This window comes from Nonomuraea sp. PA05 (genome assembly GCF_008086045.1).
Lineage (GTDB): Bacteria > Actinomycetota > Actinomycetes > Streptosporangiales > Streptosporangiaceae > Nonomuraea > Nonomuraea monospora.
In genome coordinates this window covers 1-53,718 of record NZ_VSEY01000055.1, presented here as the reverse complement: position 1 = coordinate 53,718, position 53,718 = coordinate 1, and the positions used below count along the sequence as shown (strand labels likewise).

Sequence of the window (53,718 nt, the reverse complement as noted above, 5' to 3'; positions counted from 1 at the left end):
CCGATGAACGCCCCTTCGAGCTGGTGCAGTGCCCGCTCGCCGACCAGGCCGCGCGGCCCGGCGCCCATCGGGGCCATGAGCGCGATGGTGCTGTGGTCCTTGCCCTGCGTGACCTGGCGGTTCTCGGCCGCGATGGCCTCCAGGATCTGCTGGTACTCCTTGCCCAGCACCATCGTGCCGTCGGCCGGGTCCATCAGGCCGACGCACTCGTCGTCGATCTCGACGACGTCAGCGCTCCGCGTCTCGCAACCACCCCACGGCCACCAGCCCTGCGTGTAGTTGACCAGCACGATGGTGGAGATCAGGACGGCCACCACGACGACGATCACTACCAGGCGCCGGTGGAAGAGCGTCCCGATCTGTCGTAAGAGCGTCCATGCGCGCGCGGCGAGGGAAGGCGCCGGTGCCGGTTCGTCATGCATCTGGCGTTCCATCCCTGGGGCGGCGGCCTGTCGAACTCATCGTCATTAAAACGTGTTCATCGCCAGCCGGACAACATCCATGGTCGGGGCACATGGGGCAGAAGGTGACTTACTACAGCACAATCGAGGCATGGGAAACCCTCGGCAGCCCGGCCCCCGGGATTACCCCGGTGTGGTCGCCGTCCTGGTCGTGCTCCTGGCGGTCCTCCTGCCGGGCGGCCTGGCCCTCAGCGTCCACAGGTACCTGAACCCGGCCCCCGCGGTGACCCCGCCGCCGGTCGCGAAGCCCACTCCCAGCGAGAACAAGCCCACGCCCGGCAAGGACGCGCAGCTCACCGACGGTGAGTTCGGCGACTGGAACTTCCGCATGGGCAGCGTCGCGTTCAAGGCCAAGAGGGTGAGCGGCTGGACCTACGACTCCTGCGCGCCGGTCGACAGGCAGGGCGTGCTCGCCGGGAAGGGCTGCGGCCAGGCCGTTCAGCTCGCCTACTCGGCCTACAGCGGGCACCTCAAGGCGGTGCAGGTCATCATGGCCTTTCCCAGCGAGAAGGCCGCCAAGGACACGGCAGACTCCTCCCGGGCCGTGCAGTGGCGCAGGGACAAACTGCTCAGCGAGTACGCCTACGGCAAGACCAGGTCGAGCGCGACGGGAAAGTTCGTCGTCTTCACGGCCGTCACCGCGGACAAGACGGCCCAGGCCAAGGCCGCGCAGTTCCACCAGTCGCTGCACGCGGACCACGTGAATTACTTCCTTTTCCGGTCATAAGTCCGGATAACATCGCGATCGTGCGAGATTGGGAGCTTCGTCCTGCTTCGTGGGCAGACGTCGAGACGGTGGCGGAGCTGCGCGCCGTGGTGATGAGGCCCGACCTGGAACGGCTCGGCCGCTACGACGAGCACCGCGTCCGGCAGCGCTTCAGGGAGTCCTTCGAGCCCGCCCACGCCTGGATGATCGAGGTGGCCGGTGACTTCGCCGGCTGCGTCGCGCTGCGCCCGGCCGAGAGCGAGTACTGGCTGGAGCACTTCTTCCTGGACCCGCGGCTGCACGGCAGGGGCATCGGATCCGCCGTGCTGAGCAGGCTGCTGGAGCGCTGCGACCGCGAGAGGGCCGTGGTCAGGCTGAACGTGCTGCAGGGCAGCGTGGCCCGGCGCCTTTACGAGCGGCACGGGTTCACCGTCGAGGCCGAGGACCCGGTGGACGTCTTCATGGTGCGCGCCGTCACCCCGTAGTCCACGGGCGGAGCTTCTCCGGGTTGAGCACCGCCCAGATGTGCTTGATCCGCCCGTCGGCGATGTCGAACGCGAGCACCGACACGGTGACGCCGTCCAGTTCGGCGACCAGCCCCGGCTGGCCGTTGACGGTGCGCTCCACGAGCCGCATGCCGGACCGGGCGTCCATGCGGTCGGCGAAGAACCGCGCGATCGGCTCGGCGCCCGTGACGGGGCGCAGCACGGCCGTGACCAGGCCGCCGCCGTCGCCGGTCGCGGTGGCCTCGGGGTCGAGGATGGCGATCAGGGCGTTGATGTCCTTGCCCTCCCATGCCCGCTTGAAGGCCCTGACCACGCCGGCCTGCTGGGCGGCGGGCGCCGGGGGCACGCGGGAGTCGCGGATGCGGCGGCGGGCCGAGGTGGCGAGCTGGCGGCAGGCCGCCGGGGTGCGGCCGACGATCTCGGCCACCTCGGCGAACGGGTAGCGGAACACGTCGTGCAGGATGAACGCCACCCGCTCGGCCGGCGTCATCGACTCCAGCACCACGAGGAAGGCCATGTTGACCGACTCGTCGAGGGTGACCCGGTCGGCCGGGTCGTCGGTCGCCGGCTGCGGACGCTCGGGCAGCGGCTCGGGGATCCACTCGCCCACGTAGCGCTCGCGCCGGGCGCGGGCCGAGCGCAGCAGGTCGAGGCAGACGCGGCCGGCGACCTTCGTCAGCCAGGCGGCGGGCGAGTCGATGGCGTCCTGCTCCGGCCTGGACATGGCGTACCAGCGGGCGTACGTCTCCTGCACCACGTCCTCGGCGTCGGCCAGCGAGCCGAGCAGCCGGTAGGCGAGGTTGAGCAGGTGCCGCCGCTCGCTCATGATCGCGCTCAGTCCCGGGTCGGGTTGGGTGCCCATCTGTCGCTGACTCCTTCGTTCGTCGCGGCCTCACCCCATCCGACGAGACAGCGGCCCGCACTGTGAGGCCGCCACCTCACATTGTGCGCGGCCGTTTCGTCGTACCGGCGAACCGAACCCGAGAAGGGACCTGACCATGGAACCCGTCAACGTTGCGATCATTTACTACAGTGCCACGGGCACCGTGCACGCGCTGGCGCTGGCCGCCGCCGAGGGCGCGGAGAAGGCCGGTGCGGACGTGCGGCTGCGCAAGGTCGCCGAGCCCGCCCCGCCGGAGGTGATCGGCTCCAGGCCGGAGTGGGCCCAGCACGTGCGGGACACCGCCGACGTGCCCGAGGCCGGTCTCGACGACCTGTCGTGGGCCGACGCGGTGCTGTTCGGCACGCCCACCCGCTTCGGGAACCCGGCGAGCCCGCTGCGGGTGTTCATGGAGAGCACCGGCCCGCTGTGGTTCCAGGGCAAGCTGGCGGACAAGGTGTACTCGGCGTTCACGGCGTCGAACACCGCGCACGGCGGGCAGGAGTCGACCATCCTGGCGCTTTCGAACACGTTCTATCACTGGGGTGGCATCATCGTGCCGCCCGGTTACACCGACCCGATCCAGTTCCAGTCGGGCAACCCGTACGGCACCTCCCACGTGGCCGGTGACGGGCCGCCCAGTGAGGTGATCCTGCAAGCGGCCCGCCACCAGGGGCGCCGCGTGGCCGAGACGGCCGCCTCGTTCAAGGCCGGTCGCGCGGCTTAGGCTCGCGCTGCCGCCGCCCCGTTCCGGGCGGCGGCCTGCGCGACCGCGCCTGCGTTGCCGTCGGACCAGGCGACGTGCTGGACGAGGCGCTCGATGCGCCAGCCGTCCGGCGTGCGCACCAGGTGGTTGGTGTACGAGCCGCGCAGCAGATAGAAGTCGCCGCCCTCGGCGCCTTCGAGGAGGTGCTGCGCGTACATGTACGAGTGGCAGACCGCCCGGTCGGGATCGTCGTCGTCGAACTCGACGACGTGGTTGGGGCTGAGGTGCTGGGTGGCGGTGAAGCCGTCGAGCGTCTCACGGACCCCTCGGACGACCTCCTGCCTGGGGAAACTGCCTGTCCGGCTGCCCAGCTCCGAGTAGTCGACGAAGACGGGGTCGGTGAAGCAGGCCGCGAAAGACTCCCAGTCGCGGCGGTCGACGCTGGTCGCGTACCTGGTGACCTGTTCGACGATCTGGACGCGGTCTTCGAGGCGGCGGACGCGGGCTTCGAGGGTCATCTGCATTTCGCCAACCATACGACGAAGGATTATCCGAAGCAAGACGATATGGGGTGGGATAGTATCGGTCTCATGCCTGAAGAGGATCTGACCTGGCTGGCCCACCGCGCCGCCGAGGCGCTCAAAGGGGCCTTCAACGAGGTGTCCCGCGCGGCCGGCCTCGCCGACCTGCGTGACTGGCTCGTCCTCGCCCTGGTCAGCGACGGCTCGCAGCGCACCCAATTGGAGATCGCCCGCGAGCTCGACATCGACAAGACGACGCTGGTGGCCATCATCGACCGCCTGGAGCGGGACGGCCTGATCGTCCGCAACGTCTCGGAACGCGACCGCCGCGTCCGCATCCCGGCGGCCACCCCGAAGGGCGTCGAGGTGAAGAACCAGGTCGCCGTCGCCCGCGACGCGGCCATCAGCGCACGCCTGTCCGCCATCCCCGCCGACGAGCACGCCCGCTTCCACAGCATGTTGTGGAGCATCGTAGAAGGGCCCTGAGATCCGTATCATCTCGGCATGGCCGTGCCCCACCTCAGCCGCCGGGCGCTCCTCCTGGCCGCGGGCGGGCTGCTCGCCGGCTGCTCACGGCGGCCCGAGATCGATCCCGTCCGGTTAAGGCTGGCCACCGGGCCGGCGGGCGCGGTGTACCGGCGCATCGGCGGCTCGCTGGCCGAGCACATCTCCCAGCAGGTGCCGGGCGCCACGGTGACCACCGTCCCGAGCGGCGCGTCCACCGACAACATCAGGATGTTGCGGGCGGGCGCGGCTCACCTCGGGCTGACCAGCCTGGACGCGCTGATCACGACGGACGGCAGCGCGCCGGACGGCCTGTCGGCGGTCTGCCGCCTGTACGACAGCCACCTGCACCTCGTGGTCATGGCCGGTTCGGCGATCGACGGCTTCCGCGACCTGAAGGGCAGGCGCGTCTCCCTCGGCGCCCACGACTCGGGCACCGAGTTCACCTCGCTGCGGATCCTGGAGCTCGGCCGGGTCAAGGCCACGATCCGCTACCTCAGCCAGGCCGAGTCGGCGGCGGCCCTGCGCGACGGCGCGATCGACGCGATGTTCTCCCTGACCGGCGTCCCGACCCCCGCCATCACCGACCTGGCGCAGCGGCACCCCGTCCGGCTGATCCCGCTGGACGAGCAGGCGGACGCGCTCTTCACGGCCTTCCCCGGCCCCTACGCGCCCGCCACGATCCCCGCGACGGCCTACGCCGGGGTTCCGGCCACCCGCACGGTCGCGGTGCCGAACGTGCTGCTCGCCCGCAACGATCTGCCCGACGACCTGGTGTACGCCATCACCGACACGATCTTCACGCACACCGGCACGATCACCTCGGGCAGCCGCGACGACACCGTGGCCGTGCCCGACGCGGTGCCCGAGGCGTGGCAGATCAACGTGCGGACGGGCATCGCCACCTCGTCGATCCCGCTGCACCCCGGCGCGGCGGCCTGGTTCCGCACCCGCAAACGCTAATCGCCCGGGTCCTGGGGGGCTACGGGCAGCGCGACCATGGCGGCGAACCCGCGCCCTGAGCCGTCCGGGCGGGGCAGCCCCTCCTCCAGCCGCAGCTCGCCCCCGGCCGCCCCGACCAGGTCGGCGCAGATCGCCAGGCCGAGCCCGGTGCCCGGCACGTTCTGGTGCCGTGGTGAGCGCCAGAACCGCCGTAACGCCTGCGCCCGCTCGGCCTCGTCCAGCCCCTGCCCGTCGTCCCGGACGGCGATCACCACGTGGATGGCCGCGACGCGGGCGCTCACCTCCACCGTCCGCGCCTCCGAAAGCCGCAAGGCGTTGCTGACCAGCTCGTCCAGGATGCTCCCCAGCCCGCCCGTAGGCTCCAACACCCGCAACCCGGGCGGCACCTCCACGGCCAGCGTCTGCCCAGCCGTCGCGGTCAGCGCCCGCCACCGATCCACCCGGGTGGCCAGCACCGCGTCCAGGTCCACCGGCGAGGTCGTCCTGATGCTCTCCATCCGCGCGCTGGCCTGCAGCGAGTTCAGCAGCCGCTGCATGGCCTTCACCTCGTCCACGGCCACCTCGTACACCTGCCGCCCGCCCCCGTCCAGGTGCGGCTCCAGCGTCTCCACGGCGAGCCGGAGGCTGGTCAGCGGGTTGCGTAACTGGTGCGAGGCGTCGGAGACGAAGGCCCGCTGCCGCTGCACGGCGTTCTCCACCGCGTCCATCATCGTGTTGAACGACCCGGCGAGCCGCCGCAGCTCGACCGGCCCCGCCTCGGCGTCCGCCCGGATCGTCAGGTCGCCCTGCGAGATGCGGGAGCTGGCCGCGTCCAGCTCGCGCACCGGGCGCAGCACCCACGCCGACACCGGCCAGGCGACGGAGACCAGCGCGATCAGCGGCAGCAGCCCGAGCGCGGCGAGCTGGGCCCATTGCAGCAGGACGCGGGAGCGCGTCTCCGACAGGTCGGAGATGGTCACGACGGCGCCGACGACCTCGCTGTCCCGGCCGACGGGCTCGGCGACCACGAGCGCGGAGCCGTCCCACGGCACCCACTCGCCCGACGGCTCGGAGCGGGTTCCGGCCAGCGCGGCGGTGACGATCCTGGGCAGCGCAGGCTCGGCGCGGGCCGCCTCCTGGTAGGCGGCGGCCGGTCCGAGCAGCACCGTGCCGGACGTGTCGATCACCGCGGCGGGGATGCCGTACAGGTCGTGGTAGCGGGTCAGCTCCTGCTGGAGCGCCTCGGTGCGGCCGGTGGACAGCGCGGTCTCGGCCAGCGAGGCGAACCTGCCGACGTCGCCCAGCCGGTCCACGTACGTCTCCTGCATCTCCCGCTCGGCCAGGGTGACGCTGTGCGGCACCCCGAGCGCCGTGACGAGCAGCACCGCGAGCGGCACCAGGACGACGAGGAGGCGGCGGCGCACGGCGCGTCAGCCGATCAGCTCCGGCTGGCCGGCCTGGAGCCGATAGCCGACCCCGTGGATGGTGCGGATGGGCACGGACGGCCCGAGCTTGTTGCGCAGCGCCGCGATGTGCGTGTCGAGGGTGCGGCTGGAGGACTCCCAGGTCGCGCCCCAGATCTGGTCGAGGATGACGTCGCGGCTGACCACGTTCGGCGCGCGGCGGGCCAGCAGCAGGAGCAGCTCGAACTCCTTGCGCGTCAGCGTCACGGGCGTGCTCTCGACCGTGACCTCGCGGGTGCCGACGGCGATCCGCATCGGGCCGAGGACGAGCGGCTCGTCCGGATGGCTGAGCGAGCGGGCCACGCGGGTGCGCCGCAGCACGGCGTCGATCCTGGCCAGCAGCTCGGGGATGCCGAACGGCTTGACGATGTAGTCGTCGGCGCCGGCGCGCAGGCCGCGTACCCGCTCGTGCTCCTCCGAGCGCGCCGTCACGGCGATGACGGCCGTCTCCGGCCGGTCGCGCAGCTTGCGGATCACGTCGAGGCCGTCGCCGTCGGGCAGGCCGAGATCGACGAGGACCACATCGGACGGGGCGGCGCGCACCGCCTCCGCGGCGGTGGCGACGCGGTGGACCTCGAAGCCCGCCTGGACCAGAACGGTCACCAGACCCCGTGCCACGCGGTCGTCATCCTCGATGATGGTGATCCGCATACCGGCGGATTGTACGGCGGGATCGGCGCTTGTGTTAGCCCTTCACTTCTTGGGATTCTTCTGACATCCAGCGCATTCCTTGGGATTTCTCTGACACCATCCGCGTCCCTCCCGGCCGAGACTGAGGCCGCGCGCACTCACCACGGGCATGCGCTGACGAGGAGGTCGCCCTATGAGAACGACCAGCACGTACCGGGCCGCCGCCCGGATGATCGCCGCGATTGGCGCCGCGTCGCTCGTCGCCGCCTGCTCGGGCAACGGTGGCGGCACCACCGCCACCGGAGGCGCCACGGGCGGCGGCTCCGCCTACCCGGACAAGAACATCACGTTCGTCGTGCCGTTCAGCGCGGGCGGCCCGACCGACACCGTCACCCGCATGATCGCCGAGCCGATGGCCGCCAAGCTCGGCGGCAAGATCGTCGTCCAGAACGTCGAGGGCGCGGGCGGCACCGTCGGCGCGGGAGAGGTCGCGCGGGCCGACCCCGACGGCTACACCGTGCTCATGCACCACATCGGCATGTCCACCGCGCCCGCCCTCTACGCGGACCTCGGCTACAAGCCGCTGGAGGACTTCCTGACGGTCGGGCTCGTCACCGAGGTGCCGATGACCGTCGTCGCCCGCAAGGACTTCCAGCCCAAGACGCTCCAGGAGCTCGTCACCTACGTCAAGGCGAACGCCGCCAAGGTCACCCTGGCCAACGCCGGCATCGGCGCCGCCTCTCACCTGTGCGGCCTGCTGTTCCAGACCGCGGCCGGCGTCAAGCTCCAGGAGGTGCCGTACGAGGGCACCGGGCCCGCGCTGACCGACCTCGTCGGCGGCCAGGTCGACTTCATGTGCGACCAGACGACCAACACCAGCGGCCAGATCACCGCCGGCGAGGTCAAGGCGTACGCGGTCACCACGCCGGAGCGGGTCAAGAGCCTGCCCGACCTGCCCACCACCACCGAGGCCGGGCTGCCGCAGCTCCAGGTCAGCGTCTGGCACGGCCTGTACGTGCCCAAGGGCACCCCGCCGGACGTCGTGGCGAAGCTGACCGAGGCGCTCAAGACGGCGCTGGCCGACCAGAAGGTCATCGACCAGATGGCCAAGCTGGGCACCGCGCCCGTCCCCGCCGAGGACGCCACCCCCGAGGCGCACACCGCCAAGCTCCAGGAACAGATCGGCACCTGGGGCAAGGTGATCGCCGACGCCGGGGTCAAGGCCTCCTGAGGTGAAGCACCGCCGATCCTTCCCCGACGTCCTCGCCGGAGCCGTCTTCGTCCTGATCGGCGGCGCGTTCGCGGCGGGGTCGCTCGGCTACGAGCTGGGCACCCCGCTGCGGATGGGCCCCGGGGCCTTCCCCCTGCTGATGGGCTTGATCGTGGCCGCGCTGGGGCTGGCGATCGTCGTCAAGGGGCTCGTCGCCGGTGAGGTGGTCGCGTTCGGGCCCGTCCCGTGGCGGGCGGTCGCCGTCATCGTGGCCGCGCTGATCTTCTTCGGGTTCACCGTACGCGGCCTCGGGTTCGTCCCGGCCTCGGCGGTGACCGCCCTGCTCACGACGCTGGCCAGCTCCCGCGTCCGCCCGCTCACGGCGCTGGCCGTCGCGGCCGGGCTCACCGTGGCCGGCACGCTCATCTTCGTCGTCGGACTCCAGCTACGGATCCCCCTGGTGGGCCCGTGGCTGGGGTTCTGACGCCGCACCCGGATTGAGAGGGCATGGAACTTCTCGACAACCTCGCGCTGGGCTTCTCGACCGCCCTCCTCGTCCAGAACGTCCTCTACTGCTTCGTGGGCGTGCTGCTCGGCACGGCCGTCGGGGTGCTGCCCGGCATCGGGCCGACGGCCACGGTCGCCATGCTGCTGCCGATCACGTTCAGCTTCGAGCCGGTGACGGCGTTGATCATGCTGGCGGGCATCTACTACGGCGCCCAGTACGGCGGCTCCACCACCGCCATCCTGATCAACCTGCCGGGGGAGTCGTCCGCGGCGGTCACCGCCCTCGACGGCCACGAGATGGCCCGCCAAGGCCGCGCAGGCGCCGCGCTCGCCACCGCCGCGATCGGCTCCTTCATCGCCGGCACGATCGCCACCGTCGCCCTGGCCGTCGCCGCGCCGCCCCTGGCCAGGGTCGCGCTGCAGTTCGGCGCCGCCGAGTACTTCTCGCTCGTGCTGCTCGGCCTGATCGTGTCCATCGCCCTGGCCCGCGGAACCCCGCTCAAGGCTCTCGCCATGATCGCGCTCGGCGTCCTGTTCGGCACCGTCGGCCAGGACATCTACACCGGCACCCCCAGATTCGTCTTCGAGCAGCGCGAGCTGTACGGCGGCATCGACTTCGTGTCGGTCGCCGTCGGCATGTTCGGCGTGGCCGAGATCCTGCGCAACCTGGAGAACGAGCAGACCCGCACCGCGATCATCAGCCGCGTCAAGAACCTCTGGCCCACCTCCGAGGACCGGCGCAGGATCGTCGGCCCCATCCTGCGCGGCACCGGCCTCGGCGCAGCCCTCGGCGTCCTGCCCGGCGGCGGGCACGTGCTCGCCTCGTTCACCTCCTACGCCGTCGAGAAGCGCCTGTCGAAGCGGCGGCACGAGTTCGGGCACGGCGCCATCGAAGGCGTCGCAGGCCCCGAGTCCGCCAACAACGCCGCCGCCCAGACGTCGTTCATCCCGCTCCTCACCCTTGGCCTGCCCGCCCACCCCGTCATGGCGCTGATGGTCGGCGCGTTCATCGTGCACGGCATCACCCCCGGACCGAACGTCCTCACCGACGAGCCGGAGCTGTTCTGGGGGCTGATCGCGTCGATGTGGATCGGGAACGTGCTGCTGGTGCTGCTGAACCTGCCGCTGATCGGGATCTGGGTGCGGATGTTGCACATTCCGTACCAGGTGTTGTTTCCGATGATCATCTTGTTCGCGGCCATCGGGACGTACTCGCTGTCGTTCAACGGCTTCGACGTCTACGCGATCGTCTTCTTCGGTGTTCTCGGGTACGTGCTGATCAAGTGTGGGTGTGAGCCCGCGCCGCTGCTGCTGGGGTTCGTGCTCGGGCCGTTGCTGGAGGAGAACATGCGGCGGGCGCTGATCATCTCCCGTGGGGACGCGACCGTCTTCCTGACCCGGCCCATCTCCGCGGCCCTCCTGCTGCTGGCCGCGGCGGCGCTCGTGGTCACCGTCCTTCCGGCGATCCGCAAGCGGCGGGAGGTGGTGTTCACCGAGGACGAGTGAGCGACCGCTTGCGACCGCCCGCCGCCATGTTCTCCTCCAGATGCTCCAGAGACCCGGTCCCCGGAATCGCCAGCACCACCGGCGACGTCGCCAGCAACGACGCGATCCGCACCCGCGCCGGAGTGCCGCCCGCCTCAAGAGGTTCACGCCCACCACCGAGCGGAAAGTACGGCACGTAAGCGATCCCAGCCCCTTCGCACACCTCCAGCAACCCAAGATCACCGCCGTACCGGTTCTGCACCGCCGCGACGGGCGCGACCGCCCGAGCCTCGGCGAGCTGGGCGGCGTCCACGTTGCTGACCCCCAGATGCCGGATCAGCCCCTCCTCCCGAAGCCCCGCCAGCACCTCGAACCGTTCCCCGATCGACTCGCCCCCCGGCCCGCCCATCCCGCCCACCCGCAGGTAGACGAGGTCGAGCCGGTCCAGCCCGAGCGAACGCAGGTCCGCCTCGACCAGCCCGCGCAGCTGGTCGGCCGTCGCCTGCTCGCTCGGCCTCCCGTCCGCCCCGCGCAGCGGCCCGACCTTGGTGGCGATCACCAGGTCCGCGGGGTAGGGGGCCAGGGCCGTACGGATCAGGTCGTTGGCCCGCACCGGCCCCATGCCGTAGAAGCCGGCCGTGTCGATGTGATTCACCCCCAGCTCCAGCGCCCGCCGCAACACGGCGACGCCGGTCTCCGGGGCTCGCGCCGGGCCGCCGAACGTCCCCATGGCCAGGCGCATCGCACCGAACCCGAGCCGGTTCACCGTCAGCTCCCCGCCCAGGGAGAAAGTGTTCGTCATGCGTGCCATGCTGTCCGCCGCCCCCTCGCCCGGCGAGCGACTGGCAGGTTGGTGCCAGACTGGTGGGGTGCGGAATGAACAGGTGTTCTCCGTCCGGGGCGACGCGGAACTGGCCGCCCGTGCCGGTCATCTCTTCGCGTCCGCCCGCACCACGTTCCTGTGCGCCGCCAGAGACCTCAGGACCTGGTCGCAGCCGGAGCTCAGAGCGGCGATGGTCAGCCGGATGCGCGCCGTCGGCTCCCCGGGCCTCACCGCCCGCAAGCTGCTCAGCCCGGTGGCGCTCGCCGACGAGGAGGCTCGCGCGCATCTGCGGCTGGTGCGGGACAGGGGCGCGGGCGTCCGGATCAGCGCCGCGCCGCTGCCGCACGAGACCATCCTCATCGACGGGCGGGTGATGATCCTCGCCGGACGCGAGAGCCCCGGCGGGCGCGAGTACACCGTGACGACGTCGCAGACCCTGATCGACGGCGTGGCGTCGCTGCTCGAAGCGATCTGGGACAACTCCCCCGATCTCACCGCCTACCTGCACGGCGACGTTCCTCAGCTCGACGCCGACGGGCGCATGATCCTCAAGGCTCTCGGCTCGGGGCTCACCGACGAGACGGCGGCCAGGCGGCTCGGGATCTCGTTGCGCACCTACCGGCGGCGCGTGGCCGAACTCATGGCCAAGCTGGAGGCCGACTCCCGGTTCCAGGCCGGGTTGCGGGCGGGGGAACTGGGTCTGCCACGCTAAAAATCAGCCCGAAGTCACATCATCCAAAGCCGTAGATCACACGAATCAGGCAAGATCAGGATCAGTCGGCTTCAACGATCGGAGGCGTTCGTGACTTCGAAGATCAGGGCAACAGTTGTGGTCGTCGCGATGGCGATTGCCGGAGCGGGTCTCGTGCTGGCGAGCCCGGCTCAGGCCGATCCGGTTTCGTCGGGCGGAGGCACGGTCTCCACCAACGGTTACATCTGGTCCAACTGAGCTCGTGACCCGGCCGGTCCTCGGCGAGGGCCGGCCGGGAGGAACGGGGATCAGACCAGGTCGAACCGGTCGGAGTTCATGACCTTGGCCCAGGCCGCGACGAAGTCCCGCACGAACTTCTCCTTCGCGTCGTCGCTCGCGTACACCTCGGCCAGCGCCCGCAGCTCCGAGTTGGAGCCGAACACCAGGTCAGCCCGCGTGCCGGTCCACTTGACCGCGCCGGTGTGGGCGTCGCGCCCCTCGAACGTGGTCTGGTCCTGCGACGTGGCCGTCCAGGTGGTGCCCAGGTCGAGCAGGTTGACGAAGAAGTCGTTGGTCAGCGTCCCCGGGGTGGTGGTGAGGACGCCGAGCTGGGTCTGCTGGTGGTTCGCGCCGAGCACGCGCAGGCCGCCGACGAGGACGGTCAGCTCGGGCGCGGACAGGTTCAGCAGGTTCGCCTTGTCGAGCAGCAGGAACTCGGCCGGCAGGCGGTTGCCCTTGCCGAGGTGGTTGCGGAAGCCGTCGGCGGTGGGCTCCAGCGCGGCGAACGACTCGACGTCCGTCTGGTCCTGCGCGGCGTCCACGCGGCCCGGCGTGAACGGCACCTCGACCTCGAAGCCGGCGGCCAGGGCCGCCTTCTCCACGGCGACGCCGCCGGCGAGCACGATCAGGTCGGCGAGCGAGACCTGCTTGCCGGCCTGGGCGGCGCCGTTGAAGGCCTTCTGGATGCCTTCGAGGGCGCCGAGCGTGGTGGCGAGGCGGTCGGGGTCGTTGACCTCCCAGCCGATCTGCGGCTGCAGGCGGACGCGGGCGCCGTTGGCGCCGCCGCGCTTGTCGCTGTCGCGGTAGGACGAGGCGGACGCCCACGCGGCGGAGACGAGCTGCGACACCGACAGGCCGGAGGCCAGGATCTGGCTCTTGAGGGTGGCGACGTCGCCGGCGTCGATGAGCTCGTACGTGCGCGCGGGCAGCGGGTCCTGCCAGATCAGCGTCTCGGCGGGCACCTCGGGGCCGAGGTAGCGCACGATGGGGCCCATGTCGCGGTGCGTCAGCTTGTACCAGGCCTTGGCGAAGGCGTCCGCGAACGCCTGGGGGTCGTCGCGGAAGCGGCGAGAGATCTGGTCGTAGATCGGGTCGACGCGCAGCGAGAGGTCGGTGGTGAGCATCGTCGGCGCGTGCCGCTTGGCCGGGTCGTGGGCGTCGGGGACGGTGCCCTCGCCGGCGCCGTTCTTCGGCCGCCACTGGTTGGCGCCCGCGGGGCTCTGGAACAGCTCCCACTCGTACCCGTAGAGGATCTCGAAGAAGCTGTTGTCCCAGGTGATCGGGGTGTTGGTCCAGATGCCCTCAAGCCCGCTGGTGATGGCGTCGCCGCCCTTGCCGGTGCCGAAGGTGCTGCGCCAGCCGAGGCCCTGCTCCTCCAGCGTGGCGGCCTCGGGGTCGGCGCCGACGTGGTCGGCCGCGCCCGCGCCGTGGGTCTTGCCGAAGGTGTGGCCGCCCGCGATGAGGGCGACGGTCTCCTCGTCGTTCATGGCCATCCGGCGGAACGTCTCGCGGATGTCCCTGGCGGCGGCGAGCGGGTCGGGGTTGCCGTTCGGGCCCTCCGGATTGACGTAGATGAGGCCCATCTGGACGGCGCCCAGCGGGTTCTCCAGCTCGCGGTCGCCGGTGTAGCGCTCGTCGCCGAGCCACGTGGTCTCGGGGCCCCAGTAGACGTCCTCCTCGGCCTCCCAGACGTCCTCGCGGCCGCCCGCGAACCCGAACGTCTCGAAGCCCATCGTCTCCAGCGCCACGTTCCCGGCGAGGATCATGAGGTCGGCCCAGGACAGGTTGCGGCCGTACTTCTTCTTGACCGGCCACAGCAAGCGACGGGCCTTGTCCAGGTTGGCGTTGTCGGGCCAGCTGTTGAGCGGCGCGAAGCGCTGCTGCCCGGCGCCTGCGCCGCCGCGGCCGTCGCTGATCCGGTACGTGCCCGCGCTGTGCCAGGCCATCCGGATGATGAGCGGCCCGTAGTGCCCGAAGTCGGCCGGCCACCAGTCCTGGGAGGTGGTCAGGACCTCGGCGATGTCTCGCTTGACGGCCGGGAGGTCGAGGCCGAGGAACGCCTCGCGGTAGTCGAAGTCGTCGCCGTAGGGGCGGGCCACGGCGGGGTTCTTGGCGAGGATCCTCAGGTTGAGCCGCTCCGGCCACCACTGACGGTTGCCGCCACCCTGGGTGGGGTGCGCGGCGCGCGTGTGCGCGACCGGGCAGCCGGCGCCTTCGCCCGCTGCCTTGGGGTCTGTGACGATCGCGTCATGGTTCTCGGTCATGGGGGGAGTCCTTCCAGGACTTGAGTTCGGCCGCTCACGAAGTGGCGGAGCAGGCGGGGCATCGGCCCCAGTAGATGACCTCGGCCTCGTCGATGGTGAAGCCGTGGTCGTCAGCGGCGTGCAGACATGGGGCATGACCGACCGCGCAGTCGACGTCGGCGACCGCGCCGCACGACCGGCACACGATGTGGTGGTGGTTGTCGCCCACCCGTCCTTCGTATCGGGCCGGGCTGCCCGCCGGCTCGATCCGGCGTACGAGGCCCGCGGCGGCGAGGGCGTGGAGGGCTTCGTACACGGCTTGCAGGGAGACATGACCCACGCGATCGCGTACCCCGGTGGCGATCGCCTCGACGTCGAGGTGGTCGCCGTGCCGGACGGTGTCGAGCAGCGCGACGCGGGCGGCGGTCACCCGCAGACCGGCGCCGCGCAGCTCCTCGGCGGGTGTCGGAGTCCTGGGTGCGGTCATGGCGCCACAACCTACAGCCATAAACACGAGCCATACAAGATAATGAAAAGCCCCAGTTTGGTAGTTGTGTCAGGCTTTATCCATGCCGCATCCAGACCGGGTCCGCCTGGCGTCCTACGACGCCGTGTCCACCCGCCTGGCCATGCTGAGCGACCGGGAGCTGGCCGGGCTGGTGGCCGGGGCCGAGCCGAGAGGGGCGGGCATCGGCGGGCGGTCGGCGGAGCTGGAGGTGGCGGGCGTCCGCGTGTTCGTCAAGCGGGTTCCCCTCACCGACCTGGAGGTGCGTCCCGAGCATGTGCGCTCGACGGCCAACGTCTTCGGCCTGCCGATGTTCTACCAGTACGGGGTCGGCTCGGCCGGGTTCGGCGCGTGGCGGGAGCTGGCGGCGCACGTCATGACGACCAATTGGGTGCTGACCGGCGCGTATCCCGGGTTTCCGCTGCTGCACCACTGGCGGGTGATCCCCGACGTGCCTCCGGAGGGGTTCGCCGACGAGTTCGGCGGCATCGCCGGGGCGGTGGCCCACTGGGAGGGGTCGGAGGCCGTCCGCGGGCGGCTGGAGGCGATCGCCGGCTCGTCGCTCAGCCTGGTCCTGTTCCTGGAGCACCTGCCGGGGACGCTGGCCGCCTGGCTGGCGGAGCACCGGGCCGTCGCGCCGTACCCGTGGCTCGAACAGGCGCTCGCCCGCGGCACCGGCTTCCTCAGCTCACAGGGGTTCGTGCACTTCGACGCCCATTTCATGAACCTGCTCACCGACGGCGGCGAGGTCTACTTCGCCGATCTGGGCCTGGCCCTGAGCAGGCGGTTCACGCTGTCCGGCGAGGAGTCCCGCTTCCTGGCCGATCACCTCTCCTACGACCGGCACTACACCACCAGCCACCTTCTGCGCCATCACCTGCCCGGTGGCATGCGGGGGCCGGCGGAGCACGCCGCGTTCCTGCGTGACTGGACGGCGGGCGGCGTGCCGCGCGAGCACCTGCCCGCCGGCGTCGCCGGGGTGCTCGACCGGCACGCCGCGACGGCTCTCGTCTTCGACGACTTCTTCGAGCGGCTGGTGAGCACGAGCAAGAAGACGCCCTACCCGCGCGCCACGCTCGACCGCGCGTGACGGCGGGTCAACCGGCCTGCCACAGCGTCGACAGCACCACGTGCACGGTGGTCGCGCCCAGGACGCTGATCACCGCGTTGCGGGTCTTCAGGTGCAGGCCGACCGCGACCGCCAGGGCCAGGACGGTGGGTGCCAGGGCCGTCCACGGCGTGGGGCGCAGGTCGCGCAGGGTGTAGAGGGCCAGGATCAGCATGATGCCGGTGGGCATCTGCACGGCCAGGAACCGCAGGACGGACGAGCGGCGCAGCGGGCCCAGCACGGCGAAGGGCAGGGCCCGCAGGCCCCACGTGATCGCGGTGCTGACGGCGACGACGGCGGCCAGGTAGAGCGGGGTGGGCAACGGGGTGCTACCTCTCCAGGGGCTCGGGCACGAGCCGGTGGCTCAGCGCGTACCGGATGAGGAGGCTCGCCGTGAACAGGCCCATCGCGACCGGCAGGAGCTGCGCGGGGGCCAGCAGCGCGGCGGCGGCGAAGCTCGCCGCGGCCAGCAGCGGTGTCGGCAGGTCGCGGTGGTCGCGCCAGGCGTCGATCGTCAGCACCACGAACAGGGCGGTCAGTGCGAACTCCAGCCCGTGCAGGGTGACCGGGACCAGCGCGCCCGCCAGCGCCCCCGCGGTGGCGCCGCCGACCCAGTAGGCCTGGCACAGCGCCTGCATCCACAGGATGCGCGCGCCGCTCCAGCCCCGGGCGCGCCCGCCGGCGGTCAGCGCGTACGCCTCGTCGGTGAGCGCGAAGGTGGCGTAGAGGCGGCCGAGCGGCCGGACCTGCCGCAGCGGGAAGGACAGGGAGTAGAAGACGTGCCGCAGGTTCACCAGCAGCGCCGTCACCGCGACCTGCCCGAGCGGCGTCACGGCGGCGACCAGCCCCAGCAGCAGGAACTCCAGCGAACCCGCGTAGATCACGGCGGTGAACACCGTCGCCCACCACCAGTCGAGCCCGGCGTGCGCCACCAGCACGCCGAAGCTGACGCCGAGGGGGAACAGGCTCAGCCCCACCGAAGCCGTGTCGGCGGCAGCCGCCCGGAAGTCACGCATGAAACGTAATTTTACTGCTTATGCCGCATAATATGGTTTCACGCGTTAGGGGAAATCGGGCATATGAGTAATTCTATTATCCTGGATCAGGTCGATCGAGAAATTTTGTTCCAACTGGCCCAGGACGGCCGGATGTCGAACGTGGAGCTGGCCCGCCGGGTGGGCCTGACGCCGCCGCCCTGCCTGCGCCGGGTCAAGCGCCTGGAGGAGGCCGGGGTGATCGCCGGGTACCGGGCGCAGATCTCGCCCGAGGCGCTGGGGCGCTCCCTTGAGGTGGTCGTGTCGGTGGAGATCGCGGTCAACGACCTGCAGACGGTGGAGGACTTCGAGTCGCGGGTGGCGGCGCTGGAGGAGGTGCTGGAGTTCCGGCGGATGTTCGGGCGGCCCGACTACTACATGCGGGTGGCGGTCGCCGACCAGTTCGCCTACGAGAAGTTCCTCAGCAAGGAGATCCTGCCGCTGCCCGCGGTCTCCCGCGTCGACTCCCATCTGACGATGAAGCGCATCAAGGATTAGCGGCCGGCTCCCTCAACGCGTAGGCTGTCTACATGTAGGCTGGCTACATTGGAGGAGCCCTTCGGATGCGTGAACAGACAGGGCGGGCGGTGCGGCTCGCCGTCCTCGTCATCGCCGGGATCGTCGTCGGGAACGTGCTGGTCACCCTGCTGATGACCCGCGACACGGGCCTCGGCGTGGACGAGCTCATCGCCTTCGCCGGAGGCGCGGCCCTCGGGCTGCTGGTCGAGTTCGGCGTGTTCCGGCGGTCCGGGCGCTGAGCCATGGACGCGCTCGACCTGGCCCGGCTCCAGTTCGGGATCACCACGAGCCTGCACTTCCTCTTCGTCGCGCTCACGCTCGGCCTCGCGCCGCTGATCGCGTTCCTGCAGACGCTCTGGGTCGTCCGGGGCAACCCGCTGCACGAGCGGCTGACGAAGTTCTGGGGGCAGGTCTACGTCGTCAACTACGGCCTGGGCATCGTCTCCGGCCTGCTGCTGGAGTTCCAGTTCGCGCTCAACTGGAGCGGGCTGACGCACTTCGCCGGTGAGCTGTTCGGGGCGCCCATGGCGCTGGAGACGCTCTACGCCTTCTTCGTCGAGTCGACGTTCCTCGGGCTGTGGATCTTCGGCTGGGGCCGGCTGCCGAAGGTGGCGCACCTGCTGACCTTCTACGTCGTGACGCTCGCGGCGCTCGGCTCGGCGTACCTCATCGTGGTCGCGAACGGCTTCCTGCAGAACCCGGTCGGCTACGAACGGGCCGGCGACGCGCTGCGCGTGATCGACGCGGGCGCCGTGTTCGCCAACCCCGCCGCGCTCCTCGCCGTCGGGCACATCCTGCCCGCCGCCCTCATGGTCGCCGGCTTCCTCATGGCCGGGGTGAGCGCCTGGTACTTCCGCCGCGGCACGAACGAGGTCGCCTTCTTCCGCCTGTCGCTGCGGCTCGGCCTCACCGTCGGGTACGCCGCCACCTTCCTCACCATCGGCTTCGGCGAGGCGTCCGTGCTGTGGGTGGTGCGCAACCAGCCGACCAAGCTCGCGGGCGGCGCCGAGGCCTTGCGCGTCGCGGAGCGGATGGCCGCCGAGCACGGCCCGGGCGACTACCTGGCCCCCGCGTGGGCGCCCATCGCGCTGACCGTGATGTTGTCGGTCGCCTACCTGTACGTGCTGTTCGCGCTCGTCCCGCTGGTGCTGCTCGGCGGAGGCCGCATCGAGCGGCGGCGCTTCCTGCTCGGCGTCGGGGTCTGGACGATCCCGCTGCCGTTCCTGACCGTCATACTCGGCTGGATCGTCCGCGAGATCGGGCGGCAGCCCTGGGTGATCTACGACGTGCTGCCCACGAGCGAGGCCGTCTCGGACGTCGGCGCCACGAGCATGCTGGCCTCATTAGTGATCTTCACGACCCTGTACGCGGCGCTGGTGGTCGTCGGCTACCTGCTCATCGCCGGGATCGTCAGGAAGGGGCCGCGGTCCCTCGTGCTCGGAGCCGTCCTGGGCGACGCAGAACCCGCCGGGAGGCGCTGATGGAGCTCGTCTGGCTGACCGTCGTCGGGCTGCTGCTGGCCGGCTGGTACGCGCTCGACGGGTTCGCCCTCGGCGCCGGCATGTTCCTGGTCGTGCTGTGCGGCGACGTCCGCTCGCGGCGGCAGGTGGTCGCGGCCGTCGGGCCGTTCTTCCTGGCGAACGAGGTGTGGCTGATCGCCTTCGCGGGCGTGCTGGCGGTGACCTTCCCCGACGCCGAGGCCGGGCTGTTCACCGCGCTGTACCCGGTGATCGTCCTGATGGTGGCCGGGTGGATCGTGCGCGATCTCGGCATGTGGTTTCGCGCGCGCAGGCCCGAGCCGGGGTGGCGGCAGGGGTGGGAGACGGCGCAGGCGGGCGGGAGCGTGCTCTTCGCCGTGGGCGCCGGGCTCTTCGTGGGTGGCGCCGTGCAGAGTGTGCTGAGCCCGTACGCGGTGCTCAGCGCGCTCACCACGGTCGCGGTCTTCGGCCTGCACGGCGCCGCGTTCCTGGCGTTGCGGACGACGGGGGAGCTGCGCGAGCGCGCCAGGCGCACGGGCCGCAGGCTGGCGCCCGCCGTGCTGGCGCTCCTGGTCGTGCTCGCCGCCGCTGCCCCGCTCGCCTCGGCGACCGGCCTCGCGCCCCTCGCCCTCGTCCCCGCTTTCGCGGCTCCGCTCGCTGTCGCCGCGGCGTGGTGGGCCTTGCGGCGCGGCCATGACGGGGTGGCCTTCGCCGGTACGGCCGTCGCGTCGGCCTGCCTGCCGCTGGCCGCCGGAGCCCTGATGGCGGGGCGGCTGCTCGACGGGGCAGCGGGGGAGAGCACCATCGATCGGTTCACGACGATGGCGCTGCCGATCCTGCCGTTCCTGCTCGCCGCCCAGGCGGTGCTGTGGTGGGTGCACCGCCACCGGCTGAGCGACCGCTCGGTCACGTTCTTCTGACGTCAGGCGCGGGGGTGAGGGTTTCGAGCAGCGTGCGGACGAACGCGGCCGCCGCCTCCTCGTCGTCCGCGTAACCGGCCTGCGACATGTGCCCGAGGAACGCGTACTGGAAGCAGGCCCCGAGCAGCAGCCCCGCGGCGGCCCGCACGTCCGCCCCGGCCCGCACCCGTCCGGCGGCCTGCTCGGCGCGCAGGTAGGCGGCCAGCGCCTCGTTCGCCTTGTGCGGCCCGGCCCCCTGCTCCTCCAGCTCCCGCTTGTGGGCGGTCAGGGTGGCGGGGTCGGCGAACATCGCGGCGAACATGGGGAAGCCGCCGCGGTAGAGGTCGATGGCCGCCCTGGCCACGGCGGTGAGACTGTCCACCAGGCCGTCCCCGCCGCGCAGCGCGTCGGCGAGCGGGGCGAAGCCGGGTGATCGTTCGCGCATGACGGCCACCATCAGGTCGGCCTTGCTGGGGAAGTGCTTGTAGAGGGCCGCCTCGGTGAAGCCGGCGGCCCGCGCGATCTGGCGCGTGGTCACGTTGGCCAGCCCCTGTTCGGCCATGACGGTGGCCGCCGCGTCGAGGATCACGTCTCTGGTGCCCATGCTCGCCCTCTCCTGTTGACATGGTGAGTAAACGCTCACTAGCCTGCGTCTCGTGGTTAGTGAGCGTTTACCAACCAAGGAGTCTAGATGAAGATCACCGTCTTCGGCGCGACGGGCGGCACCGGGCGGCACGTCGTGGAGCAGGCGCTCGACGCCGGCCACCACGTCACCGCCGTCGTCCGCGACCCCGCCGCCCGCCTCCCCCGCTCAGGCGACTCTCGCCTCGACCCGGTGATCGCCGACGTCATGCGGCCCGGCGCCATCGAGGCCTGCGTGACCGGCAGGGACGCCGTCGTCTCCGCGCTCGGCCCGCGCGGCCGGGGCGGCGGGCAGGTGTGCGCCCAGGGCGCGCAGTCGATCATCGCCGCCATGCGCGCCACCGGCGCCCGCCGCCTGATCGTCGTCACCGCCAGCGGTCACGTCGTGGACGAGGGCGACGACCTGCTCAACCGGGCCCTGGTCAAGCCGCTGCTGCGGCGCTTCCTGCGCGAGGGCTTCGCCGACTTCGCCCGTACCGAGGAGCTCGTCCGCGCCAGCGGGCTGGACTGGACGATCATGCGCCCGCCGCGCCTCACGGACGGGGCCCGCCGCCCGTACCGGACCGCTCTCGACCGGAACGTGCGCGGCGGCATCACCATCGCCAGGGCCGACCTCGCGCACGCCGTCCTCACCGCCCTCGACGACCCGGCCACCGCCGGCCACACCATCTCCCTGGGGTACTGACCGTGAAGAGACCGATCATCATCACCCTCAGCCTGCTGCTCGCCGCCGCGCTCTGCGCCGCCGGGACCGTCGCCTACCTCACCTTCCTCCGACCGGCCGACAACCCGCCCGCCGACGCCTGCGCCGCCAAGGGCACCCGGCCGCGCGTCGTGGCCGCCGGGGCGAGCATGACGCAGGGGTCGCTCGGCGCCGACTGGGTGGGGTCGCTGCGTGCCGCGTTCCCCGCCTACGAGTTCGTGAACGCGGGCAGCAACGGCAACACCACCGCCGACCTGCTGGAGCGCGTGGACAGCGACATCGTGGCCTGCCGCCCCGCCGCGGTGACGCTGTTGATCGGCACCAACGACGTGCGCAACTCCGTCCCGCTGGACGACTACCGCGCCAACCTGCGGGCCATCGTGGACCGGGTCAAGAGCGGCACCGGCGCGCACGTCGCCCTGATGTCCCTGCCTCCGCTCGGCGAGAACCTGGACGCCCCGATCAACCGCACCCTGACCGGCTACAACGCCGCCATCAAGGACATCGCCTCGCAGACCGGGTCCGGCTACCTGCCGCTGCACGAGCGCATGGCCGACGTGCTCCGGCACGGCGCCAGGACCTCGTACGGCTTCAGCTTCCCGCTCGCCTTCACCGTCGCGGCCCAGCACTACCTGCTCCGGCGCACGTGGGACGAGATCGCCCAGGCGGGGGGCCGGGAGCTGCTGGTGGACCACGTGCACCTGACCGACCGCGGCGGCGCCATCGTCACGGAACTGGCCAGCGGCTGGCTGACCGGCCTCGCGAAAGCATGACTCGACCTCAGCCCGTAGCGGAAGCCCGCTCGGCCCCGCGCCCGCCCTGGCTACGCTCGGCCTCATGATCGAGACCTGGGACCCCGCAGCCGCAGGGGTGCTGCGCCTGCCGTCGGGCCGCCTCATCCGCGGCAGAGGCCTGAGCCGCCCGCTCCCGGAAGGCCCGGAGCCCGCCTTCGCCCTCTACTGCCTCGGCAAGCAGCCCCCGGGTGTCTCCTGGGAGCACCGCTGGATCCGCTGGCCCGACTTCTGGCTCCCGTCCGACCGCGACGCCATGGCCCAGGCGCTGCGCGAGGCGTGGAGCCGCGCGGAGACCGAGCGGGTCGAGGTGGCGTGCGGCGGCGGCAAGGGCCGTACCGGCACCGCGCTGGCCTGCCTGGCCGTGCTCGACGGCGTCCCCGCCGCCGGCGCGGTGGCCTACGTGCGCGAGCACTACGACCGGCACGCGGTCGAGACCCCCTGGCAGCGCCGCTTCGTCGCCCGCTTCAACGCTTGAGGACGGTCACTCCACCGTCTTCAGTATCCGCTCGATCGACTCCGTACGGGAGCGCAGCTCCGCCAGCTCGGCGGCCATGCGCTCCTGCGTCTCCACGGTGCTCTGCGCGAGCTGCTCGAACCGCTGCACCAGCTCCCGTAACGCCTCCGCCGCGTCGGCCTGCCGCCTCGACTTGCGGGACTCGAACATCCCCACGGTGAACACGCTGATCAGGAATGTGACGAGGATCAGCACCCCGAGGAAGAAGATCACCTCGGGCCAGGTGTACGACATCAGGAGCCCTCCTCGGGGTCCGGCCTCGTGATTGTCCTGGCCGCTTCGGCCAGCGTCGACGCGGTGAGGTGCAGGCTGAAGTCCGTGACCTCGTAGTACTTCATGGCTTTGCCGTCGTCCGACAGCTCCAGGCTGCCGGCGATCAGCCCGGCCGCCTCCAGCCGGCGCAGGTGCATGTGCAGCAGGGGGCGGCTCACGCCGATCACGCGGGCCAGGTGGCTGACGTAGTCGCGTCCGGCGGCGAGCTGGGCGATGATGCGCACCCGCAGCGGGTTGGCCAGCGCGGCGAGCACCTCGACCAGGTCGTCACCCGTCGGCCCGGCCTCCGTCATAGCTTCCCATCACCTGTAAGCATCACCTTACGGGGCACCGTAACACAGCGGATCAGGCCACTTTGACCGGTTCCCGCTCCCGCGCGGGCGCGGCCCGATCCTGCTTGACCAGGGTCAGTCCGGCCGCCAGGCAGATGAGCGGGATCGCCGGGATCACGTACCGCACGTCGAAGGCCGCCAGGAAGGGCGGCGAGGCGATCAGCGCGAGCGCGGCCAGGCCGGGCAGCAGCGCGTCCCACCGCCGCCTGACCAGCGCCGCCGCCAGCGTCGCGACCAGGGCGAGCGTGAGCAGCGGGAACGGCACGTACCCGAAGCGCTGGTAGGCCCGCAGCCAGCCGGCGAACGGCTCGACCACCCGGGTCGCCGCGGGCCCTGCCTCGTAGGACTCGGCGACCCCGCGCACCGACTCGCTGATCGGCCGTTCCGAGGCGGGCAGCTTGTACGGCGTCTTCTCGTCCACCGCCGTGCGCTCCCAGCGCAGCAGTTGCCTGAGGTCGGTCGCGACCGCCCCCAGGTAGGCGCCGGGCTGGGCGAGGATGGCCTGCCTGGCGAACTCGCCGGCGAGCTGGTTGCGGTTGGCGGTGCCCGGCACCTTGAGCAGCGGCGAGAAGCTCTCCCACAGCCAGTGCGGCGGGTAGGGCCGCTGCTCGACCGGCATGCCGGGGCAGAGCACGGCCAGCCGCTCGGACGGCTTGATGACCTCGCAGTCGGCGAAGCTCATGGTCCTGGACCACAGGAAGTTGCCGTCGGCCTCGGTGAGGCCGAACTTGCCCTTCTCCACCTTCATCCAGGTCGCGTACGCGCCGAGCGGGATCGCCCCGGCCACCAGCAGCGCCACCAGGGGCCGCCAGCCGTACCGCCTGACCAGCAGGTACGCGGCGGTCAGGATCAGCAGCGGCAGCCCGACGGTCCTGGTGATCCCGGCCAGGCCCAGCAGCAGCCCGCCCACGGCGGCCGTGGCCGGGGTGACGCGCCAGACGATGAGCGCGACGGCCGCGGCGACGAGCACGATGAAGACGGCGTCCGCCATGATCATGTGCTCCAGCAGGAGCAGGAACTCGTCGTAGAGCAGCGGCGTGACCAGCAGCGTCGCGCCCCAGCCTGGCAGGCCGCGGTGGCGCAGCAGCGCGTACAGGGCGACGGCGAGCCCGAGCACGAGCAGGTGCTGCAGGACCGTGACCAGCGTGAGGCTGTGCGCGGGGCGCAGCAGCGCCAGCAGCAGGGAGTAGCCGGAGGGGCGCGCGGTGCCCGGCGCCAGCTCCTCCTTGAGGAAGGCGAAGGAGTCGCCGTAGAAGAGGATCGCGGGCGGGAAGCCGAGCACCGTGAGCACCCGCAGCCCGATCGCCGGCAGCATGGCGATGACCAGTGCGCGATGGGCCAAGACAGATCCACTTCCTCGTGCGTCCGAGACCCCACCATAGTGGACATCCCGGTCAGTGAGCGGGGATCCCGCAGGCGTGGCCTCTTGTCGGCGCCATTACCGAATGACATTCTGGAATTAGGTCCGTCGTCGCCTCCCGCGGAGGACATACATGACCGTCGACAAGGAAGCCCTGCGCCGCAAGTACCGCGAAGAACGCGACAAGCGGCTGCGCCCGGACGGCAACGATCAGTACCTCCGGCTCACCGGCCGCTTCGCCCACTACCTCGACGACCCCTACACCCCGGTGATGGAGCGCGCCCCGAAGACCGACCACGTGACGGTCGCGTTCGTCGGCGGCGGCTTCGCCGGGCTCGTCACCGGCGCCCGCCTCAGGGAGGCCGGGGTCGAGGACGTGCGCATCGTGGAGAAGGGCGGCGACTTCGGCGGCACCTGGTACTGGAACCGCTACCCCGGCGCGCAGTGCGACACGGCCTCCTTCGTCTACATGCCGCTGCTCGAAGAGACCGGCCACATGCCGACCGAGAAGTACGCGCACGCGCCCGAGATCCTGGAGCACTGCCGCCGCATCGGCAAGCACTACGGCCTGTACGACAACGCCCTCTTCCACACCGAGGTCACCGACCTGACCTGGGACGAGACGCGGTCCCGCTGGCTGATCAGGACCAACCGCGGCGACGCGTTCACCGCCCAGTTCGTCGCCATGGGCATCGGCCCGCTGCACGTGCCCAAGCTGCCCGGCATCCCCGGCATCGACGACTTCCGCGGCCACGCCTTCCACACCAGCCGCTGGGACTACGCGTACACGGGCGGCGACCCCTCCGGCGCGCCCATGGACCGGCTGGCCGACAAGCGGGTGGCCATCATCGGCACCGGCGCCACGGCCGTCCAGTGCGTGCCGCACCTGGCGCGCGCCTGCCGCGAGCTGTACGTCTTCCAGCGCACCCCCTCCTCCGTGGACGTGCGCGACAACCGCCCGACCGACCCCGGCTGGTTCGCCACCATCGCCACCCCAGGCTGGCAGCAGCGCTGGCTGGAGAACTTCACGGCCAACCAGACCGGCGCCCCGGCCGAGGAGGACCTGGTCATGGACGGCTGGACCGACCTGTCCCGCCGGTTCCGCGCCAAGATCGAGCACCTGCGGCCCGAGGAGCTCACGCAGGAGAACATGCTGGCCGCCTTCGAGGACTCCGACTTCGAGAAGATGGAGGAGATCCGCGCCCGCGTGGACGCCGTCGTCGAGGACCCGGAGACGGCGCACGCACTCAAGGCCTGGTACCGCCAGCTCTGCAAGCGCCCCTGCTTCCACGACGAGTACCTCCAGGCGTTCAACGAGCCCGGCACGCGCCTCGTGGACACCGGCGGCAAGGGCGTCGAGCGCATCACCGGGAAGGGCGTGGTGGTGGCGGGCCGGGAGTACGAGGTGGACTGCGTCATCTACGCCTCGGGCTTCGAGGTCGGCACCGACTACACCCGCCGCGCCGGCTACGACCTGACCGGCCGCGGCGGCCTCCGGCTGTCGGAGCACTGGGCCGAGGGCATGCGCACGCTGCACGGCGTGCACGTGCACGGCTTCCCCAACGCCTTCCTCGTCCAGCCGACGCAGGGCGCCAACCTCATCTCCAACATCCCGCACAACCTGACGGAGGCGGGCAGGACGATCGCCGTCACCGTCAGGCACGCGCTGGATCACGGGTACGCCGAGGTCGAACCCACCAAGGAGGCCGAGGACGGCTGGGTGGAGTTCCTCCTGTCGGGCACGGGCCGGCTGCTCGGCTCCCAGGAGTGCACGCCGGGCTACTACAACAACGAGGGCCAGGACCCCGGCCCGAAGAGCTGGCTCGGCGTCGGCCACCCGCACGGGGCGATGGCGTACTTCGCCTTCATCGACGGCTGGCGCGAGTCGGGCACGTTCGACGGCCTGGACTTCCGTCACGGAGGCCAAGATCGGTAGCCTTCGTCCACCATGAGCTACGACCTGTACTTCTACCGCCGCGACCCGGGCCAGTCCTGGGACGAGGCGCTGACGGCGGCCGCGAGCGCCCCGCAGCCCGACCTGAAGGCCTGGGACGGCGTCGTCGCCGGCGCCCGCGACCTGCTCGGCGAGGTCAACATCGTCGCCTACCCGCCGAACTGGGAGCTGGACCACGACGGCACCGGCATCTCCGTGAACCACTGGGAGGGCGGCTGGGAGATGAGCGTGCCCTACTGGACCCACGGCGAGGCGGCCAGGCAGGTCGTCGGCCTGCTGTACGAGGTGGCGTCGGTGGTGGAGCGCGAGTCCGGGTTCGAGTGCTTCGACCCGCAGCTCGGGCTGCCGAAGGCGCAGGTCGCGGACCCGGGCGCGGCGGTGCCGACGTTCGACGCGGTGGCCGACCAGTTCGGGCGGCGGGGCGCGGCGCACGCCTGACCCCGGCTGGTGACCCCGGCGTGTGACTCCGGCGTGCGACAAGCGTGTCCGTAGGGTATGCGTTGCGTGGGCGCGGCGATCAAACGGGGTAAACCCTGCAATGTGACTCATGGAAGCCGGAAACCCCTGCGCGAAGGCGACGGCGGCCCTTTTGTACGGTTCCAGGTCCGCTATTACGGACGGCTCGGCGTGCCCGTGGGCATCTTCGCCGCCTGTCACCACCTCCGCCGCGCCGGTCGGCTCACACCGCAGGACGACGAACTGTTCACGACGGTGGACAACTGGTTCATCGCGCGGTTGCCGTACCCGCCCTTCTATGCGGACGGCAACACCATCCGCGCCGTTCCCTGGTTCAAGCCCGACGCGGCCCGCCTCATCGCCGAGCTGGCGCCGTTGGAGGATCTGCTGCGCCGTTACGACGTTCCGTACGACGTCGTGCGCTCGCCCGACCCCGGCACGATCATCTACGAGGACGATTTCCAGATCGGGGTGCTGCCCTACGTCCGCCGTCCTGAGGAGAGCCGGCCCCAGACGCCGGCGGCCTCCGGAGGCGCGAACGTGCCCTTCGGGTAACCGCCGCAAAGGTGGACCTAGCACTACTGACCGTCCCTGACCTCGGCCGATACCGTCAGAAGGTGCTCAACAGGACCGCGCTCGAAGCCCTGACCCGGCGCCCCCTGCCGTTCCTGGCCTCCGCGTGGCCGTGGCGCGGCGCGGCGTACCTGGTGGCCAGTGCCGTCCCCGGCGTGGCCGCGGGGCTCACCGCCGTGGCCGCCGCCGGCGGGACGCTCGTCAACCCGGCCGTGGGCGTCGTCGCTGGACTGGCCGCCCTCGCTCTGGCGGCGGTACTCGTCGCGCCTTTCGAGCGGCTGCGCCTGCGCCTGGTGGACGCGGCGCCCGTGCCGCGCCCGCCGGACCGGCGCAGGCGCGAGGCCGGGCTGGCGGTCATGACGCTGCTCGCGCTGTGGTGGATCGACCTGGTCATGCTGTCGTTCACGATCGGCGGCCCGCTGGTGCTGGCGCTGTCCCCGGTGCTGCAGCCCGCTCTGGCGCCGATCGTCGGCGTGCTGTCCACCGTGGCGGGCGTCCTGCTGCTGCCCGTGGCCGCGTACACGATCACCGCCTGGGCGGGCGCGCGCGGCGCCATGGCCCGCGCCATCCTGGCGCCCGCCCAGTCCGAGCTCAGCGAGGTGCTGCGGTCGCGGGCCCGGCTGGTGGACGCGTTCGAGCTGGAACGCCGCAGGATCGAGCGGGACCTGCACGACGGCGCGCAGCAGCGGCTGGTGTCGCTGTCCGTGTCGCTCGGCATCGCGGGCCTGGACCTGCCACCCGACTCGGAGGCCGCCCGCCTGGTCCGGCAGGCGCACGGCGAGGCCAAGCAGGCGCTGGCCGAACTGCGCGAGCTGATCAGGGGCGTGCACTCCCAGGTGCTCACCGACCGGGGGCTGGCCGCGGCCGTGCAGGACGTGGCCGGGCGCTCGGCCGTGCCCGTGGACGTGGCGGTGGACCTGTCCGGCCGGCTGCCCGCCCCCGTCGAGGTGACCGCCTACTACGTGGTCAGTGAAGCCCTGGCGAACCTCGCCAAGCACAGCGGCGCCACCAGGGGATCCGTCACCGGCCGGGTCGAGCGCGGCACGCTCGTCGTCGAGGTGCGCGACGACGGCGCGGGCGGCGCGGACCCGGCCAGGGGGACGGGGCTGACGGGGCTGGCCGACCGGCTGGCCGTGGTCGAGGGCAAGCTGTCCCTGTCGAGCCCGCCCGGTGGCCCGACCCGCCTCCGGGCGGAGATCCCGTGCTGAGAACTAAGGAGAAACAGTGCGCGTGGTGATCGCCGAGGACGCCGTCCTGCTCCGCGAGGGCCTGGCCGGGCTGCTCGAACGCTTCGGGCACACCGTCGTCGCCTCCGTCGGCGACGCGCCCGCCCTGATCGAGGCGGTCGCCGAGCACCGCCCCGAGGCCGTGGTGACCGACGTGCGCATGCCGCCCGGCTTCACCGACGAGGGCCTGCGCGCCGCGCTGGAGCTGCGCGCCGGCGACCCCGGGCTGGCGGTGCTGGTGCTCAGCCAGTACGTCGAGCAGACGTACGCGGCCGAGCTGCTGGAGTCCGGCGGCGGCGCGGGCGTCGGCTACCTGCTGAAGGACCGCATCGGCGACGTGCGCGAGTTCGTCGACGCCCTCGACCGGGTGGCCTGCGGCGGCACGGTCGTGGACCCCGAGGTGGTGCGGCAGCTCCTGCGACGGCGCCGCGACCCCCTGGCCAGGCTCACCCCGCGCGAGCAGGAGGTGCTCGGCCTGATCGCCGAGGGGCGCACGAACGCGTCGATCAGCAAGGAGCTGTTCGTCACCGAGGCGGCCGTGGCCAAGCACATCGCCAACATCTTCACCAAGCTCGACCTGCCGCCCGCCGCCGACGGCCACCGCCGGGTGCTCGCTGTGCTGACGTACCTGAACGGCTGACGTACCACACTGTTGATCAGGACACGCAGAACTCGTTGCCCTCCGGGTCGGCGAGCGTGACCCACCAGTTCGGCCCCTGACGGCCCCTGTGCAGCTCCTTGGCGCCCTTGGCGGTCAGCCGCGCGACCTCCGCCTCGATGTTGCCCGCCCCCACCCGGATGTCGAGATGCGAGCGGTTCTTGACCGACTTGTGCTCGGGCACGAGCTGGAACAGCACGCGCGGAGCACGTTCGAGCCCGTCGGGATGCCTGATGGCCGCGCCCACCCGCCACACCAGCGCGCCGTTGTGCGTGGTCGTGTCGTCCTCGCGGGCGTGCCCCTTCTCGATCAACTCCCTGATGACCGCCTCGTCCTGCGCCTCGACCTGCCAGCCGAGTGCGTCGGCCCACCAGTCGGCCAGGGGGTGCGGGTCGCCCGAGTCGATGACGACCTGGAAGTCATATGACATGCATCAATCCTAAAAGTATGGTTCGTTGGCATGAGCAAGCAGTGGCAGGAGGTGGGCGACCGGGTTTACGTCCGGCGTCACCGGTCTTACGACATGAACGTCGGCCTGGTCGTGGGCGACGGCCACTGCCTCGTGCTGGACACACGGGCCTCCCACCGGGAGGCCGCCGACCTGATCGACGCCATCAGGACGATCACCGCCTTCCCGTGGACGGTCGTCAACAGCCACTCCCACTTCGACCACTACTTCGGCAACGCGCTGTTCGGCGGCGCCGAGATCTGGGGCCACGCCAGGTGCGCCGAGGAGATCGAGACCGACGGCGAGGCGACCAGGGCCCGCCTGATCGAGCGCGACCCCGAGCGGCGCGAGGAGCTGGAGGAGGTGGCGATCGTGCCGCCCGACCACACGTTCACCGTCGCGGCCAGCCTGGACATCGGCGGCCGGATCGTGCACCTGCGGCACTTCGGGCTCGGCCACAGCAGCAACGACGTGGTGGCGCACGTGCCCGACGCGGGCGTGGTGTTCGCCGGTGACCTGGTGGAGGAGGGGGCGCCGCCCTCGTTCGGCGGCTCCTACCCGCTCGACTGGCCCGGCACCGTGGCGGCGATGCTCAACGAGATGCCCGAGCCGGTGATCGTGCCGGGGCACGGCGCGGTGGTGGACCGGTCGTTCGTGCTGGCGCAGCACGACGAGCTGGCCCTGGTGGCCGAGCTGGCCAAGCGGGCGCACGTGGAGGGGCTGCGCGACGTGATCAGGTCGTTCCCCTACCCCGAGGAGGTCTCCCGGCAGGCGATCTCCCGCGCTTTCCTGCAGCTCGACGCCTAGGCTCTGCCCCGGCGGCCCGCCCTAGGTCGGCACGCCCGGCGGGATCGCCATCGCGACTTGGTCGCCGGAGCCGGACGACGAGGCCCGCCGCGTGCGCGACGAGTCGTTCCGCGACCACTGGGGCACCGTGCCGCCCACATGACGCACGGGCGCGGGTCGCACGTGGCGTCACCCTGTGTGGCACGAACTACGTCCTACACCTGGCGCAGGGGGAAACGCGCGACGAAGCCACGGTCGCCGTACACGAGTGACCCCTCGTGCAGGAGCGCGATGTCCCGCGCGATCGGCAACCCCAGCCCGGCGCCGCCCGCGTCCCTGGCCCGCGCCTCGTCCAGCCGGGTGAACCGGCCGAACACCGCCTCCCGCTGCTCCGGCGGGATCCCCGGCCCGTCGTCCGACACCTCCAGCACCGCCTCCTCGTCCTCGGCGGCCACCCGCACCCGCACGGTCGAGGCGGCGTGCCGGACGGCGTTGTCGGCCAGGTTCGTCACCAGGCGGTCCAGGTGCGCGCTCGACCCCCGCAGCACCACGTCGGGCTCGACGTCCAGCTCCACCCGCACCTCCGGCCGCCGCCTGGCCCGCAGCGCCGCCTCGGCGGCCACCTGGCCCAGGTCCAGTTCGGCCGCGCGCAGCGGCTCGCCCGCGTCCAGCTTGGCCAGCATGAGCAGATCGGCGGCCAGCGACTGCAGCCGCTCGACGTCGGCCAGCGCCTCCTCGGTGAGCTCGCTGGGCTCGGCCAGCTCCAGCCTGGCCCGCAGGGTCGCGATCGGGCTGCGCAGCTCGTGCGCGGCGTCGGCGACGAACCGCTTGTGCCGCTCCACCGCCGTCTCCAGCCGGTCGAGCGTGCCGTTCACGGTCGTCGCCAGCGCCGCGATCTCGTCCTTCGAGCTCGGTACGGGCACCCGCTGGTTCAGGTCGCGGGCCGTGATGTCGGCCACCTTCGCCCTGATCGCCGCCACGGGGGCGAGCGCCCTGCCCACCGACAGCCAGGTCATCGCGGCCACCACGACCAGCAGCGCCGGCACGCCGGGCAGCAGCGTCTGGTACAGCGTGCCCAGCGCCTGCTGCACGGTGTCCAGGGAGACCCTGGCCAGCACCGTGGCGGGCCCGGCCGCGGTGGCCACCTCGACGCCGGCGACCGCGTACTCGCCGGGCGAGGCCCACTCCTCGGCCGCGGCCGCCCTCTTCTTGGTGATCAGCAGGTCGGGGTCGGCCAGCCGCACCACCTTGCCGTCACTCAGCCGCACCTCGCCGTCCTTGCCCTGCATGAGCGGGACGGTCTCCGCGGGCTCCTCGGCCTCGCCGGCCCGCTTGACCTCCAGCGTCTGGGCGTACGGGGCCACCGCCGCGGCCTTCTTGACGGCCTCCGCGTCGGCGCTGCTCACCAGGCTGCCACGCAGCGCCAGCACCAGGATCAGCGCCGCCAGCCCCAGCGCCAGCGCCACCACGAGCGTGGCGGCGGCCGTCGCCCGCACCCGCACGGATGACACCCCCGCCACCGCCCGCTCCCACCCGCTCCCCGCCGCCTCCCGCTCTCGCTCGCTCCACGCCGCCTCCCGCTCTCGCCCGCTCATGCCGCCTCCAGCCGGTACCCGGCGCCGCGGACCGTCATCAGCGTCGTCCTGCCGAACGGCACGTCGATCTTGCGGCGCAGCGCGCTGATGTACACCTCGACGATGTTCGGATCCCCGTCGTAGGAGAAGTCCCACGCCTGAGCCAGCAGCTCGCTCTTGGAGACCACCTCCCCGGCCCGGCGCGCCAGCGCGTGCAGCACCGCGAACTCCTTCGGCGTGAGCTGGATCCCCGCCTCCCCCCTGCGGCAGCGCAGCCCCGCCGGATCGAGCACGAGGTCCCCGACGCTGATGGACACCGGCCGCTCCCGCCCGCCCCGCCGCACCAGCGCGCGCAGTCTGGCCAGCAGCACCACGTACGAGAAGGGCTTGGCCAGATAGTCGTCGGCCCCGTTGTCCAGGGCCTCGGCCTCGTCGTAGATGCCGTCCTTGGCGGTGAGCATCATGATCGGCGTCCAGTCGCCGGCCTCGCGCAGCCTGGAGCAGACGGCGTAGCCGTTCAGCCTGGGCAGCATCACGTCCAGGACGATCACGTCGTAGGCGTTCTCGGTGGCCATCCACAGCCCGTCGCGCCCGTCGTGGGCCACGTCCACCGCGAAGCCCTCGCCCGCCAGCCCGCCCTTGACCAGGCCGGCCAGCCGCTCCTCGTCCTCCACCAGTAAGACTCGCACGACGTCCAGGGTGCCTCAGGGCACCTAAAGCCAACCTGAAGATCATTTAGGTGCTCTTCAGGATCACTTCAGGATCGGGCGGCCATCCTCGGGGCGACAGGTCGTTCCCAGTGAGGAGAATCCATGTTCAAGCGTCGTCTCGCGGTGCTCGGCACGGTCGCCGTGCTCGCCGTCACCGGCCTGGCCGGCTCCGCCATGGCCGACGAGCCCACCCCGCCCGCCGGCACGAAGGTGACCTGCACGACGTCCGACGGCAAGACCGTCGAGCTGGCTCCGGCGCTGCCCGCCAAGGAGGGCAAGGCGGGCGTCGTGGTCGGGCCTGACGGCAAGGTGACGCGCGTCGCGCCGGGCGAGAAGGTGAGGGTCGAGAAGCTGCCCGACGGGGGCGTGGCGGTGAAGACGGAGCCGCTGTCGCCCGAGGAGCTCGAGAAGTTCGGCAAGGTCAAGGAGCTCTCGCCCGAGGAGGCCGAGAAGCTGGCCAAGGTGCGGGAGCTCTCGCCCAAGGAGGCCGAGAAGTTCGGCAAGGTCAAGGAGCTCTCGCCCGAGGAGGCCGAGAAGCTGGCCAAGGTGCGGGAGCTCTCACCTGAGGAGGCCGCCAAGGTGAAGGAGCTCACCTCGGCCGACGCCGAGACCGCGGTCCCCGCCCTGCCGCTGAAGCCGGGCGAGGAGGCAGCGGCCTCACCCGGGATCAAGGCCGACGTCAAGATCATCTGCAGGAAGCCCGCCGAGTAGGCCGCGTCACCCGGGGAACGACGGGTGCGGCCCCAGCGCCCAGTACTCGAACAGCCCGTGACCCACGAGCCCGTCGTACTCGAACCGCCCGACGGCGTCCACCAGGCCCCACATCCTGGCGGCGTCGTCGGGCAGCCGGTAGGTCACGCCCTGCACCACGGGCCCCGCGCCCTGGTACATCCCGTGACGCCACTCCTGCTCCAGCCCGTAGCCGGTGCCGACCATGAGATGCACGGGCAGCAGCGGCGTGCAGCGCACCTCGAACGGCTTGCCGCCGGGCGGCGCGAACCCGATCACGGCCTCGACGACGTCGCGGGTGCCGGGGGCGTAGACCGGGCGGTACTCCGGTCTGCCGAGGTACTCCTCCTCGCGTCCGTCGGACCACACGCGCACGGCCTCCTCCAGCAGCCGCCTGCCTCGCTCGTCCTCCTGGACGATGCAGAGGATGGCGTGGTCGTCGAAGCGCATCGGCGCGTACAGCCAGTAGAACGTGCCGGCGTTCTTGGTCATGATGCCGGGCGGCTCGGGCTCGCCGACGGGCCTGATGCCCCACGACCGGTCCCTGGTGCCCATCCAGCGGTCGGGCGTGACGGGGATCTCCGTCTCCCCGATCGTGATGGTGCCGCTCCACTGGCCGGTCTGCGCCATTCGTACCGAGTCGAAGACCACCCGCTCCTGCCAGCGCAGGAAGTGCCGCGGCTCCAGCACGGCGGGGATCGTGCCCTCCCACAGGAGGTCGAAGGCGAGGCCGTGCTCGTTCGGCTCCAGGACGACCCTGAGCCGCTTGAGCCCCTCGACCACCTCGACCCGGAACGGGCCCACCCGCGTGTCCATCCGGTCGGCGCCCAGCTCGCGCGAGGCGCGCACGACGCGGTGCAGATCGGGGGTGCGGACGCAGGCGAAGGCGTCGGTGACGCCGAGGTTGGGGTACTGGCCGAGACCGATGATCAGCATGAGGTCGTCGGAGGCGGCGTGGCAGTTGAAGTAGTAGCGGTCGTAGAAGTTGCGGTCTCCGGTGGTCACGTGCCGCATGACCTGAGGGGCCTGGTGCACGGGGTAGTCGTCGAGCGGTGACAGCGCCATGCGGGGTTTGTAACAAGCGCTTGCTCGTACGTCAACGGGCCCCCAGGGGCACGCACACCAGCGCGCCCCCGTGACAACGAGCGTCACGGGGGCGCGCTACCGGCGTGCCGGGGCGGTCACGACATCCTGCGTGACGCCTCATCCGCCTTGTCCGACACATTGGCCGCCATGCGGTCCGTGGACTCGGATGCCCTGTCTGCCTTCTCATTGACCCAGCGTGAGGCATCGGAGGCGGAGTCCTTCATGTGCTCGGTCCACTGCTGAGCGTTGCGGCGATAGAACATGTATCCGATCGTTCCCACCGCTAGGCCGGTCAGCAGAACGAGCATCGGCCACCGCCGCGACCGCGACGGCGTGGGGTCGATTCGCCTGGCCGCGTTGGTCAGCATGAGACTGACCTTCGGTGCGAACTGCTCCTCGAACCCGTGCGCCGCGGATTCCAGCCGTGGCGCCGCCCAGTATCGGGCGTCTTCGATCCGGTGGGCGGCGGCCACCTTGGCCTGGTCCGCCATGGGTTGCATACGCCGGCCGGTTTGTACGGCCTGGTCCTTGATGCGACCCACCCACGTGGCCGGCACTTCTATGGCCACGCGGCGTCTTCTCATTCTCAGGGACACGACAACCTCCCCTGTCGTTGGGGCCCCGCAGCCTGACCTGCCCCGGACAAGGCGGCTCAATCATCGCCGTCCATGGGAGGATGGCTCTGGAGGCCGTACGGCCATAATCCTCAAAACACCACAAAACCAACCCTGTGCATAGAGGGGGGCAGCTGTCTCGTGGCTGAGAAGCTGATCGCAAACCTGCAGACCAACCGCGGCAATATCAAGGTAGAACTCTTCCCGACAAAGGCGCCGAAGACGGTCCGCAACTTCGTGGAGCTGGCAGAAGGCGCCCGCGAGTGGACCCACCCGGGCACCGGCGAGAAGAGCACCGGCCGCTACTACGACGGCACGATCTTCCACCGGGTGATCTCCGGCTTCATGATTCAGGGAGGTGACCCGCTCGGCCAGGGCATCGGCGGCCCGGGCTACGAGTTCGACGACGAGATCCACCCGGAGCTCTACTTCAACCGCCCCTACCTGCTCGCCATGGCCAACGCCGGCGTCCGCTTCGGCAAGGGCACCAACGGCTCGCAGTTCTTCATCACGGTCGTGCCGACGCCGCACCTCAACGGCAAGCACACCATCTTCGGTGAGGTCGTCGAGGGTCAGGAGGTGGTCGACGCCATCGCCAAGACCCGCACCGACCGCCGCGACCGTCCGGCGGAGGACGTCATCCTGGAGTCGGTCACCATCGACCGCGTCCAGGTCTGACCGCCGCCTGACGGCCGCACGCCGCCCGCCCGCCCCCGCTCACCCGGGGGCGCCGGGCCCGCCCCCCCTACGCGCCCCGCAGCCCTTTACGCCGCTTGAGCGCCCCCAAGACGGGCCCCTGCTTCCTTGCCGCGCTACCCCTCACACGGCCTGCGCACATCCACGCGAGCCGCGCGCGCCGTCCACACCGCCCCGCGCCCCACGCCGCCCCGCGCTCCACCCCCGCACACCAGCCCCAACGCGGCACGCCCCCGCAAGCCTTAGGCTTCGGTCATGACCAGCCAGCCGCCGAGCCCGCCCCCGCAGCCCGAGCAGCCCGCTGAGGCGGTGCCCACGTGCTACCGGCACCCCGACAGGGAGACCTGGGTACGTTGCCAGCGTTGCGACCGCCCCATCTGCCCCGACTGCATGCGTGACGCCGCCGTGGGCTTCCAGTGCCCCGAGTGCGTGGCGGAGGGCAACAAGGGCATCCGACAGGCCAAGTCCGCCTTCGGCGGCGGCGTCGTCCGCACCCCGTTCGTGACGTACACGCTGCTGGTCGCCAACGTGCTGATCTTCAGCGCGCAGTACCTCATCGGCGACCGGATCACGGGCGAGCTGGCGATGTGGCCGGCCGGCGTGGCCGTGTACGGCGAGTACTACCGCCTGATCACGGCGGCGTTCGTGCACGGCGGCGTTTTCCACATCCTGTTCAACTGCTGGGCGCTCTTCGTGGTCGGCCCGTACCTGGAGCGCGCCTTCGGCCACATCCGCTACACCGCGCTCTACCTGATCAGCGCGATCGGCGGCTCGGTGCTCGGCCTGTGGCTCGACCCGCTGGGCCAGCCCACGGTGGGCGCGTCAGGGGCGATCTTCGGCCTGTTCGGCGCGGTGTTCGTGGTGGGCCGCAAGCTCAACATGGACGTGCGCGGCATGGCCGTGCTCATCGCGCTGAACCTGGCCATCACGTTCCTGGTGCCGGGCATCAGCTGGACGGGCCACGTCGGCGGCCTGATCACCGGTTCCCTGCTGGCGGGGGCGCTCGCCTACGCCCCCAAGAACAACAGGGCCCTCTGGCAGGTGCTGGCGATCGTGGCGATGCTGGTGCTCCTGGCCGTGCTCGTGCTGGTCAGGACGCAGGCGATTCTCTCCCTGCTCTGACCTTCCCCAGGCTGTGGAAAAGGCTGTGGAAAGAACTAACGCCAGCGGGTGGAAAGAACCACACCGAAGATGATGAAAACAAACCCGATCAACAGGTTCCAGTTCTGGAGGTCGCTGAAGAACGGCGCCTGCGGTGCGACGTAGTAGATCGCGATCCACAGGATGCCGATGATCCAAGCGGCGACCATCGTGGGGGCCAGCCAGCGCGGGCTGACCTTGACCTGCTGAGACCTCTGCGGCGGCGTGTAAACCGCCTTCTTGCGAGCCTTGGACTTGGGCACTGGATAACTCCTGCTGAGGGCCTGGGCATCCGGATCGTCCACAGGCTCTTCGTTTAGCGTAGTTGAAGCGTGCCCCAGGATAGTCGCCACGCGCACGTCATGGCGATCCCCGGTGCCCGGATCGTGGCCGAATAACCTGATCGCATGCGGGCCACGCTCCGGGCCGTGGGGGAGCTCAGCATCACCGCGGGCCTGATCCTCATGCTGTTCTGCGCGTATCTGCTCTGGGGCACGGGCGCCTACACCCAGAGCCAGCAGTCGCTGCTCAGGAGCGAGCTGGCGGCCAGGAAACAGCGTCCGCAGAAGGCCGTGCCCGGCCAGGCGCTGGCGATGCTGCGGATCCCCAGGCTGGGCCGCGACTACCAGTACGCCGTGGTCGAGGGCGTGGCGGCCGACCAGCTCAAGAAGGGCCCCGGCCACTATCCGGACAGCGCCATGCCGGGCCAGGTCGGCAACTTCGTGCTCTCGGGCCACCGCACCACGTACGCGGCCCCGTTCAACGAGATCGACGAGCTCGAACGCGACGACGAGATCGTGGTCGAGACCCCCGAGGCCCGCCACACCTACCGGGTGACCTCGCAGGACATCGTCAAGCCCGACGAGATCGAGGTGCTCGCCCCCGTGCCTGGCAAGCCGGACATCCGCCCCATCCGCGCCTTCATCACACTGTCCACCTGCCATCCCGAGTACTCGGCCGCCGAGCGCCTCATCGTCTACGGCGTGCTGAAGGAGAGCGAACCCCGCGAGGAGTGACATGTACGCCTGGCTCTGGCGCAAGCTGCCCGGCCGCCCTGCCGCCCGCGTGCTGACGGCCGTCGCGCTGGCCGCCGCCGCAGGGGTCGTACTCTGGTACGCGGTGTTCCCGCTTCTGGAGCCCGTGGTGACGCTGGACGAGGTGACCGTAAGGAAATGACGCGCGTGCTGGTCGTGGACAACCACGACAGCTTCGTCCACACGATCGTGCAGTACCTGCGCGAGCTGGGCGCCGACTGCGACGTGCGGCCGCGCGACGACGTCCGCGTGCACGACGCCGACGGCTTCGACGGCGTGCTCGTCAGCCCGGGCCCAGGCACCCCTGAGGCGGCCGGTGTGAGCGTCCCCCTGGTGCACCACGCGGCCGGGAGCGGCAGGCCGCTGCTCGGCGTCTGTCTCGGCCACCAGGCCATCGCCGTGGCCTACGGCGCCACCGTGGCCCGCGCGCCCGACCTGTTCCACGGGCAGACGAGCGCCATCACGCACGACGGCAAGGGCGTGTTCGAGGCCCTGCCGTCACCCGTCCGCATGACCCGCTACCACTCGCTGGCCGTGCTGCCCGAGACCGTCCCTGCCGTGCTCGACGTGACCGCCCGCACCCAGGACGGCGTCATCATGGGGCTGCGGCACCGCCGGGCGCCCATCGAGGGCATCCAGTTCCATCCGGAGTCCGTGCTGTCGGAGCATGGTCATCGGCTGCTCGAAAATTGGTTGCGCGGAATCGTGTAACAAATGTCTCGCGCAGAGCGACGTACAAGTGAGCGTCCCCGCCGTTGCCCCCGAGCGGCGGGGGCGTTCTTTGCTTTCCCCGGCACATGCGGAAGGGCCGCCCCGCAGGGCGGCCCTCCACCGTGCTCTCAGCCGCCGAAGCCGCCGCCGAGCCCGTCGTCGCCGATCGGGTTGTCCTCGGTCGGCTCGTCGGACGGGATGTCGTCGGTCGGCTCGTCGGACGGGAAGTCGTCGCTCGGCTGCTCCGTCGGGAACGGGTCGGTCGGCTGCTGCTCGGGGCCGGTGGACACCACGATCGTGATGGTCGTGCCCGAGGTGAACTTCTCCCCCTCGCCGGGGTTCTGCTGCACCACGGTGCCCTCGGGCGCCGGGTCGGCCTGCCGGACCACCTTGGCCTTGAAACCGGCCCCGGTGAGCGCGGACTTGGCGTCGGCCTCGGTGAGGCCGATCACGCTGGGCACCTCGCTGAGCGCCTTCGGCACGAACAGGGTGACGGAGCCGCCCTCCTCGATCTCCGTGCCGGCCTTGGGGTCGGTGGCGACGACCGTGCCCTGCGGCTTGCTCGAGTTGCGCGTCTTGATGACGCCGCTCAGGCCCGCCTCGTCCAGGACCTTCTCGGCATCCTCCTGGGACATGCCGATCAGGCCGTCCGGCACCTTGACCTTCTTGGGGCCGCTGGAGACGTACAGCTTGACCGCCGAGTCCTTCTCGACCTTGGTGCCGGCCTTCGGGTCCGTCCGGATGACGGCGTCCTTCTCGACGTCGGAGCTGGGCTCCTTGACCACCTCGACCTTGAGCCCGAGCGTGGTGAGCTGCTCCTCGGCGTAGGACTGCTCCTGCGAGGCCAGCTCGGGGATGGCGATCTGGCTGTCGGTGGGCGTGTTGCCGCCGCTGAACACCACGTAGCCGATGGTGATGAAGCCGCCGATGATGAGCAGCGGGATGATGATCCACAGCGCCGTCTTGAGCGCGTTGTTCCCACCCGAGGCCCTGCGCCGGCCGCCGCGCCCGCCGCTGCCATCGTCGTACTCGTACGGCGGGACCGCGGTGGTGCGCTGCGTGGCCGGGCCCTGGGCCGCCTGCGTGGCGGTCATCATCCGGGTGCCCTGCCCGAAGTTGCCCTGCATCGCCATCGTCTGGGCGTCGACCGGCATGCCGGACATCGCGCGCTGGATGTCGGCGCGCATCTCGCCCGCGTTCTGGTAGCGGTGCGCCGGGTCCTTCGCCATGGCCTTGAGCACGATGGCGTCGGCCCACTGCGGGATCTCCGGGTCGATCTGGGACGGCGGGATGGGCTCCTCGCGCACGTGCTGGTAGGCGATCGCGACCGGGGAGTCGCCGGTGAACGGCGGCTGGCCGGTCAGCAGCTCGTACAGCACGCAGCCGGTGGAATAGATGTCGCTGCGCGCGTCGACCCGCTCGCCGCGCGCCTGCTCAGGCGACAGGTACTGGGCGGTGCCGATCACCTGGGCCGTCTGCGTCATCGTGGCCGCGGAGTCGGCCATCGCGCGGGCGATGCCGAAGTCCATCACCTTGACGTCGCCGGCTCGCGTGATCATCACGTTGGCGGGCTTGATGTCGCGGTGCACGATGCCGCCGCGGTGGCTGTAGTCGAGCGCCCGCAGGATGCCGTCGACCAGCTCGGTCGCCCGCTCGGGCAGCAAACGCCGGTCCTGGCGCAGCAGGTCGCGCAGCGTCCTGCCGTCGACGTACTCCATCACGATGTACGGCACGGGGGTGCCGTCGGTGACGTCCTCGCCGGTGTCGTAGACCGCGACGACGGCCGGGTGGTTCAGTGAGGCCGCCGACTGCGCCTCACGGCGGAACCGGGCCTGGAAGGTGTGATCGCGCGCCAGGTCGGAGCGGAGGGTCTTGATCGCGACTATGCGGTCCAGCCGGATGTCTCGGGCGCGATACACCTCGGCCATGCCGCCGCGCCCGACGACACCGTCGAGCTCGTAGCGACCTCCGAGTAGCCGAGGCTGAGTCATTTCCTGCACTGTCCCTTACCGTTCATCTTGGGTACCGGCCTGCTCGGGGGGCCGCCGGTGTCCATCATCGACCCCATGGCGCATCACGTCTCCTCCTTGGGCGGGTTCGTATCACCCGGGTCCGGCGAGGCGGTGGGTGTCGGAGTTGTCGGTGTAGTGGTGGGCGTCGGGGTCGTCGGGGTGGGAGTAGGGGTCCGGGTGGTGGTACGGGTCGGTTTCGGCGTCGGCTTCTTCGTGGGAGTAGCCGACTTGCTTACGGTAGCCGACGGCGAGGGTATAGGGTTCGTCGACTTCACCGGAACCACCGGCGGACGCCGCGTCTTCGTCTTCGTCTTGGTCGGCCGCACCCGCTGCCGCGTGGGCGCCGACGTGGGGGGCGGTTGCACCGGCTCCGCCACCTCGGGCGCCGTGCGCGGCTGCTCCCGGCTGGCGAATGTCACCGCGGTGAGCCCCACCGCGGCCACGCAGCCCGCCGCGGCCACCAGCGCCAGCGTCCTGGCGCCCCTGCGCCCGCCTGACGACCGCCCGCCCGATGCCCGCCCGCCCGACGGCCGCTCCTGCACGGTGGTGGCCGGCGCGAGGTCGTCGGTGTCCCGCTCGTCCTCGGGGGTCGGCTCGCGGACGCGGAAGCCGCCCGGGTCGGTCAGCATGCTGAGCTCGGGCACGTGCTCGACGCCCGCCAGCGACTCGCGCAGCACGTACGCCCGGTCGGCCACCTCCAGCGCCGAGCCGGGACGCTGCGCGGGCTCCTTGGCCAGCAGCGCCATGACCAGCTCACGCACCGGCGCGGGCACGTCTGCGCCGAGCGGCGCCGGCTGCTCGTTGAGGTGCTGCAGCGCGATCGCCACCTGGCTGTCCCCGCGGAACGGCGTGCGCCCCGTCAGGCACTCGTAGGCCACCACGCCCAGGGAGTACAGGTCGGTCGAGGGCGTGAGCGGGAAGCCCTGCGCCTGCTCGGGGCTGACGTACTGGGCCGTGCCGAGCACCGTGCCGGTCTGCGTGACCGGCGCGGCCTCCAGGGCGCGCGCGATGCCGAAGTCCGTCACCTTGATGGCGCCCTCGGGGGTGACCAGCAGGTTGCCTGGCTTGATGTCGCGGTGGATGATGCCCGCCGAGTGGGCCGCCTGCAGCGCCTTGGCCGTCTGGTGCACCACGTCGAGCGCCACCTCGGGCCCGATGGCCCCGTTGCGCGCCAGGATGGCCGACAGCGGCTCGCCGTGCACCAGCTCCATGACGAGGTAGGCCAGCTCGCTCTGCTCGCCGTAGTCGAAGATCTGCGCCACTCCCGGGTCCGCGAGCGCGGCCGTCAGCCGCGCCTCGTTGCGGAACCGCTCGCGGAAGGTGGGGTCGGCGTAGATGTGGCTGCGCAGGATCTTCACCGCCACCTCGCGCCCGAGCAACTCGTCGCGGGCACGCCACACTTCTCCCATACCGCCCGTGGCGATGCGGGAGACCAAGAGGTAGCGGTTACGGAGCCGCATGACCCAGCAGGTTACCGTCAATCACTTGTTCAGCACCGCCTCCAGCACGGCCTTTGCGATCGGCGCGGCGGTGTGACCGCCGGTCGCCTCCGCGCCGACGTTGGCCGCACCGGACTCGACGATGACCGCCAGGGCCACCTTCGGGTCGTCCGCGGGCGCGAAGGAGATGAACCAGGCGTGCGGCGGCGCGCCGGTGGCGGTCTCCGCGGTGCCTGTCTTACCCGCTACTTGGACGCCCGGGACCTGCGCCAGGTTGGCGGTGCCGTTGCTCACGACGCTCACCATCATCTCGCGCAGCTTCGCCGCCGTCTCGGAACTGACCGCATCCGTCTTCAGCTCCTCGGGGTCGGCCTCTTCGAGCGCGTCGCCCTTGGCGTCGGTGATCTTGTTGACCAGGTACGGCTTCATCACCGTGCCGTCGTTGGCGATGCCGGCCGCGATCATGGCCATCTGCAGCGGCGTCATCCGGTTGTCACGCTGCCCGATCGAGGCCATGGCCAGCGCGGCCTTGTCGTAGTCCTTGCCGAAGTCGCTCTGCGCTGCGGCCATCGGCACCGACACCGGCGTGCCCATGCCGAACTTCTCCGTCTGCTCCTTCATCGTCTCGAAGCCGAGCTCCATGCCCATCGAGGCGAAGGGGGTGTTGCAGGACTTCTCCAGCGCGTACACCAGCGTCACCTGGCCGCTGCCGCAGGCCGAGCCGCCGTAGTTGGGCAGGCTGATGTTCGTGTTGGGCAGCGGCAGCCGCTGCGGAGCCTCCACGTTGGTCTGCGGGCCGCGCGAGGAGTCGGCCTCCAGGTAGGCCGCCATGGTCACGACCTTGAACGTCGAGCCGGGCGGGTACGTCTGCGAGATGGCGCGGTTGAGCAGCGGCTGGCTCTTGTCGGCGTCGAGCTGGTCGTACCTCTTGAAGACCGTGCCCTTGTCGGTGCCCGACAGCTCCGCCGGGTCGAAGGTGGGCAGCGAGACCATCGCCAGGATCGCCCCCGTCTTGGGGTCCATCGCGATCACGGCGCCGCGCTTGCCGCTGTTGCGCAGCGCGTCGTAGGCGGCCTTCTGGGCCTTCGGGTTGATCGTGAGATCGACGCTGGCGCCCCTGGTGGGCTCGCCGGTGAACAGGTCGATGCTCCGCCGCAGCAGCAGGTCGGCGCTGGAGCCGTCGAGCAGCGCGTTCTCGCTGCGCTCGATCGCGCTCTCGCTCTCGGGCGAGAAGTAGCCCGTGACGTGCGCGTACAGCTTGCCGTCGGTGTACTTCCTGACGAACTTGAAGTCGTTGTCCTTGGTCTCGACGGACTGCGCCAGCACCTTGCCGCCGGCCGTGATGCGGCCGCGCTCGATGGCGTAGCGGTCGAAGTAGTTGCGGGTGTTGCGCGCGTCCGTCCGGTACTCCTCCGCCCGTACGGCCTGGAGGAAGTTCACATTGATCATCAGCAGCGCGAACATGGCCAGACAGGCCACTGCCACGCGCTTGAGAGTGCCGTTCATCGCTGGAACACCTGCGTCAGTCCTTCGTTCTGGATCGCCTGGGGCGGGGGGCGTCTGGCGGCATCTGACGTTCGTACCAGCAGCGCGATAAGGATCCAGTTAGCCAGGAGCGCCGAGCCGCCCTGGGACATGAACGGCGTCACCAGACCGGTCAGCGGGATGAGGTTCGTCACGCCCCCGACGATGATGAAGACCTGCCAGGCCAGGATGAACGACAGGCCGCCCGCCAGGAGCTTCGAGAAGGGGTCGCGGGCCGCCAGCGAGGTGCGCAGACCGCGCTCGACGATCAGCGCGTAGATCATCAGGATCGCCATCAGCCCGGTCAGGCCGAGCTCCTCGCCCATGGCGTTGAAGATGAAGTCGGAGAAGGCCAGCGGGATCAGGTCGGGGTGACCCTGGCCAAGGCCGGTGCCCAGGATGCCGCCGGCGCCCAGGCCGAACAGGCCCTGCATGATCTGGTAGCTGCCGCCGAACTCGCGGTCGTAGTACTCGCTGGCGCCCGGGTTGAGCCAGACGTCGAAGCGGTCGCCCACGTGCGAGAAGATCTGCCCGGCCAGGAACGCGCCGCCGACGAACAGCAGGATGCCGATGAGCACCCACGACGTGCGCTGCGTGGCGACGTACAGCATCACCACGAAGCCGCCGAACAGCAGCAGCGACGAGCCCAGGTCCTTCTGCAGCACCAGGACGCCGATCGCGACCGCCCAGGTGATCAGCACCGGGCCGAGGTCGCGCGCCCTGGGCAGGTCGATGAACAGCAGCCGCCGCCCGGCCAGCGCCAGCACGTCGCGCTTGGCGACGAGGTAGCCGGCGAAGAAGACGACCAGCGCGATCTTGGCGAACTCGGCCGGCTGGATGGTCGCCGAGCCGAACCCGATCCAGATCCGCGCGCCGTTGATCTCCTTGCCCAGCCCCGGCACCAGCGGCGAGACCAGCAGGACCACGCCCACCAGCCCGGCCGTGTACGTCAGCCGCTGCAACGCCCGGTGATCACGCAGGACCAGCAGCGTCACGGTGAAGAGCACGACCCCGATGCCGGTCATGACGATCTGGTTGGTGGCGGAGGCGCCCCGCATGCCGATCAGGTCGGACTGCTCCAACCGGTAGATCATCACCAGGCCGAGACCGTTGACCAGCGTCACCAGGGGCAGGATCAGCGGGTCGGCCCAGGGCGCGAACTTGGCCAGCACCAGGTAGGCGGCCAGCATCAGGCCGCCCAGGCTCAGCCCGTACGTCAGCATGCCGGCGGGGACCTGGCCGTCGATCGCCAGGCCCACGTTGGCGTACGCGCCCATGATGATCAGCACCGCGAGCGCGAGCATGATCAGCTGCGCCCCGCGCCGCTTGGCCGGCATCGGGACGGGGGAGACCGCGACTTCGCTCATCTACTGCTGTTTCGTCTTCGTGGCGGTGGCGGATGGCGAAGGGGAGTCCGTGGGGGAACCGCTCGCCTCCGCGGTGGGCTCTTCCTTCGGCTCCGACTCGGAGAACTTCAAGCTGTTGATTTTCGTCACGCCCTCGGCCTCGGTGGTGACGGGGATGCCGCTCCTGATCAGCGCCTGGTCGGCCTCGGACAGCTTGGACAGCTGCTTGCCCGTGGGCTTGGAGACGTGGAAGAGCGGAAAAGGCCCCAGCTCCCTCTGGATCCCTTGGAACACGACCACTTCGTCGCCCCTGGCACCGACGAAGAACTGGTCCTGGGTCCACTGATATCCAAAGTAACCGCCGACGCCGACGGCGACGATGCCTACGCCGAACACGGTGACCAGCACGGGCCACACACGACGACGCCTGCCCGACCGCCGGGACGCCTGGGGGGCGTCCTGCTCATCGAACGGGTCGTCGGTGATCACCGGCTGGGGTGCGGTCACCGCGTTGACTCGCCCCGGCGAGGTGTCCTGAGGACTACCGTGCAGCCTGGTCATGCCCGCGGCGCCGACCACGGCGGCCTCGGCGGGCACCTGCTGCCCATCGGTGATCTCCAGCACGTCGGCCAGCACGCATGTGATGTTGTCGGGCCCGCCCCCTCTGTTCGCCAGGTCGATGAGCTGGCGGACGACCTCTTCAGGATCGTCGATGTTGGTGAGCGTGGCGTGCAGCGTCTCGGCGCTCACCACGCCCGACAGGCCGTCGGAACACAGTAGGTAGCGATCGCCCACCTGCGCCTCGCGGAGCGTGAGGTCGGGATCGACCTCGCCGCTGCCGTCGAGCGCGCGCAGCAGGATCGAGCGCTGCGGATGCGTGGCCGCCTCTTCCGGCGTGATGCGCCCGTCGTCGACGAGTTGCTGCACCAGCGTGTGGTCATGCGTGATCTGGTAGAGCTCCCCGCGTCTGAGCAGGTAGGCGCGCGAGTCGCCCACGTGCACCAGGGCGACCTGGGTGCCGTTCCAGAGCATGGCCGTGAGAGTCGTGCCCATGCCTTTGAGGCTGGGATCCCGCCCCACCATCTCGTGCAGCTTGCGGTTGGCGTCGCGTACCGCTGCCTCGATGGCGTTGAGCAGGTCACCCCCCTGTTGGGCCTCTTCCAGAGAGGCCATGGCGGCGATGGCGACTGAGCTCGCCACCTCACCGTGTGCGTGCCCGCCCATGCCGTCGGCGACAGCGAGCAGGCGGCCGCTAGCGTACGCCGAGTCCTCGTTACCTTCGCGGAGGAGGCCGACGTCCGAGCGGGCGGCGTAGCGGAGTGCGATGGTCATTTGCGCAATTCAATGACTGTCTTGCCGACGCGGATCGGAACACCGAGCGGCACCGGGGTCGGGCGGGTGACTTTCGAGCGGTCGAGATACGTGCCGTTGGTGGACCCAAGATCTTCCACGATCCATTGACCGTCCTGAGGGAAGAGCCGGGCATGCCGGCTGGAAGCGTAGTCGTCGGTGACTACCAGCGTGGCGTCATTGGCCCGGCCAATGGTGATGGGCGTCTCCGTGAGGTCGATGGTGGTGCCTTGGAGTGGGCCACCTGTGACGATGAGCTGGCGTGGCTCGCCCTTCTTGCTCTTGGGCTTGGCCACGGGTTTGGCGACTTTCGCGGCCTTACGTGCGCCCGCGGGAGCCGTGCGTGAGCCGAACAAGTCAGTCCGGATCACGCCGACTGCGGCAATGACGAAGAACCACAGCACCGCCAGGAAAGCGAGCCGGATCAGCAGCAGCGTGAGCTCGGACATGGACCGTCTGTCTACCCCTAATCGCGCCGGAACACCAGAGTCGTGCGCCCCAACGTCACTCGCGTGCCGTTCTGGAGCTCGATCCTGCGTACCGGCTGGCCATTGACGAAAGTGCCGTTCGTCGATCCGAGATCCACGAGAACCACAGTCTGGCCCTCGACGCGCAGCTCCGCATGGTGCCGCGAGACTCCTGGATCGACGAGACGAAGATCGCAGTCGGTGCCCCTGCCGAGCAAGGTCACCGGAGTGGTGAGCTCGTAGGAGCGGTCGCCCTGCGGATCATCCTGGGTGGAGACGAGCAGCCGTGGCCGCCCGTTGAACGCGTGCGGCCTCGACGGAGGCAGGTCGCTCGCCGGCTGGCGGATCTCGTCCTGCTCGACCGTCGCGCCACGGATGACGCCCGATCTGATGCGGAACAGACCCACAGCCAGGTCGCCGGCGGTCTCGAAGCGGACCCGGACCGGTCCCACAAAGGAGTAGCCCTGTTCCTTGGCGTACTCCCTGGCGAGGTTGGCCAGTTCGTGGCTGATGCTGTCGGCGTAGACCTCAAGCCTCTCGCTGTCGGTCGTGGACAGCTCCACCACGAAGTCGTTGGGCACGAGCGTGCGACCTTGAGCGACGATCGCCGCACGCTCATCCATCTCCCGCTGAACCGCGCTGGCGACCTCGACCGGCTGAAGGTCAGATTTGAACGCCCGCGCAAAGGCTCCCTCCACCAGGCCTTCGAGCCTTCGCTCGAAGCGCTGAAGGACTCCCACCGGGTACCTCCCTTCCTCCGTGCATAAATCGCGGCCCCGAGACGCTATCGGCGCCCGGTCTCCGCTCGTTCCACGTCACGGCCGCCAGGCGCTCGTCGGCCCTCGCGCCCAGCTCCTCCGCTCCCGTGTCTTATGCGATCGTATCCGGGTTCAGTACCAGTGGCTGTTCCGTGCTAATGTTCTTTCCGCACCCACAAGGGCGGGTGGCGGAACGGCAGACGCGCACGGTTCAGGTCCGTGTGTCCGAAAGGACGTGAGGGTTCAAATCCCTCCTCGCCCACTCGGGTCACCGATGAAATCGGCAGACCCACATTGACGAAAGCAGCCCCGGTTCGCAAGAGCCGGGGCTACTTCTTTGTCACGACCTTGTCAGTGAGGGCTGTACTCCGCATGGAGACCCTAGATGCCCTCACTTGCAGACAACTTTCGAATGGCTTGAGTGATTTAGCTCACACTCTCGCTTGAGAGGGAAACGGGGGCGCGCGGCTTTCACGCGCCCCCGCACACCTGTTCTACGCCGCCCTGGTGTCGAGCAGCTCGCCCACCAGGTCGGTGAGGCTCACCATCCCGATGACGTCCTGGGCCGCGTTCGTCACGAGCGCCAGGTGCGACCTGGCCTCCTGAAGCGCCGTGACGGCCTCGGGAACCTGGGTGGTGCACGCCAGCCTGGGCAGCGGCCTGACGAGGTCCGCCGCCATGCTCTCCGGCTTCAGCAGGGCCTCACGGACGTGCAGAGCGCCCTCCACGCCGTTCTTGCCCTCGACCAGGAGCCTCAGGTGGGCGCTGCCCGCCGCCGTGGACCTGATCTGCGCGGCCGTCGCCGTCGCCGGGACCTTGACCGCCTGGTCGATGGGCACCATGAGGCGCTCGATGCCCTCGTCGTCCAGCCGCAGGGCCCTGGTGAGGAGATCGTGCTCCTCCCGGTCCAGCAGGCCCATCCGGCCCGACTCGCCCACCAGCATGGCGAGCTGGCGCGGGGTCCTGGTCGTGGCCAGCTCGTCCCTCGCCTGCACGCCGAACAGGTGCAGTATCAGGTTCGTCAGCGCGTTCAACGTCGACAGCAGCGGGCGCATGACCGTGGTGAAGGCCCTGAACGGGAAGGTCAGCAGGAGCGCCGCCCGCTCGGGGTGGGTCAGCGCCCAGGACTTCGGGGCCATCTCGCCGATCACCATGTGCAGGAACGTCACCAGCGCCAGGGCGATCACCAGGGCGATGGGCAGCCGCATGGCCTCGGGGACGCCGATGGCGGCGAAGACCGGCTCCAGGTAGTGCTCAAGGGCGGGCTCGGTCACCTGACCGAGGCCCAGGGTGCACAGCGTGATGCCGAGCTGGGCGCCCGCCAGCATGAGCGAGAGCTGCCGGCTGCCGCCCGCCGCCGACCTGGCGGCGAGCCTGACGAGCCGGTTGCCGCCCACGGCCATCTCCTCCAGGCGGTGCCTGCGGGAGGAGACGAAGGCGAACTCCGCGGCCACGAAGAGCGCGTTGAAGGCCAGCAGCGCGAGGCTTAGAATGATCATGGTCATCGGGACGTCGCCTCCGCGTGCCGCAGCGGCGTCAGGCGCACCCATTCGGGCACCCGCCTGTTGAGCGAGATCACTGTCAGCTCCGCCTGGTGGTCCTCCACGTCTTCCGCGAAGGGGTCGGTGTTGGCGTCGATCGGTACGGTCACCGTGTCGCCCGGGGCCGGCATCCTGCCCAGCCTGGCCAGGACCAGCCCGGCGAGGGTGTCGTAATCGTCGCTCTCCGGCAGCGACACCCCCGTCGCCCGCTCCACCTCGTCGAGACGCAGGCTGCCCGGCACCTCCCAGACGCCGCCGGGGTGCCCGACGGCGCCCACCGGCTCGGGGTCGTTCTCGTCCACCAGCTCGCCGACCAGCTCCTCGGCCAGGTCCTCGATGGTGATGACGCCCGCCAGGCCGCCGTACTCGTCGATGACGCAGACGATGTCGTCCTTGGCCGCCCGCATCCTGTCGAGGACCGCGGGCAGCGGCACCGAGTCGGGCACCAGCAGGGCCGGGCGGGTGATCGCGGCGACGCTGCCCTCCTCCAGGCCGGAGGCGAGCAGCTCGCGGACGCCCGTGACACCGGCCACGTCGCCGTCCTCGCCCACCACCGGGTAGCGGGAGTGGCCGCACTCGCGCATCACCGTCAGCAGGTCGCCGATCGGCTGCGAGGCGCGCAGGACCACCACCCGCGGACGGGGCACCATGATCTCCTCCGCGGTGCGGTCACCGAACTCCAGCGCCCGCTCCAGAAGGTCGGAGAGCCGCTCGGGCAGCTCGCCCGCCTCGGTCGACTCCGCGATGATGCGCGACAGCTCCTCGGGGGTGGCGCCGTGCTCCACCTCCTCCACGGGCTCGATGCCGACGCGCCGCAGCAGGCCCGTGGCGGCCGAGTCGAAGAACTTGACCACGGGACCCACGATCGCCAGGTAGATCAGCGTCGAACGGGCCAGCGCCTTGGCCACCTGCTCGGGCCTGGCGATGCCCAGGTTCTTGGGCGCCAGCTCGCCGAACACCATCTGCACCACGGTCGCCACGAAGACGCCGATGGCCACGGAGAAACCCTTGATCATGGCTTCGGACAGGCCCGCGCCGACCAGCCACGGCCGGACGATCGTGGCGATCGCCGGCTCGGCCAGGAAACCGACCAGCAGCGCCGTCACCGTGATGCCCAGCTGGGCGCCGGAGAGCATGAAGGACAGGCGGGAAGTCACTTGGAGCGCCTTCTCGGCGGAGGTGTCGCCGGCGGCGGCCTGCTCACGCAGCGCCCCCCGGTCGGCGGCGACGAAGGCGAATTCCTGGGCGACGAAGTAACCGGTCGCCGCGGTGAGAAGCAAGAGGGCCAGCAGCCCGAGATAGGCGCTCACCGCAGTGAGCCCTCAGAGGAACCCGTGCCCGAGCACGGGCGAAGACTCCACGGGTCCGGATCGGACACGATCATCCCTTCGATAGAGGTCGTCCATAACCGTAACGACGCAGGTGGCAACTATGTTTCCGCAGTGACTCTCAGCTAGTTCCGCGTACTTTTCCGTGGAGAAACCTTGGCGGAACGTCTTCACTGCCGTGGGGTTGGACGTAGCGTCTATGACAAGCGAAGGGAAGAAGGCGAAGTGACCGAGGACGACCGGACCCGGGCCATGCGCTCACCAGGCGACGGCCGCCCGCTGCCACCATGGCCCAGCGACGGACTGCGCTCGGGGGGCGCGCCCGCTCACCGGCCTCCCTCGGGAGGGCCGGGAGCGCCCACGCACCAGCTTCCCAACGCCGCCCACGCTCCGGAGTCGCCGCGCGCCGACGAGCCGCCGCGGGCCAGCTCGCGGGTCTACGGGCGCGAGCGATCCGGCAAGAGCCCGGTCAGGCCGATGAGGTCGCGCGGCGAGGAGCCGCCCAAGGGCCCTGGAGGGTCCGGCGGGCGCGGCGGGCCCAAGGGGCCGCGCAGGCGGATCTCCTGGAAGGCGATCGCGGCCGTCGTCGCCGGGCTGCTGGTGGTGTTACTGGTCGCGGCCGTCGCGCTGTTCTTCGTGATCGACTCGCGGCTGGCCGGCATCGACGGGGTGCTCGACGACTACGACGGCAGGCCCGCCGACACCCCCGGCACCAACTGGCTGCTCGTCGGCTCCGACAGCCGCAAGGGCCTGACCGCCGCCCAGCGCAGGAAGCTGGCCACGGGGCAGGCCGCCGGGCAGCGTACGGACTCGATGATGCTGCTGCACATCCCCGAGGGCAGCGACAAGCCCACGCTGGTCAGCCTGCCGCGCGACTCGGCCGTCACCATCCCCGGCAAGGGCCGCAACAAGCTCAACGCCGCGTACGCCATCGGCGGCCCCAGGCTGCTCACCCAGACCGTGGAGACGGTCACCGGGGTGCACGTCGACCACTACATGGAGATCGGCTTCGCCGGGTTCGTGGACATCGTGGACGCCATCGGCGGCGTCGAGATCAACGTGCGGGCGGCCGTGGACGACCCCAAGGCGGGCCTCAAGCTGAAGAAGGGCGTCCAGGAGCTCAGCGGCTCCCAGGCGCTCGGCTACGTACGCACCCGCAAGGGCGGGGCGCTGCCCGACTTCGAGCGGACCAAGCGGCAGCGGCAGTTCCTCGGCGCGGTGGTGAAGAAGGCCGCCAGCCCGGGGGTGCTGCTCAACCCGTTCACCTCGGTGCCGCTGGCGTTCAGCGCCACCGATGCGGTCGAGGTCGACTCGGGCACGGGGGCGTTCAACATGCTCTCGCTGGGGCTGGCCATGGGTGACAGCCCGGTGACCACGGTGGTGCCGTTCGGCGGCAACGAGTCGATCCCCGGCGCCGGCTCGGCGGTCAAGTGGGACAGGACCAAGGCACTGGCGCTGTTCAACGCGTTGAAGGAGGACAAGCCGGTGCCGAAGGACGTGGTGGACGCCGGCTAGTCGCCACCTCCGTCGCCGCCGTCCCCGCCGCCGCCCCCGCCCGATGAGGAGGATCCGGTGGTCATGACGGCGGACTCGATGGCGGCGATGGTCTGTGCCACCGCGTCGGCCGCCCACGAGCCTCTGGCGATCTCCTTGACGCGTCTCCTGCTCGCGCCGGGGAACGCCTTTCGGCTCAGGCCGGCCGCGCGCGTGATCGCGATCAGGGCGGCCGTGCGGTCGTCGGGGTGAGCGCCCGCCAGGACGGCGGACACGCGCTCCCTGACGTTCGCCTCCGCCCCGGGGTGCGCCTCCGGCCAGCGGGTGACGGTGAACAGGCCCAGCACCCTGCTCCGCTGTTCGCTCAGGATGCCCGCCGCGACCAGCCGGGAGAGCAGCCGGCCGCGCAGCTTGCCCGACTGCAGCTCATGCACCCACCAGGCCGGGCTCCTGCCGGAGCTCTTGGCGGCGATGAGGGCCAGGGCGGCGTCCAGTTCCTCGTCGCCGAGCGGAGCGGAACTCGTGACCGTGAGCTTCTTGAACAGCCTGCCCGCCAGCTCCACGCGCCGGGCGATGGCCAGCTCGGCCAGGATCGCGCCGGCGAGGGCCGGGTCGAGCTGGGTGATGTTGATGAGCGGCTTGCCCTTGTCGTCGCTGTAGGCGAGCAGGAGGAGCTCCTCGGCGATCGTCACCGTCATGCCGTGAACACTAACCTCCCAGCCATGAGCATTTCGGAGAGGTTGCACGCCATCGGTCGCCCGCTGCTCCAGGCGCAGCTCGACCATGCCACGGTGGCCGGGATCGGGCGCGGTGACCTGCCCGAGCGGGTGTTCCGGTCGTGGCTGGAGCAGGACTACCTGTTCCTGCTGGACTACGTGCGGGTCTTCGCCCGGCTGGCCTGGCAGGCGCCCGACGGGCACCTGGGGGACCTGGTGGACCTGGCGCACACCACCTTCCACGACGAGCTGAGCCTGCACCGGTCGATGTCGGCGGAGTTCGGGGCCGACCTGGAGGGGGCGGTGAAGGGGCCGGCCTGCGAGGCGTACACGGGGTTCCTGCTGGAGTCGGCGGCCTCGTACGGGGAGGGGCTGGCGGCGCTGTACCCGTGCATGTGGGGATATTCCAACCTCGGGCGGATCCTGGCGGAGAACCCGCCCGCGGAGCCGCGCTACCGGGCCTGGGTGGACACCTACGCGGATCCCGGGTTCGCGGCGCTCACCGCGCGGATCGGGCAGATGATCGACGAGGCCCGGCCGGACGCGGACCGCGCCGAGGAACTGTTCACCGAGGGGATGACGCACGAGCTGGCGTTTTGGTACGTGCCGTGAGCGGATCTGGGACGTGCC

63 protein-coding genes and 1 tRNA gene (1 of these 64 only partly in view) are annotated in these 53,718 nt (G+C 70.8%); 33 read left to right on the top strand and 31 right to left on the bottom strand.

Features of this window, described 5'->3' with window-relative positions; all coding sequences use genetic code 11:
• On the bottom strand, positions 1-422 hold the beginning of the coding sequence (locus FXF51_RS52745) for a hypothetical protein (protein ID WP_148442415.1). The gene continues 1,123 nt to the left of window position 1, outside the view; only the first 422 of its 1,545 coding nucleotides appear in the window; it begins with the start codon at positions 420-422; the stop codon falls past the left edge of the window.
• Positions 423-552: 130 nt separating this feature from the next.
• Here FXF51_RS52745 and FXF51_RS52740 point away from each other — a divergent pair, with 130 nt between their 5' ends.
• Together FXF51_RS52740 and FXF51_RS52735 are read left to right on the top strand one after the other, a co-directional pair.
• On the top strand, positions 553-1,188 hold the full coding sequence (locus FXF51_RS52740) for a hypothetical protein (protein ID WP_148442414.1): 636 nt from the start codon (positions 553-555) through the stop codon (positions 1,186-1,188).
• 20 nt (positions 1,189-1,208) lie between these two features.
• A complete protein-coding gene (locus tag FXF51_RS52735) occupies positions 1,209-1,652 on the top strand; it encodes a GNAT family N-acetyltransferase (RefSeq protein WP_148442413.1) in 444 nt (147 codons plus the stop codon).
• Here the strand turns inward: FXF51_RS52735 and sigJ are convergent.
• The gene (sigJ, locus tag FXF51_RS52730) at positions 1,642-2,535 is read right to left on the bottom strand and encodes an RNA polymerase sigma factor SigJ (RefSeq protein WP_148442412.1); all 894 of its coding nucleotides are present in this window, start codon (positions 2,533-2,535) and stop codon (positions 1,642-1,644) included. The genes FXF51_RS52735 and sigJ overlap by 11 nt on opposite strands.
• A 136-nt stretch (positions 2,536-2,671) precedes the next feature.
• Here sigJ and wrbA point away from each other — a divergent pair, with 136 nt between their 5' ends.
• Positions 2,672-3,280, top strand: coding sequence for an NAD(P)H:quinone oxidoreductase (gene wrbA, locus FXF51_RS52725; protein WP_148442411.1), 609 nt, complete (start codon positions 2,672-2,674; stop codon positions 3,278-3,280).
• On the opposite strand, the gene FXF51_RS52720 is transcribed toward wrbA, so the two are convergent.
• Positions 3,277-3,783, bottom strand: coding sequence for a nuclear transport factor 2 family protein (locus FXF51_RS52720; RefSeq protein ID WP_148442410.1), 507 nt, complete (start codon positions 3,781-3,783; stop codon positions 3,277-3,279). The genes wrbA and FXF51_RS52720 overlap by 4 nt on opposite strands.
• A gap of 66 nt (positions 3,784-3,849) precedes the next feature.
• Here FXF51_RS52720 and FXF51_RS52715 point away from each other — a divergent pair, with 66 nt between their 5' ends.
• Together FXF51_RS52715 and FXF51_RS52710 are read left to right on the top strand one after the other, a co-directional pair.
• Entirely contained in the window at positions 3,850-4,266 is a 417-nt protein-coding gene (locus tag FXF51_RS52715) for a MarR family winged helix-turn-helix transcriptional regulator (RefSeq protein ID WP_187415049.1), read from the top strand.
• A gap of 18 nt (positions 4,267-4,284) precedes the next feature.
• Complete coding sequence (locus FXF51_RS52710) at positions 4,285-5,247, top strand: TAXI family TRAP transporter solute-binding subunit (protein WP_148442408.1); 963 nt, start codon at positions 4,285-4,287, stop codon at positions 5,245-5,247.
• Here FXF51_RS52710 and FXF51_RS52705 read toward each other — a convergent pair.
• Together FXF51_RS52705 and FXF51_RS52700 are read right to left on the bottom strand one after the other, a co-directional pair.
• Positions 5,244-6,650: a sensor histidine kinase gene (locus FXF51_RS52705; protein ID WP_148442407.1), complete on the bottom strand. Its 1,407-nt coding sequence runs from the start codon at positions 6,648-6,650 to the stop codon at positions 5,244-5,246. The genes FXF51_RS52710 and FXF51_RS52705 overlap by 4 nt on opposite strands.
• Before the next feature lie 6 nt (positions 6,651-6,656).
• A complete protein-coding gene (locus tag FXF51_RS52700) occupies positions 6,657-7,340 on the bottom strand; it encodes a response regulator transcription factor (RefSeq protein ID WP_148442406.1) in 684 nt (227 codons plus the stop codon).
• Between the two features lie 172 nt (positions 7,341-7,512).
• Between FXF51_RS52700 and FXF51_RS52695 the strand changes: the two genes are divergently transcribed.
• Genes FXF51_RS52695 through FXF51_RS52685 form a run of 3 tightly spaced genes read left to right on the top strand, consistent with a single transcriptional unit; the run spans position 7,513 to position 10,542 of the window.
• A complete protein-coding gene (locus FXF51_RS52695; protein ID WP_148442405.1) occupies positions 7,513-8,550 on the top strand; it encodes a tripartite tricarboxylate transporter substrate-binding protein in 1,038 nt (345 codons plus the stop codon).
• 1 nt (position 8,551) lies between these two features.
• Entirely contained in the window at positions 8,552-9,013 is a 462-nt protein-coding gene (locus FXF51_RS52690; protein WP_148442404.1) for a tripartite tricarboxylate transporter TctB family protein, read from the top strand.
• Between the two features lie 23 nt (positions 9,014-9,036).
• Positions 9,037-10,542, top strand: a complete 1,506-nt coding sequence (locus FXF51_RS52685; RefSeq protein ID WP_148442403.1) for a tripartite tricarboxylate transporter permease — start codon at positions 9,037-9,039, stop codon at positions 10,540-10,542.
• Here the strand turns inward: FXF51_RS52685 and FXF51_RS52680 are convergent.
• Positions 10,526-11,323 (bottom strand): aldo/keto reductase, encoded by a 798-nt coding sequence (locus FXF51_RS52680; RefSeq protein WP_148442402.1) that lies wholly within the window; start codon positions 11,321-11,323, stop codon positions 10,526-10,528. The genes FXF51_RS52685 and FXF51_RS52680 overlap by 17 nt on opposite strands.
• 67 nt (positions 11,324-11,390) lie before the next feature.
• Between FXF51_RS52680 and FXF51_RS52675 the strand changes: the two genes are divergently transcribed.
• Entirely contained in the window at positions 11,391-12,056 is a 666-nt protein-coding gene (locus tag FXF51_RS52675) for a response regulator transcription factor (protein ID WP_187415048.1), read from the top strand.
• 90 nt (positions 12,057-12,146) lie between these two features.
• Positions 12,147-12,293 (top strand): hypothetical protein, encoded by a 147-nt coding sequence (locus FXF51_RS61445; RefSeq protein WP_187415047.1) that lies wholly within the window; start codon positions 12,147-12,149, stop codon positions 12,291-12,293.
• A gap of 50 nt (positions 12,294-12,343) precedes the next feature.
• On the opposite strand, the gene katG is transcribed toward FXF51_RS61445, so the two are convergent.
• Both katG and FXF51_RS52665 read right to left on the bottom strand, forming a co-directional pair.
• Positions 12,344-14,578, bottom strand: coding sequence for a catalase/peroxidase HPI (gene katG, locus FXF51_RS52670; protein WP_148442401.1), 2,235 nt, complete (start codon positions 14,576-14,578; stop codon positions 12,344-12,346).
• A 34-nt stretch (positions 14,579-14,612) separates the two neighbouring features.
• On the bottom strand, positions 14,613-15,044 hold the full coding sequence (locus tag FXF51_RS52665) for a Fur family transcriptional regulator (RefSeq protein WP_148442400.1): 432 nt from the start codon (positions 15,042-15,044) through the stop codon (positions 14,613-14,615).
• Positions 15,045-15,126: 82 nt separating this feature from the next.
• Here FXF51_RS52665 and FXF51_RS52660 point away from each other — a divergent pair, with 82 nt between their 5' ends.
• Positions 15,127-16,152: a protein kinase family protein gene (locus FXF51_RS52660; protein WP_148442399.1), complete on the top strand. Its 1,026-nt coding sequence runs from the start codon at positions 15,127-15,129 to the stop codon at positions 16,150-16,152.
• A gap of 7 nt (positions 16,153-16,159) precedes the next feature.
• On the opposite strand, the gene FXF51_RS52655 is transcribed toward FXF51_RS52660, so the two are convergent.
• Positions 16,160-16,492: a branched-chain amino acid transporter permease gene (locus FXF51_RS52655; RefSeq protein ID WP_148442398.1), complete on the bottom strand. Its 333-nt coding sequence runs from the start codon at positions 16,490-16,492 to the stop codon at positions 16,160-16,162.
• A 7-nt stretch (positions 16,493-16,499) separates the two neighbouring features.
• Positions 16,500-17,186 (bottom strand): AzlC family ABC transporter permease, encoded by a 687-nt coding sequence (locus FXF51_RS52650; protein ID WP_148442397.1) that lies wholly within the window; start codon positions 17,184-17,186, stop codon positions 16,500-16,502.
• 63 nt (positions 17,187-17,249) lie between these two features.
• Between FXF51_RS52650 and FXF51_RS52645 the strand changes: the two genes are divergently transcribed.
• From FXF51_RS52645 to FXF51_RS52630, 4 genes are all read left to right on the top strand, one after another.
• Positions 17,250-17,702, top strand: a complete 453-nt coding sequence (locus FXF51_RS52645; protein ID WP_148442396.1) for an Lrp/AsnC family transcriptional regulator — start codon at positions 17,250-17,252, stop codon at positions 17,700-17,702.
• 65 nt (positions 17,703-17,767) lie between these two features.
• Positions 17,768-17,962: a hypothetical protein gene (locus tag FXF51_RS52640; RefSeq protein ID WP_148442395.1), complete on the top strand. Its 195-nt coding sequence runs from the start codon at positions 17,768-17,770 to the stop codon at positions 17,960-17,962.
• A 3-nt stretch (positions 17,963-17,965) separates the two neighbouring features.
• Positions 17,966-19,204, top strand: coding sequence for a cytochrome ubiquinol oxidase subunit I (locus FXF51_RS52635; RefSeq protein ID WP_148442394.1), 1,239 nt, complete (start codon positions 17,966-17,968; stop codon positions 19,202-19,204).
• Positions 19,204-20,121 carry a cytochrome d ubiquinol oxidase subunit II gene (locus tag FXF51_RS52630; protein WP_148442393.1) on the top strand — a complete coding sequence of 306 codons (918 nt, stop codon included), beginning with the start codon at positions 19,204-19,206 and terminating at the stop codon, positions 20,119-20,121. Before FXF51_RS52635 ends, FXF51_RS52630 begins: the two co-directional genes overlap by 1 nt.
• Here the strand turns inward: FXF51_RS52630 and FXF51_RS52625 are convergent.
• The gene (locus FXF51_RS52625; RefSeq protein WP_148442392.1) at positions 20,108-20,704 is read right to left on the bottom strand and encodes a TetR/AcrR family transcriptional regulator; all 597 of its coding nucleotides are present in this window, start codon (positions 20,702-20,704) and stop codon (positions 20,108-20,110) included. The genes FXF51_RS52630 and FXF51_RS52625 overlap by 14 nt on opposite strands.
• A gap of 87 nt (positions 20,705-20,791) precedes the next feature.
• Between FXF51_RS52625 and FXF51_RS52620 the strand changes: the two genes are divergently transcribed.
• The 3 genes from FXF51_RS52620 to FXF51_RS52610 all read left to right on the top strand — a co-directional run bounded on the left by FXF51_RS52620 (position 20,792) and on the right by FXF51_RS52610 (position 22,714).
• Positions 20,792-21,427, top strand: a complete 636-nt coding sequence (locus tag FXF51_RS52620; protein WP_148442391.1) for an NAD(P)-dependent oxidoreductase — start codon at positions 20,792-20,794, stop codon at positions 21,425-21,427.
• Between the two features lie 2 nt (positions 21,428-21,429).
• Entirely contained in the window at positions 21,430-22,218 is a 789-nt protein-coding gene (locus FXF51_RS52615) for an SGNH/GDSL hydrolase family protein (protein WP_148442390.1), read from the top strand.
• A gap of 64 nt (positions 22,219-22,282) precedes the next feature.
• Entirely contained in the window at positions 22,283-22,714 is a 432-nt protein-coding gene (locus tag FXF51_RS52610) for a protein-tyrosine phosphatase family protein (RefSeq protein ID WP_148442389.1), read from the top strand.
• Positions 22,715-22,720: 6 nt separating this feature from the next.
• Here FXF51_RS52610 and FXF51_RS52605 read toward each other — a convergent pair whose 3' ends face one another.
• From FXF51_RS52605 to FXF51_RS52595, 3 genes are read right to left on the bottom strand one after another with little or no spacing between them, the layout of a single operon-like run.
• Positions 22,721-22,987, bottom strand: coding sequence for a hypothetical protein (locus FXF51_RS52605; RefSeq protein WP_148442388.1), 267 nt, complete (start codon positions 22,985-22,987; stop codon positions 22,721-22,723).
• The gene (locus FXF51_RS52600; RefSeq protein WP_148442387.1) at positions 22,987-23,319 is read right to left on the bottom strand and encodes an ArsR/SmtB family transcription factor; all 333 of its coding nucleotides are present in this window, start codon (positions 23,317-23,319) and stop codon (positions 22,987-22,989) included. The genes FXF51_RS52605 and FXF51_RS52600 overlap by 1 nt, the downstream gene beginning before the upstream one ends.
• Positions 23,320-23,371: 52 nt before the next feature.
• On the bottom strand, positions 23,372-24,700 hold the full coding sequence (locus FXF51_RS52595) for a hypothetical protein (protein ID WP_148442386.1): 1,329 nt from the start codon (positions 24,698-24,700) through the stop codon (positions 23,372-23,374).
• Between the two features lie 151 nt (positions 24,701-24,851).
• Between FXF51_RS52595 and FXF51_RS52590 the strand changes: the two genes are divergently transcribed.
• The 5 genes from FXF51_RS52590 to FXF51_RS52570 all read left to right on the top strand — a co-directional run bounded on the left by FXF51_RS52590 (position 24,852) and on the right by FXF51_RS52570 (position 29,567).
• A complete protein-coding gene (locus tag FXF51_RS52590; RefSeq protein ID WP_148442385.1) occupies positions 24,852-26,654 on the top strand; it encodes a flavin-containing monooxygenase in 1,803 nt (600 codons plus the stop codon).
• Between the two features lie 12 nt (positions 26,655-26,666).
• Positions 26,667-27,110, top strand: coding sequence for a hypothetical protein (locus FXF51_RS52585; RefSeq protein WP_148442384.1), 444 nt, complete (start codon positions 26,667-26,669; stop codon positions 27,108-27,110).
• Positions 27,111-27,176: 66 nt separating this feature from the next.
• The gene (locus FXF51_RS52580; protein WP_187415046.1) at positions 27,177-27,683 is read left to right on the top strand and encodes a hypothetical protein; all 507 of its coding nucleotides are present in this window, start codon (positions 27,177-27,179) and stop codon (positions 27,681-27,683) included.
• A gap of 62 nt (positions 27,684-27,745) precedes the next feature.
• Positions 27,746-28,909, top strand: coding sequence for a sensor histidine kinase (locus tag FXF51_RS52575; protein ID WP_148442382.1), 1,164 nt, complete (start codon positions 27,746-27,748; stop codon positions 28,907-28,909).
• Positions 28,910-28,925: 16 nt separating this feature from the next.
• The gene (locus FXF51_RS52570) at positions 28,926-29,567 is read left to right on the top strand and encodes a response regulator transcription factor (RefSeq protein WP_222871864.1); all 642 of its coding nucleotides are present in this window, start codon (positions 28,926-28,928) and stop codon (positions 29,565-29,567) included.
• A 16-nt stretch (positions 29,568-29,583) separates the two neighbouring features.
• Here FXF51_RS52570 and FXF51_RS52565 read toward each other — a convergent pair whose 3' ends face one another.
• Positions 29,584-30,015 (bottom strand): VOC family protein, encoded by a 432-nt coding sequence (locus FXF51_RS52565; protein WP_148442381.1) that lies wholly within the window; start codon positions 30,013-30,015, stop codon positions 29,584-29,586.
• Between the two features lie 30 nt (positions 30,016-30,045).
• On the opposite strand from FXF51_RS52565, the gene FXF51_RS52560 reads away from it, so the two are divergent.
• Complete coding sequence (locus FXF51_RS52560; RefSeq protein WP_148442380.1) at positions 30,046-30,840, top strand: MBL fold metallo-hydrolase; 795 nt, start codon at positions 30,046-30,048, stop codon at positions 30,838-30,840.
• Between the two features lie 21 nt (positions 30,841-30,861).
• Here FXF51_RS52560 and FXF51_RS61440 read toward each other — a convergent pair whose 3' ends face one another.
• From FXF51_RS61440 to FXF51_RS52550, 3 genes are read right to left on the bottom strand one after another with little or no spacing between them, the layout of a single operon-like run.
• A complete protein-coding gene (locus tag FXF51_RS61440; protein WP_187415045.1) occupies positions 30,862-31,002 on the bottom strand; it encodes a hypothetical protein in 141 nt (46 codons plus the stop codon).
• A gap of 32 nt (positions 31,003-31,034) precedes the next feature.
• Positions 31,035-32,414: an ATP-binding protein gene (locus FXF51_RS52555; RefSeq protein WP_148442379.1), complete on the bottom strand. Its 1,380-nt coding sequence runs from the start codon at positions 32,412-32,414 to the stop codon at positions 31,035-31,037.
• Complete coding sequence (locus tag FXF51_RS52550) at positions 32,411-33,082, bottom strand: response regulator transcription factor (protein ID WP_148442378.1); 672 nt, start codon at positions 33,080-33,082, stop codon at positions 32,411-32,413. Before FXF51_RS52550 ends, FXF51_RS52555 begins: the two co-directional genes overlap by 4 nt.
• A 123-nt stretch (positions 33,083-33,205) precedes the next feature.
• Between FXF51_RS52550 and FXF51_RS52545 the strand changes: the two genes are divergently transcribed.
• On the top strand, positions 33,206-33,814 hold the full coding sequence (locus FXF51_RS52545) for a hypothetical protein (protein WP_148442377.1): 609 nt from the start codon (positions 33,206-33,208) through the stop codon (positions 33,812-33,814).
• A gap of 6 nt (positions 33,815-33,820) precedes the next feature.
• On the opposite strand, the gene FXF51_RS52540 is transcribed toward FXF51_RS52545, so the two are convergent.
• Entirely contained in the window at positions 33,821-34,897 is a 1,077-nt protein-coding gene (locus tag FXF51_RS52540) for a hypothetical protein (protein WP_148442376.1), read from the bottom strand.
• Between the two features lie 116 nt (positions 34,898-35,013).
• Positions 35,014-35,487: a YtxH domain-containing protein gene (locus tag FXF51_RS52535; RefSeq protein ID WP_148442375.1), complete on the bottom strand. Its 474-nt coding sequence runs from the start codon at positions 35,485-35,487 to the stop codon at positions 35,014-35,016.
• A 186-nt stretch (positions 35,488-35,673) separates the two neighbouring features.
• Here FXF51_RS52535 and FXF51_RS52530 point away from each other — a divergent pair, with 186 nt between their 5' ends.
• Both FXF51_RS52530 and FXF51_RS52525 read left to right on the top strand, forming a co-directional pair.
• The gene (locus FXF51_RS52530; protein ID WP_148442374.1) at positions 35,674-36,210 is read left to right on the top strand and encodes a peptidylprolyl isomerase; all 537 of its coding nucleotides are present in this window, start codon (positions 35,674-35,676) and stop codon (positions 36,208-36,210) included.
• A 273-nt stretch (positions 36,211-36,483) separates the two neighbouring features.
• Entirely contained in the window at positions 36,484-37,350 is an 867-nt protein-coding gene (locus tag FXF51_RS52525) for a rhomboid family intramembrane serine protease (RefSeq protein WP_148442373.1), read from the top strand.
• 35 nt (positions 37,351-37,385) lie between these two features.
• On the opposite strand, the gene FXF51_RS52520 is transcribed toward FXF51_RS52525, so the two are convergent.
• Positions 37,386-37,631, bottom strand: coding sequence for a cell division protein CrgA (locus FXF51_RS52520; protein ID WP_148442372.1), 246 nt, complete (start codon positions 37,629-37,631; stop codon positions 37,386-37,388).
• 144 nt (positions 37,632-37,775) lie between these two features.
• Here FXF51_RS52520 and FXF51_RS52515 point away from each other — a divergent pair, with 144 nt between their 5' ends.
• From FXF51_RS52515 to FXF51_RS52510, 3 genes are read left to right on the top strand one after another with little or no spacing between them, the layout of a single operon-like run.
• The gene (locus tag FXF51_RS52515; RefSeq protein ID WP_148442371.1) at positions 37,776-38,384 is read left to right on the top strand and encodes a class E sortase; all 609 of its coding nucleotides are present in this window, start codon (positions 37,776-37,778) and stop codon (positions 38,382-38,384) included.
• Between the two features lies 1 nt (position 38,385).
• The gene (locus FXF51_RS61435) at positions 38,386-38,544 is read left to right on the top strand and encodes a hypothetical protein (protein WP_187415044.1); all 159 of its coding nucleotides are present in this window, start codon (positions 38,386-38,388) and stop codon (positions 38,542-38,544) included.
• Positions 38,541-39,113: an anthranilate synthase component II gene (locus FXF51_RS52510; protein ID WP_148442370.1), complete on the top strand. Its 573-nt coding sequence runs from the start codon at positions 38,541-38,543 to the stop codon at positions 39,111-39,113. The genes FXF51_RS61435 and FXF51_RS52510 overlap by 4 nt, the downstream gene beginning before the upstream one ends.
• Positions 39,114-39,241: 128 nt before the next feature.
• Here FXF51_RS52510 and pknB read toward each other — a convergent pair whose 3' ends face one another.
• The 7 genes from pknB to FXF51_RS52475 form a co-directional block, all read right to left on the bottom strand.
• Positions 39,242-41,104 carry a Stk1 family PASTA domain-containing Ser/Thr kinase gene (gene pknB, locus FXF51_RS52505; RefSeq protein WP_148442369.1) on the bottom strand — a complete coding sequence of 621 codons (1,863 nt, stop codon included), beginning with the start codon at positions 41,102-41,104 and terminating at the stop codon, positions 39,242-39,244.
• An 83-nt stretch (positions 41,105-41,187) separates the two neighbouring features.
• Entirely contained in the window at positions 41,188-42,585 is a 1,398-nt protein-coding gene (locus tag FXF51_RS52500; RefSeq protein WP_148442368.1) for a serine/threonine-protein kinase, read from the bottom strand.
• Between the two features lie 21 nt (positions 42,586-42,606).
• A complete protein-coding gene (locus FXF51_RS52495) occupies positions 42,607-44,070 on the bottom strand; it encodes a peptidoglycan D,D-transpeptidase FtsI family protein (protein ID WP_148442367.1) in 1,464 nt (487 codons plus the stop codon).
• Positions 44,067-45,455, bottom strand: a complete 1,389-nt coding sequence (locus tag FXF51_RS52490; protein WP_148442366.1) for an FtsW/RodA/SpoVE family cell cycle protein — start codon at positions 45,453-45,455, stop codon at positions 44,067-44,069. The genes FXF51_RS52495 and FXF51_RS52490 overlap by 4 nt, the downstream gene beginning before the upstream one ends.
• A complete protein-coding gene (locus tag FXF51_RS52485) occupies positions 45,456-46,766 on the bottom strand; it encodes a Stp1/IreP family PP2C-type Ser/Thr phosphatase (protein WP_148442365.1) in 1,311 nt (436 codons plus the stop codon).
• Positions 46,763-47,233, bottom strand: coding sequence for an FHA domain-containing protein (locus FXF51_RS52480; RefSeq protein ID WP_148442364.1), 471 nt, complete (start codon positions 47,231-47,233; stop codon positions 46,763-46,765). The genes FXF51_RS52485 and FXF51_RS52480 overlap by 4 nt, the downstream gene beginning before the upstream one ends.
• 17 nt (positions 47,234-47,250) lie before the next feature.
• The gene (locus FXF51_RS52475; RefSeq protein ID WP_080044004.1) at positions 47,251-47,991 is read right to left on the bottom strand and encodes an FhaA domain-containing protein; all 741 of its coding nucleotides are present in this window, start codon (positions 47,989-47,991) and stop codon (positions 47,251-47,253) included.
• Positions 47,992-48,188: 197 nt separating this feature from the next.
• Here FXF51_RS52475 and FXF51_RS52470 point away from each other — a divergent pair.
• Positions 48,189-48,271: transfer RNA gene (locus FXF51_RS52470), tRNA-Leu, on the top strand.
• Between the two features lie 232 nt (positions 48,272-48,503).
• Here the strand turns inward: FXF51_RS52470 and FXF51_RS52465 are convergent.
• The gene (locus FXF51_RS52465; protein WP_148442363.1) at positions 48,504-49,514 is read right to left on the bottom strand and encodes a hemolysin family protein; all 1,011 of its coding nucleotides are present in this window, start codon (positions 49,512-49,514) and stop codon (positions 48,504-48,506) included.
• Positions 49,511-50,860 carry a hemolysin family protein gene (locus FXF51_RS52460; protein ID WP_148442362.1) on the bottom strand — a complete coding sequence of 450 codons (1,350 nt, stop codon included), beginning with the start codon at positions 50,858-50,860 and terminating at the stop codon, positions 49,511-49,513. Before FXF51_RS52460 ends, FXF51_RS52465 begins: the two co-directional genes overlap by 4 nt.
• Positions 50,861-51,103: 243 nt before the next feature.
• On the opposite strand from FXF51_RS52460, the gene FXF51_RS52455 reads away from it, so the two are divergent.
• Entirely contained in the window at positions 51,104-52,393 is a 1,290-nt protein-coding gene (locus tag FXF51_RS52455) for an LCP family protein (RefSeq protein WP_262380461.1), read from the top strand.
• On the opposite strand, the gene FXF51_RS52450 is transcribed toward FXF51_RS52455, so the two are convergent.
• Entirely contained in the window at positions 52,390-53,070 is a 681-nt protein-coding gene (locus FXF51_RS52450) for a GOLPH3/VPS74 family protein (protein ID WP_148442361.1), read from the bottom strand. The genes FXF51_RS52455 and FXF51_RS52450 overlap by 4 nt on opposite strands.
• A gap of 24 nt (positions 53,071-53,094) precedes the next feature.
• Here FXF51_RS52450 and FXF51_RS52445 point away from each other — a divergent pair, with 24 nt between their 5' ends.
• Complete coding sequence (locus FXF51_RS52445) at positions 53,095-53,700, top strand: TenA family protein (protein WP_148442360.1); 606 nt, start codon at positions 53,095-53,097, stop codon at positions 53,698-53,700.
• Positions 53,701-53,718 lie beyond the last annotated feature (18 nt).

Bases quoted from the DNA above. Each gene is read 5' to 3' on its own strand.
- FXF51_RS52740 (WP_148442414.1), top strand. From the start codon at position 553: ATGGGAAACCCTCGGCAGCCCGGCCCCCGGGATTACCCCGGTGTGGTC.
- sigJ (WP_148442412.1), bottom strand. From the start codon at position 2,535: ATGGGCACCCAACCCGACCCGGGACTGAGCGCGATCATGAGCGAGCGG.
- wrbA (WP_148442411.1), top strand. From the start codon at position 2,672: ATGGAACCCGTCAACGTTGCGATCATTTACTACAGTGCCACGGGCACC.
- FXF51_RS52720 (WP_148442410.1), bottom strand. From the start codon at position 3,783: ATGCAGATGACCCTCGAAGCCCGCGTCCGCCGCCTCGAAGACCGCGTC.
- FXF51_RS52715 (WP_187415049.1), top strand. From the start codon at position 3,850: ATGCCTGAAGAGGATCTGACCTGGCTGGCCCACCGCGCCGCCGAGGCG.
- FXF51_RS52710 (WP_148442408.1), top strand. From the start codon at position 4,285: ATGGCCGTGCCCCACCTCAGCCGCCGGGCGCTCCTCCTGGCCGCGGGC.
- FXF51_RS52700 (WP_148442406.1), bottom strand. From the start codon at position 7,340: ATGCGGATCACCATCATCGAGGATGACGACCGCGTGGCACGGGGTCTG.
- FXF51_RS52695 (WP_148442405.1), top strand. From the start codon at position 7,513: ATGAGAACGACCAGCACGTACCGGGCCGCCGCCCGGATGATCGCCGCG.
- FXF51_RS52685 (WP_148442403.1), top strand. From the start codon at position 9,037: ATGGAACTTCTCGACAACCTCGCGCTGGGCTTCTCGACCGCCCTCCTC.
- FXF51_RS52680 (WP_148442402.1), bottom strand. From the start codon at position 11,323: ATGACGAACACTTTCTCCCTGGGCGGGGAGCTGACGGTGAACCGGCTC.
- katG (WP_148442401.1), bottom strand. From the start codon at position 14,578: ATGACCGAGAACCATGACGCGATCGTCACAGACCCCAAGGCAGCGGGC.
- FXF51_RS52665 (WP_148442400.1), bottom strand. From the start codon at position 15,044: ATGACCGCACCCAGGACTCCGACACCCGCCGAGGAGCTGCGCGGCGCC.
- FXF51_RS52660 (WP_148442399.1), top strand. From the start codon at position 15,127: ATGCCGCATCCAGACCGGGTCCGCCTGGCGTCCTACGACGCCGTGTCC.
- FXF51_RS52650 (WP_148442397.1), bottom strand. From the start codon at position 17,186: ATGCGTGACTTCCGGGCGGCTGCCGCCGACACGGCTTCGGTGGGGCTG.
- FXF51_RS52645 (WP_148442396.1), top strand. From the start codon at position 17,250: ATGAGTAATTCTATTATCCTGGATCAGGTCGATCGAGAAATTTTGTTC.
- FXF51_RS52640 (WP_148442395.1), top strand. From the start codon at position 17,768: ATGCGTGAACAGACAGGGCGGGCGGTGCGGCTCGCCGTCCTCGTCATC.
- FXF51_RS52635 (WP_148442394.1), top strand. From the start codon at position 17,966: ATGGACGCGCTCGACCTGGCCCGGCTCCAGTTCGGGATCACCACGAGC.
- FXF51_RS52630 (WP_148442393.1), top strand. From the start codon at position 19,204: ATGGAGCTCGTCTGGCTGACCGTCGTCGGGCTGCTGCTGGCCGGCTGG.
- FXF51_RS52625 (WP_148442392.1), bottom strand. From the start codon at position 20,704: ATGGGCACCAGAGACGTGATCCTCGACGCGGCGGCCACCGTCATGGCC.
- FXF51_RS52620 (WP_148442391.1), top strand. From the start codon at position 20,792: ATGAAGATCACCGTCTTCGGCGCGACGGGCGGCACCGGGCGGCACGTC.
- FXF51_RS52610 (WP_148442389.1), top strand. From the start codon at position 22,283: ATGATCGAGACCTGGGACCCCGCAGCCGCAGGGGTGCTGCGCCTGCCG.
- FXF51_RS52605 (WP_148442388.1), bottom strand. From the start codon at position 22,987: ATGTCGTACACCTGGCCCGAGGTGATCTTCTTCCTCGGGGTGCTGATC.
- FXF51_RS52600 (WP_148442387.1), bottom strand. From the start codon at position 23,319: ATGACGGAGGCCGGGCCGACGGGTGACGACCTGGTCGAGGTGCTCGCC.
- FXF51_RS52590 (WP_148442385.1), top strand. From the start codon at position 24,852: ATGACCGTCGACAAGGAAGCCCTGCGCCGCAAGTACCGCGAAGAACGC.
- FXF51_RS52585 (WP_148442384.1), top strand. From the start codon at position 26,667: ATGAGCTACGACCTGTACTTCTACCGCCGCGACCCGGGCCAGTCCTGG.
- FXF51_RS52565 (WP_148442381.1), bottom strand. From the start codon at position 30,015: ATGTCATATGACTTCCAGGTCGTCATCGACTCGGGCGACCCGCACCCC.
- FXF51_RS52560 (WP_148442380.1), top strand. From the start codon at position 30,046: ATGAGCAAGCAGTGGCAGGAGGTGGGCGACCGGGTTTACGTCCGGCGT.
- FXF51_RS52555 (WP_148442379.1), bottom strand. From the start codon at position 32,414: ATGAGCGGGCGAGAGCGGGAGGCGGCGTGGAGCGAGCGAGAGCGGGAG.
- FXF51_RS52545 (WP_148442377.1), top strand. From the start codon at position 33,206: ATGTTCAAGCGTCGTCTCGCGGTGCTCGGCACGGTCGCCGTGCTCGCC.
- FXF51_RS52540 (WP_148442376.1), bottom strand. From the start codon at position 34,897: ATGGCGCTGTCACCGCTCGACGACTACCCCGTGCACCAGGCCCCTCAG.
- FXF51_RS52525 (WP_148442373.1), top strand. From the start codon at position 36,484: ATGACCAGCCAGCCGCCGAGCCCGCCCCCGCAGCCCGAGCAGCCCGCT.
- FXF51_RS52515 (WP_148442371.1), top strand. From the start codon at position 37,776: ATGCGGGCCACGCTCCGGGCCGTGGGGGAGCTCAGCATCACCGCGGGC.
- FXF51_RS61435 (WP_187415044.1), top strand. From the start codon at position 38,386: ATGTACGCCTGGCTCTGGCGCAAGCTGCCCGGCCGCCCTGCCGCCCGC.
- FXF51_RS52510 (WP_148442370.1), top strand. From the start codon at position 38,541: ATGACGCGCGTGCTGGTCGTGGACAACCACGACAGCTTCGTCCACACG.
- pknB (WP_148442369.1), bottom strand. From the start codon at position 41,104: ATGACTCAGCCTCGGCTACTCGGAGGTCGCTACGAGCTCGACGGTGTC.
- FXF51_RS52500 (WP_148442368.1), bottom strand. From the start codon at position 42,585: ATGCGGCTCCGTAACCGCTACCTCTTGGTCTCCCGCATCGCCACGGGC.
- FXF51_RS52495 (WP_148442367.1), bottom strand. From the start codon at position 44,070: ATGAACGGCACTCTCAAGCGCGTGGCAGTGGCCTGTCTGGCCATGTTC.
- FXF51_RS52490 (WP_148442366.1), bottom strand. From the start codon at position 45,455: ATGAGCGAAGTCGCGGTCTCCCCCGTCCCGATGCCGGCCAAGCGGCGC.
- FXF51_RS52485 (WP_148442365.1), bottom strand. From the start codon at position 46,766: ATGACCATCGCACTCCGCTACGCCGCCCGCTCGGACGTCGGCCTCCTC.
- FXF51_RS52480 (WP_148442364.1), bottom strand. From the start codon at position 47,233: ATGTCCGAGCTCACGCTGCTGCTGATCCGGCTCGCTTTCCTGGCGGTG.
- FXF51_RS52465 (WP_148442363.1), bottom strand. From the start codon at position 49,514: ATGACCATGATCATTCTAAGCCTCGCGCTGCTGGCCTTCAACGCGCTC.
- FXF51_RS52450 (WP_148442361.1), bottom strand. From the start codon at position 53,070: ATGACGGTGACGATCGCCGAGGAGCTCCTCCTGCTCGCCTACAGCGAC.
- FXF51_RS52445 (WP_148442360.1), top strand. From the start codon at position 53,095: ATGAGCATTTCGGAGAGGTTGCACGCCATCGGTCGCCCGCTGCTCCAG.